Genomic DNA, 57671 nt, shown 5'->3' on the forward strand with positions numbered 1-57671 from the left:
ATTATAATAATAACTTCGAATGTATATTAATACAATATAATTTTCAAAAATATCAAATATAAAATAATGGATGCCCATAAGTCCACTAATCGTTTGGACTTTAACTTTATTATTATCTACAATTACACAGTTTAGCAATTGAGGTTAGCCCAATGTAATAAAACAACGGAATGATGCTAAAAATAGCTTTAGCATATAAAATTTGGAGGAAGAAATGGATATAAAATTGCGTCTTAAAATTATGGTTTTTCTGCAATTTTTCATTTGGGGATCTTGGCTTGTTACACTTGGCTCCTATATGATCATGACTTTGCAATTTACTGGTGCACAAGTTGGAGTCGTTTATAGCTCACTTGGGCTTGCTTCACTCATTATGCCAAGTCTTGTAGGTATTATTGCGGATCGATGGATAAAAGCAAATAGATTGTATGGAATTTGCCATTTCCTTGGAGCAATTGCCTTATTTATAGCCGCGCAGACTTCAGACCCTAGCATCATGTTTTGGGTGATGTTTTTTAACTCAATGGTTTATATGCCAACGTTGGCTTTAACTAATACAATTTCTTTATTCAGCCTAGAAAAAGCAGGGCTCGATACAGTAAAAGATTTCCCGCCTATTCGTGTTTTTGGAACAATCGGTTTTATCCTTGCACTTTGGATCATCAGCTTCGCACAATTAGAATTAAGCAATATGCAGCTATTCATCGCTTCTGGTGTTTCTCTTTTACTTGCCCTGTATTCATTAACACTTCCTGACTGTCCGACATCAAATTCCCAAAAGGACAAGTCTTTGGTCAGTCTTTTGGGACTCGATGCTTTCGTACTATTTAAACAAAAGAAAATGGCGATTTTTTTCCTTTTCGCTATGTTATTGGGTGCTGCCCTTCAGATTACTAATACATTCGGCAATCCATTTTTACACGACTTTGCGCTGAACCCAAAATATACAGATAGCCTTGTTGTTAAATATCCAGCTATATTATCATCCGTTGCACAAATTTCAGAAGTCTTCTTTATTTTAGCCATCCCATTTTTCCTACAGAAGTATGGGATTAAGAAGGTCATGTTGATTAGTATGGCAGCATGGACATTACGTTTTGTTTTCTTCGCTTATGGGAACCCATCAAGCTTAGGGTTCGTCTTATTGCTATTATCAATGATTGTTTACGGCTGTGCATTTGACTTCTTTACTATTTCTGGGGCTATATTTGTAGAAAAAGAAGTAGATCATCGAATTCGGGCGAGTGCACAAGGCTTATTCATGACAATGGTTAACGGAATCGGTGCGTATGTAGGAGCTATTATTAGCGGAAGAATAGTAGATTATTTCACTGTAGACGGTGTCAAAGACTGGCAAACGATCTGGTTAATTTTTGGAGGATATACATTCGTTCTCGCCATTGTCTTTGCGGTAAGCTTTAAATATAAACATGACCGTGATGCAATGAAAACTGTAAAAGCAAGTCATTAATCGTTCTGTTACAAAAAGCGATACCTATATATATTTTTTAGGTATCGCTTTTTTATTGAACTTATTTACTTAGGTACGGTTCCTCTCACCTTTATACCTACTGTTTAGTGTACTTTCATCGTTTTTCTAAACGGGCATTTTCCAAAGCATTTAAATCAATTTTCTTCATCCTTAAGAGGGCCTCAAAAACTCTGCGGTTTTCGTCTTTTGTTCCTTTATACAAGACCTCATTCATATTGTCAGGAACGATCTGCCATGAAAGGCCGAATGGATCCTTTACCCATCCGCATTGTTCTGCCTCGGGTACGGCAGAGAGCTTATCCCAGAAGTAATCAATCTCCTTCTGATCTTTACAATTGATCATGAGTGAAAATGCTTCATTAAAACTGAAATCGCCGCCAGATCCATGATCCATCGCTGATAAATGATATCCGGATAAGGTGAAAGCAGCATAGTTCACCTTTGCCCTTGATGACATGGCTTCTCCTGCTTCATATTTACTGATTACTTCTATTTCTGAATCCTCAAATACGTCGGTGTAATACTTGGTTGCCTCACCTGCTTTCCCACATGAATCACTTGAGAAAAGCAAGTTTGGTGTAATCTTTTGAACAGCTTTACCATTGTCTTTAAGCATCAACTGCCATGACAAGCCAAAGCGATCCTGCACCCAGGCATACCGCTTACTGAAGGGATACTCACCTAATGGCATGAGTTCCGTACCATCTTCTACTAAAGCTTCCCATTTGGCATTAACCTCTTCTATCGATTCGCAAGCTACCATTAAGGAAACGGATGGATTAAATTTGAAGTAAGGTCCTGCACTGATGGCCATGAATTCTTGCCCAGCCAATTCAAAGCTGACCAATTCCGAATCTCCAGAAGGAGTGTTTTCAATTACTGTTTCATTTAATAGTTTAGAGTTCTCAAATAAACTAATATAAAACAAAGCGGCTTCTTTAGCTTCTTTGTCATACCATAAATGTGGAACGATTTTTTGCATAAGGACCTCCTTAATAAGACTTTATTTAGTGCCCTCTTTGCTGACTAAACTTTTCATTATGTATAACTTGTTATAGTTTTTCGGATTAAACTATTTTCCACAGGAACATCAAAACATGCCATTCTCGTTTGGAGAATTCTCTGGTATTGGTTGACCTACATCCCATAATTCAACAATTTGATCATCCTGAAACCGAAAGATATGGACCACAGCTCCTCCAAGATCCTCAGGATTCTGTCTCACATGAGAGTGAACCGTAACCATCTCTCCCTCTTCAATAGCATGTTTAACCTCAAGTGTCTTGTTAGGGTTCAAGGCAGCATTCTCTTTCATCGCGAGCATAAGGGACTTGGCATCGCCACGGAAATATGGATTATGGTGGCGAAAGCCTGGACCTATGTATTTCTGATATGCTTCGTCTACATTCCCAGAAGCTACAAGTTGCAGAAACGGAACTGCCTTGTCTTTATGGGAGAGGTTTGCTTTCATATTCATCACAAACATCCTTTCTTTAAGGAATTTAAAGTTCTATAATAATGTTATGTTGAACACAAATAATTGTCAATAATTGGGTTATAAACAAAAACACACTATGGGGCTTTCCCTTTTGTATATTCAGGGGGATTTTACAAAATATCAGCTATGTAGGTTTGAAACGAATTAGGTAATAGTTGAAAGAGCAATCCTTCGTATTTAATATCAAGTAGACCAGCTAGAACAAAAAGGATCATAATTAAAATAAAGATAGGTTTCTTTTGCTTTTTAGATAGCCGCTTCAAAAGGCTTCCCTCCATTGAAAAATACATGAATTATTTACCTGTTCATTATACTGAATTTCATCGAACAATACTTCATCAAAGAGATGTAAAGTCTGAATCAGTTGCTGGATCCCCATTCTTTGCCCATGTTAAATTACCCCATACTGATGGATTATGGTGATAAATCAGGACTCTGAAAAGAGTCCTAATCATTCCAAACAGAAAAATAAGCTAGACAAGATAACTCGTCTAGCTTACTTTTTTTAATCAAAACCATAATACCCGCAAATGACATACCCGACTGATTTGGCCGCAACAAGAAGGCAGTCTTCATCAATATCAAATTTTGGATGGTGATTAAAATAGGCCGTCTCAATTCCTTTTGGTTTACAGCCAATGTAAAAGAAACAACCAGGAATTTTTTCAAGATAGTAAGCAAAATCCTCAGAACCGGAGAGCATCGGGTATTCCCCAACCTCTTTAATGTCCGGGTCGTTTATGTTTTTTAAGCTTGCGACCACCTTTTCTGTCACTTCAGGATCATTGTACAGCGGCGGATAATCCGCCGTATACGTAAGCTTACATTGTACGCCAAATTCCTCCTCAATGCCTTTAACAATTCGATGTACTTCTTTTTCGATAATCTCCTGCGTTTCTACCGTCATATAGCGAACGTCTCCTTCGAGCTCTACACTATCTTTAATCACATTAAAGGTGCCTTTCCCATCGAATGAGCCGATTGTAATTACACCCACCTCAAAAGGATTGATCCTGCGGCTGATTACTGTTTGTACTGCTGTTATAAAATGGCTCCCAGCAACAATTGCATCATTCGCTAAATGCGGAGATGAACCATGGCCCCCTTTGCCTTGAATGATTAATTTAAAAAAGGACCTGCCTGCTAACGAATATCCGCTTCTGTAGCCAACAAATCCTGCTGGATGGGTAGGGAATATGTGAATACCATAAATATTGTCTACATCGTCCAGCACACCGCATTCCACAATGCTTTTCGCTCCCCCAGGAGGGGCTTCCTCCGCATGCTGATGAATAATTTTAATTGTTCCAGCGAGTGAATCCTTCAATTGGATCAAACAATCCGCCAAAACAAGCAAGTAGGCAGTATGGGCATCATGGCCACAAGCGTGCATCACCCCTTCATTTTTCGATTTAAAGGGTACGTCTGCTTCCTCCAAAATCGGAAGTGCATCGAAATCTGCCCGAAGAGCAATCGTTTTTCCCGGCTTCCCCCCTTTAATTGTCACGATGATTCCGTAGCCATTTCCTACATTTCTAAGGGTATCAACCTCTTTCCCTTTATAAAAATCGGCAATATATTGAGCGGTTTTCTCCTCTTTAAAAGAAACTTCCGGATTTTCGTGTAAATAACGGCGAATTTCAACCATTTCATCTTTGCGGGCTTCTAACATGCTCATTAAGTGTTTTCTCATTTCATCCCTCACAAAGTTTTATTATAACGATTTAAGTGTCAGCTCGTACCATTTAGCGACAACATCAATCATTATTCTGCAAAAAATCATATTTATCATACCCCAATTTTTTAATGATATGACACGTTCACTACTTTAAGGATTCTATCTCGCATTAAAATGTTGGCGGAAGGGCTAGAACAAATAAGGTAAATCATCAATACTTAAATTTAGGTCCCTATGCCATTTATAAAAAAGGAAAAGTCAAAGGCATTCTAGAAGAATTAGGTATTAATATTATAGGTAGCTCACCTAAATTAGGTGGCGCTTTAGTTGAAAACGGACTGGAATATGCCGCTCCTTTTACTCCTTTAGGAGTTTTTACAACGAATCTATTGAATTCGGGAAGCAGAAGAAATTATTCAAAAAGAGAAGAGGTGGTAAGGTGCAAATTAGTAATGAGGATTATCAGCAATTTAAACCATTATTGTTTTCAATAGGTTATCGGATGTTAGGCTCTGTAGCGGAAGCAGAAGACATTGTACAAGAAACTTTTCTAAAAGCGTACCAAATGGATGACCAAAAGATAGATAACAAGAAAGCATATCTCTGCAAAATCATGACTAACCGCTGTCTTGATGTAATAAAGTCAGCACGGTACAGACGGGAACATTACGTGGGACCATGGAATCCCGAGCCCTTATTGCTAGACAGTTCACCGGACCTTGGCCCATCTGAAATTGTTCTTCAAAAAGAAGGATTGAGTATTGCCTATTTACGGATGATGGAGCATTTGGCACCAGATGAACGGGCAGTCCTCCTTTTAAGAGAAGTATTTGATTTCTCTTATTTGGAGATTAGCAACATCATTGAAAAGAAAGAAGAGAACTGCAGGAAAATTTTTAGCCGTGCGAAGCAAAAAATCTCCGGCATAGAGGGCGAAAGTTTACACTATGAAAAGAATAAATCCATTATTGATCGCTTTATCCAAGCATTTCAAATGCAAAATATGGATTCCTTATTAGAACTTATCTCTGAAAAAGTCACTCTATATTCTGACGGCGGAGGAAAAGTCAAAGCCGCCCTTCGTCCAATCGAATCCCGCTCCAACGTTTTGGCTTTTTTATACGGGATTATCAAAAATGTTCCTGAAGACTTTTATTTTGAAGTGAAAAAGGCCAATAGTCAGCCAGCCATTGTGATTTATATGAATGGCAAGGTTCAAAGCATTATTAGTTTTTATATAAGAAATGATGAAATAAACGAAATGTATATAACCATGAATCCTGATAAGTTGCCCTCTCATTAAGAAAAAGCAGTTAAGTATTTCTAATAAATTATTAAGCCCGATCACCTAACAATCAAAACGAGACTGTCCCTAAAAATTATTAATAATAACCTTTGGGGACAGCCTCTATCATATATAAAAAAGAAAAATATCTTCTTTACAAATACTTATTCGGTTTCACCGACAACTGTAAATCGTTCATTGATATGCTGTGGATTTTCAATTTCATCCAAAACAGCAATAGCAAAGTCTGCATAGCTGATATAACTTTCACCTTTAGAATTAACCAAAAGATGGTCTTTTCCAGACAAGTATGAGCCAGTTCTTTTTCCTTCAGCATCAAAAAACGCAGAAGGACTGATAAATGTCCATGTAATATTAGAAGTTTCCTGTAATTCTTGCAGGTTACGCCCCTGCCCTTTAGCAGTCGGCTTATAAATATCTGGAAAATCTGGTGTTTCTAATACCGTAACTGTTTTGTTCTCGTCTACATAAAGGCTTCCAGCTCCACCTACAATAATGGCTTTCGTATTTGTTCCTTTTAGTGCCTCAATTAAAGCATGCCCAGCATCAACATGTGCCTGCTCTTCACCAAGAGGCGCACCGAAGGCATTCACCACTACATCAAATTTTTCCACATCATCAGATGTAAGGTCAAATATAGATTTCTCAATAACCACAACGTTTTTATCCTCAAGTTTTGAAGCATCTCTTACAATAGCTGTTACGTCATGTCCACGACTAACTGCTTCTTTTAAAATAAGATTTCCCGCTTTCCCGCTTGCACCAATAATTCCAATGTTCATTTTATAGTCCTCCTATAATTACAATTCATCTTGTAATAAAATTTATTACCTGTAATCACTTTAGCCGCATTATATTCAAACTTTCGCCTATAAAAAGTTATTTACCTGTTTCTCTTCGAACGATTGGAGCAATTTCCGTTGCTAACATTTCAATCCCTTTTGCTACATTCTTAAAAGGCTGACCACCTATATCTAACTGCGCAAGGAAACGTTGGTGCCCAAAAAGTTCGTATTGTGTAAGGATCTTTTCCACGACTTGCTGTGGACTTCCCACGAACAAAGCAGTATCCGGACTAGCCATATGTTCAAAGTCATCCCTTGACATCCTTGTCCCCATTCCACGCTGACGGTTCACATATCCCCAGTAATTGGAGTAATAAGGATAAAACTCATTCTTTGCTTGCTGGGTTGTCTTAGCTATATAGGCATGGCCGGTTACACCGACCTTTAATGTTTCTGGTGCATGTCCAGCATCTATTCCAGCTTGACGATAAAGATCCACAAATGGCTTAAAACGCCGTGGATTACCACCTAAGATAGCTAAAGCCATTCCCACCCCAAATCTTCCAGCACGAACAGCACTTTCGGGTGTCCCTCCAACTCCAATCCAGATTGGTAATGTTTCTTGTACCGGTCTTGGAGCAATTTCAGCATTCCATAAAGAAGGACGAAACTTCCCCGACCAAGTAACAGTCTCATTTTGGGTTAGCTGTAATAGGAGGTCCATATGTTCTTCAAATAATTCATCATAATCGTTTGTACTATAACCGAAAAGAGGAAATGATTCTATGAATGCTCCCCTGCCAGCCAGTATTTCGGCTCGGCCATCGGAAAGTAAATCCAATGTAGCGAAATCTTCAAACAGACGAACAGGATCAAGCGTACTTAACACACTTGTTGTACTTGTTAATCTAATTTGTTTTGTTATTTGCGCAATAGCTGCCAGTAGAACTACAGGAGAAGAAGAAGCATAATCTAGACGATGATGTTCTCCTACTCCAAATACATCTAGTCCTGCCTCATCAGCAAGTTTTGCGGCTTGAATGATTTCTTTTACTCTTTCCTTTGCCGTTAATGCATTTCCAGTAATAGGGTCCGGCCCAATATCCGCAAGTGTGTAAATACCAATTTCAATACCGGCATTTTCTTTAGCAGCCAATCCGATACCTCCTCTTATACAGCTAACTTTATTGCGTTTCCAGAAGGATCAAAGGTGATAAAATGATTGTTTTCCTCTAATACCTCCGCACCAATCTTCTTCAAATTCGCTACTGTTTGTTGACGAGCCTCTTCATTATCGAAAATGAGCGTATATGATTCGAGACCCACACTGTTTTTGGCTGGGGCAGGAGCCCCTACGCCATTCCATGTGTTTACCCCTAAATGATGGTGATACTTTCCATAGGAAAGGAATAAAGCCTGCTCTCCATATCGGTTGACTACATCCATTCCCAATCCTTTTACATAAAACTCTTCTGTCTTCTTGAGTTCTGATACGTGTAAATGAATGTGACCCATTACCGTTTCGGCAGGCATTTTTCGCCAAGTTTTATCTGGTGTAACATGTTTTAGCAAATTTTTAAAATCTATTGGATCAACAGCCATTGCCACTTCATCGTCCTTCCAATTCCATTCAGAAGGAGCACGATCACGATAAATTTCAATCTCATTTCCATCTGGATCGTGTAGATACAATGCTTCACTGACAAGATGATCCGAAGACCCAAAGCGAACTCCTTTATCCACTAAATGAACGACAATATTGGCTAAATCCGATTGGGTTGGTAAAAGAATGGCAAAATGATATAAACCAGTAGTTCTTCCCTGTTTTGGTATAACATTTTCAGGTTGTTCCAGTGATAAGAAACTTGTTTTCCCATCAGTTGTTAGTTCTACTGTTGTAGTTGTTTGTTCTAAAATATCGAACCCTAGGACATCTATATAAAATTGTATGGAACGTTGTAAATTTTCTACTTTAACTTTTACATGCCCAACAAATGTTGTTGGTTTAGTATGAAATCCCATAAATAACCCTCCTAGAATACTTTTTTTATGATTTAGCAAGCATTTGATCCAATGAAAGTTTTGATTTCTCAGCAAAAACGAAGTAAATTGCTGCGGCTAATAACACAAGGTCAAGTTCATATCCTACCATTTGGCCATTGCCAAAGAACCCAAGTGAAAGCTTCGCAGTAAAAATAGCTCCTGCCATAATTAGTGAAAACAACAAGGTAACAATACGTGTGCCAAGCCCTACAGTTAATGCAATTCCACCTATTAATTCTATAGCCGCTACAACATAGGCCATAAATCCAGGAATTCCTAAGCTGTCAAAATAGCCAACAATATTTGTAATACCACCTTGGAATTTTGCTAGCCCATGAATAAAAAATGTAAGACCTACTACTACTCTTAATATAACTTTCCCAATTTCGTTTCTATTCATTTCATACTCCCCTTTTCTCAGTTAGTTACTTTATGTAAGTAAGTATATAAACGTATTATTATATTGTCAAGTAACTAAATTCCATTTAGTTATTTAGTAACTAACTTTTTGAAACAAACTTTTAGCCGTTATTTCTAATAAGAGTTTGTGATTCATCCTCAAAATAAAGTATAGTTAAGTATCTAACTAAAACAATCCTCTGATAAGGATGTGTCAACATGCGTATTAATAAATTTATAAGCGAATCTGGAAAAGCATCTAGACGGGGTGCAGATAAATTAATTACCGATGGAAGAGTTACTATAAATGGCAAACGTGCAACAATAGGAAGCCAGGTAGAGCCGGGGGATGACGTTCGAGTAGATGGAAATCCAATTCGTGTTGCAAGAAATAATGTCTATATTGCCTTAAATAAACCTGTAGGCATTACTAGTACAACAGAAAAGGGTGTAAAGGGAAATATTGTTGATTTGGTCAACCACCCATTAAGAATATTTAATATTGGGCGTCTGGATAAAGATTCAGAGGGCTTAATACTACTTACGAACGATGGCGACATTGTTAACGAAATTCTGCGTTCTGAAGGTAAGCATGAGAAGGAATATATTGTATCTGTGGACAAGCCCATTACTCCTGAGTTCTTGAAGAAGATGTCAGAGGGAGTCAAAATATTAGGGACAAAAACACTTCCTTGTAAAGTAACCCAATTATCTAAATTTGATTTTCAAATCATATTAACACAGGGCCTTAATCGTCAAATTCGCCGCATGTGCGGTGAATTAGGGTATGAGGTTTACAGATTGCAAAGAATCCGTATCATGAATATTCATTTAGGCAACCTTCCCCCTGGACAATGGAGAGATTTATCCAAGAAAGAACGAACTCAATTATTTAGAGAATTGGACTATGAGCCAAGGGAATGGTAAAACTATAAAGGTGATACGAATTTGTATCACCTTTATTTATGGCACTTAAATAAGCATTGTTATTAGGCCCATTATTAAATGTAAATGCCGTAGACATCATTTCCCTGCGCTGGTGATTACTTCGCCATAAAGGACATGTTCTACTGAATCCGATGACAATTTAATTTTACTCAAATACAGTGCATGAATCTTTTTACTATCTTTTAATTATCTTCTCTATTAGGGTTTTTTAAATCAGATATGTCTGTCTCCTCTCCAAATTCAGTTCCGTAATTAAGTTGGCCATAATCACGCCTATTAACATCTGCCTTCGTATCCGTCTCTTCCCATTGTTTAAACAAGAGGGTTAAACAGACTAATCCGCTTAGACCAACTAGACTATAAATAACTCTTGATAAAAATGCATCTTGTCCGCCAAATATTGCCGCTACCAAATCAAAATTAAAGAAACCAATTAATCCCCAGTTAATAGCGCCGATTATTGTTAAGGTTAAGGCAATTCTTTGTAGGGTTCTCATCACACATACCTCCTATAAATTTAGATTCCTTAAGCATACAGATCTTGACTCTTAGGTAAGACGGACCTCTACCTTTAAGTACTAAGATTGTATTTTTATCATTTGTTATTAAAATGAATTTCATACAATAATATTGGGAATGAAGTTTTAGAGATGATTGATGAATACTTTAAGCATTCCAGACAGAAAAAGGACAGGGTATTCCTTAAAATAGAATACCCTGTCCCGTTATTTTAATGTGAAATTATAGAACTATCTTCATAAACACAAATATGTTACGGTTCACCGTAACTACTCTATGAGCAGTTTGCTTTGTTGACTAATATAACTCTGCAATTGCCTTCTAAGTCATCCAACCCGTTCCATTCGAACTTGGTTCAAAATTAGAGCACCGAACATTTGAATAATAGTCTTCACAATAATTTGTCCTAAAATGGCAGCTGGTACAGCTTCCCAAGGCAGAAAATTAGCTCCAAGCGGACTCAAGCCAATGACTACGAAAATAACAGAATCTAGAAATCCTCCAACAATCCCGCTGTAGAACACGCGCCAAGCCATCGGCAGCTTTAATCTAGTATAGATTTCTGTATCAGCTGTTTCAGCGACAACAAATGAAATAGCTGATGCCACCACAATCAATAATGTATCCCCAAGCAGGAATGAAACCAATGCCGATAAGATTAAAGCGATAAATATAAACAAATACGTCTTCGCTCTACCATATTTATTTTGTACAAGATCCCGAAAGATAAAGGTCGCACCAATCAAAAGCGTGCCCATTGGAACAATAAATACTCCAAACTGCAATGGCGCAAATGCTGCCGTTACCACATTAGCGATAACAATGGATAATAAGTAAAATACAATTCTCATGATATTACTCCTCAATTTAGTAAATTTACACCCTTTTTTTCCCCAAATAAAAATCATCGAGCCCTTTTTTTCGCAGTTTACATGCTGGGCATTCACCACAGCCATCTGCTTTTACACCGTTATAGCAAGTTAATGTTCTTCCCCGGACAAACTCCAGTACTCCAAGCTGATCAGCAAGCTCCCATGTTTGTGCCTTGTTCAGCCACATCAACGGTGTTTCAATCACAAAGGATTCATTCATAGATAAATTCAACGTTACATTCAAAGATTTAATAAAAATATCTCGGCAATCAGGATATCCGCTAAAATCTGTTTCACTAACTCCAGTCACGATATGTTTAGCCCCTACTTTACTCGCTATAACCCCAGCAAATGAAAGGAAGAGCAGATTCCGACCAGGAACAAAAGTCGATGGCAGCTCGCCATTTTCTCCCTCTTCTATCTTTATGTCTTGGCGTGTTAATGCATTCGGAGCAAGCTGATTCAGGAGCGACATATCAAGAATGTGGTGTTCGACACCTAGTTCCGCTGCTATTTCCTTCGCACATTCAATTTCAAGACGATGCTTTTGACCATAATCAAAAGTCACTGCCTCAATCTCTGCAAAACGTTCTTTTGCCCAGAACAGACAAGTTGTGCTATCCTGACCTCCACTAAACACAACGATTGCTTTCTCCTGCTTCACTGTCAGAACTCCCTTATAACGAAGAAAAACAGCACTCTAAGAAAAAGTACTGTTTCTTCTTAGTTTTTTTAAGAGGGTAGCTAAAAACCTCTATCTTAATTAAATTATTTTTTTCTCTTTTATCGATTATCTATTTTTTCTGGATTTAAATCATGATTCATTAAACGATAATTTGCTATTTCTTCATATTTAGTTCCTGGCTTCCCATAGTTACACCATGGATCAATCGAAATCCCTCCACGTGGAGTAAACTTCCCCCAAACCTCGATATATCTTGGATCAAGTAATTTAATTAAATCGTTCATAATGATATTGACACAATCCTCATGAAAATCACCATGATTTCTAAAACTAAATAAATATAACTTTAATGATTTACTTTCAACAAGTTTTTGATCAGGGATATATGAAATATACATAGTTGCAAAATCAGGTTGATGTGTAAGCGGGCATAGACTAGTGAACTCTGGACAATTAAACTTTACAAAATAATCACGATTTGAATGAAGATTATCTACTGCCTCAAGGACCTCTGGTGCATATTCAAATGAATATTGAGTATTTTGATTACCTAATAGTGTCAAATCTTTTAAACCTTCTTCATGGCTACGGCCAGACATAAAAAAACCCTCCTTGTAAAATGTTTCCCAACACTTTTCAAAAGAGGCTTCACCAATTATTCTATAAAAACCTTATGTAAAAACAGAAAATACCATATCCGATTATGGACATGGCATTTGTCATGTTACCATAGTTTTTTATAGAGGGTATCAGCTATGAACCTCTTCATATTCTAGTCCGGGCATTCTTTACTCCAATATCTTATATAATATAAGCGAGAACGTCAAATGGAAATTTTTTTGAACAAGAAAACCTTCCCAATTTAATAACCATTTACAAAGGCTATGATTGTTTCCCTTTCATCTTCTGTAAGTTCCCTTTTAACGTGTTTTTCGTATTCCTGAATTATTCTCTGTTTATCTGCGCCACAAATATCTGTATATTTCGCAATGGTTCTAAGCATGGTGGCTTCCTGATTAAATTCCTCTTTTGAAATCGGCTTTTGATGCGAAGGGATATATGTATCTGCATCAAATGATTCCAATTCATCTAATAGCCGAAGGGTTTCGTTGATTGTATAGTTTTCTTTTTCGGAAAAAATATCAGGATAAATGCAGTCTCCAAGAAAGAGAGTCTTTTCTTCTTGGATATATACTATACTTGAGTCTGCAGCGTGATCCCCGCCAACGTGTTGTACGATACAAGTTACCCCGCCAAGGTCAATTTCAACTCGTTTTTCAAAGTTAAATCCGGCAAGACAATTGTGATATCCCGGTGATCCGTGAATTCCTTCTTAATTGCATTTGCACAAAATTCAATTTCTGATCCTTCTTTCACTCGTGCATCCAATGCCTCGTCTGACCATGAAAGCGGAATTAATTTCTCCGTTTCTTTCCTCGTTTCTTTGGAAGCAATAGAAACTGTATTAGGTAACGCTGGAAGACCAAAGATATGATCCCAATGCCAGTGAGTAAGGACCACCATATCAGGATTTGGGACCTGTTTTTTTGTAAGTTCATTCAGAAAATAATTGGTATGGTTTTCCGAGTTGCCTGCATCAATCATTAATGTCTTATTATTGCCAACCACCATTCCAAGAATAGGCCGGTCGGTCTCCGATATTGGAGTGATACACCAAAAACTTTTACCAATCTTCTCAATCGAGTGCATAAATGACTTCCTCCTTTCCTTCATAATAGTTTTGTCGAATAACGGGAATTTACTCCATAGGGCGGTTATTTTAAAAACAATCACTACTTATGATACGGTTCTCCATAACACATCAAAATGAGATTCTCTTGGATTTTTTTGAAATAACAAAAAGAATGCTAAATAAAACCCGTCCCATGATGGTTTTCATCTCAATTCCTTTTAAATAAGAAGTCTTATCCTCAATTAAGTAACCAGCGAAAGTAAAATAAGCGGAGATTTTTCGGTTAGATGCAGAATGGTGCTCATTTCGGGGTAAATAAGGGGAGGTTTTCCGACTATGCAAAGCAAAATCCCTCATTTTCACGTTTTTCGATTCAATAGGCGGAATCTCTCCGTCTATTTAAGCTATTTTTCATTCAATTTACTAATTAAGCGAATTCTTTCCGACTATTTATCTGATAGGGTGCTTAACCTGATCCCCCAACCGATAAGAGCGGACTCTTTTGATCCCAGATGCGGGAATCAACATCTTTTTATCAACTAGTTGAGAAAGTACTTTTTTAACCGTCTTGTCACTTAGTTTCAAATAATTCTCGACTTCTTTAGGGGATATAGCTTCTCCTTTTCGAATCGCTAGCCGAAGCACTTCCTTTTCGACAAAGGACAGAGATGTCTGGTCCAGTTCATCACCCAGCCATTGGCCAATCACTTGCTGAACAATCTGTTGGCATCTCCGAGGTTTCTCTTTCACTTGGTCATAAGAAAAGCGGATCACGGACCATCCGTCAATCACCAACTGGTTTTGTCGTTCCAGGTTGTCGGAAAATTGCCATCTGCTTATATTCTTTAGGTGAGGGCCATACCCATCGACCTCAAGGCAAATCCGGATGGCGGGGCGAATATAAGCAAAATCCAAATATCTTTTGCCATTCTTGAAATCATCAACTTCATATTCTGGATGAAGATACTTGAATTGGTAAAATAAAGGCCACCACACTTGCTTCAAAAACAACATTTCAGCCTGATTGTGACCTTCTTGTAAGCGCCGCAACCTTTCACCGGTTCTTGCCTTCAAGTGAGTATTCAAAAAGGCCAGGTATTCTTCTTCAAATCCCATAGCATCACTTCTCCTATTCAATGGTCATGTTCTTTTTCAGCACCCTCTATATACTATATCCGGTCTATGATTTAAACAAAATTTAGTGGACAGACCTTAACTAATTTGGAAACCGTTCTTTCCTCAGTTTCTTCTAATATCAAATTTTGAATATATATTCGATGCCACGAATGAATCATTACTTTTATATATTCATTTGAACTTCGGACAGATTTTTAACATTAATGAGTGTGAATGCGAGTGAAAAAAAGAGGTTTAATGTAGCTTCAATTGGAGAAAGTATAAGGCAAATAAAGACTTACAGAATAGCTAATATTAAAAGAATATTTTAAGAGGAATTTGAGGATAGAACTATTTTTATTTTAATAGAATTCTAAAATTTGTCAATCTACTTTCCTGATATTTGGCAATACCATACTTATCATTTCTATTTCCGATAAGAAAACTTATTATGTTCTAGCCTCCCCAAGCTTAAGGAGAGGCTTTGGCTAAAAGCCTCATTTACTTATGATACGGTTCACCGAGGTTATTTCTAAATAAGATAATGAGTTGGATTGACTCTATCTAACTTACTAAATCCTAGCCATTTGCCTATCTATTTACCAAACCTTTTGCGATATCCGCATTTTCTACATAGTTCCTCCACTGCCACTCTTCGTGAAAAACCATCTACAAGGTTTTTTGCTCTATCCATCTCGATAATATCAGAAAATGAATGATCATTAATATTTCCTAGATTGATCACTCCCTCACCATCTAGACAACAAGGAATAACCGTTCCGTTTGCTAAAATACCTGCTTGATTTCGCAGGCCATAGCAGAAGCCCTCCCCATCATCTTCCTCTTCATGTAGTGCAGGCCACTGAAACTCGTAATCTTGATTGATGAAGATGCGGTCCGCAATTTTCACGCCGCTTCCTGGTTCGACCTTCTCTTCAATTTTGTAGTCTAAATCAAATTCTTTCTCAATTATTTCTAATAATTCTCTGTTTCGTTGTCTTTCCATATTCATCGTATTGTCTTGTGTAAGGTTCCATAACCTCAGGGAAACAATCATTTCTGATTGGCTCGTTGCTTCTTTAATAAAAGAAAGAATACTCCTTACATACCCTTCCTTATCTTTAGAACCAATATGCCCATCAAAGCTATGGAGTGAGAAATTCATCTGTCTTAGCGCAGGCTTATTTAATAATTTTTCCCTCTTTTTATTAATTAATGTTCCATTGGTTGTGATATTAACTTTAAACCCTTTTTCATGACTTAAGTCTAACAATTCGTCTATTTTAGGATGGAGCAGCGGCTCCCCTTTTACATGTAAATAAATGTAATCTGTGTGCGGCCTAATTTGGTCTAATCTCTTAGAAAAATCCTCCACAGAAATGAATTGCTTCTGCCGTTCGGTTGGCGGACAAAAGCTGCATGCAAGATTACACACACTAGTAATCTCTAAGTAAAACTTCTTAAACTTTTTCACCATTAATTCCTCACTTCTATGACTACTTAAAACAGGATGAACTATTATTCTATCACTATTACAGCATATTTGTTCATTAATGGATATTGCTTATTTAAGGAAACTACAATTACCTTTTTCTGCTTAACAAAATTAACTTTTATTTCCTATTACTGATCATACTGCAGTCTACAAGGGAATTTCTTCACTTGTACTGTTTATATAAAATCGAGTAGGAGGCTAATCGTTGATTAGCCGACCTCTCACACCACCGTGCGTACGGACCCGTACACGGCGGTTCAACCTTTTAAGTACCGATTCTCATAAAGTTTGGACGAATCTTTGAGTCCCCACTTTATGAGTTTTTCTTTTGTTATTGCTTGATGTAGTGTTTCACTACGTGATAAACGCCAATACCCTTTACGTGAATTAGCCAGCTTCATAGCTTCGTCATGATTGATTCCATATTTACGAAGCATTTTGTACCTAGTTTTGGGTCTTTTCCATCTTTTCCATATGAGCTGTCTAAGTCGATGATTTAGCCATTGTTGTGTATCTAATATGAATTTCTTCATATTTGCTATCCCGTAGTAATTAATCCAACCAGTGATTACTTCATTTATTTTTGATATAATATCCACAAATGTACCAGGGCGTTTTCTACTGGTTTGTTTTCTTAACTTATCTTTGAAACGTTTCTTTGCCGACCTGCTAGGTCGGCATCCTACTTTCCCATGAGGTTTTGAATATTGAAGCCTAGAAAGGTAGCTGACGTGGCTCCACAGACTTTACTTTTCTTAATATTTATCGTCAGTCTTAGGTCTTTTTCGATAAATTGGGTGATGCTTTCCATAACACGTTCACCAGCTCTTTTGCTTTTGACGTAGATGACGAAGTCATCTGCGTACCTTATGAAACGGTGGCCTCTTTTTTCTAACTCTCTGTCTAATTTGTTTAAATAGACGTTAGCTAGAATCGGTGACAGCGGTCCGCCTTGCGGCGCTCCTTCTTCAGTTTCGATATAGAAATCATTATCAAGTATTCCAGACCGTAGAAATTTCCAGATAAGTTTAAGAACTATTTTGTCTGAAATAAATTCTTCGAGATAAGCTCTTAATTTTTGATGATGTATAGTATCGAAGTAACTTTTAAGGTCACAGTCTACTACTACTCTATAGCCTTCTTGATAATATTGTTCGGCAAGTTTAATAGCTTGGTGAGCATTTCTTCCTTTTCTAAACCCGTAGCTATTATTGGAGAAATGAGGGTCAATAACTGGATTAATTGCCTGTAGAATAGCCTGTTGAACTACTCTATCCAAGACACAAGGGATTCCCAAATATCTCTTTGACCCATCGGGTTTTGGAATCGCAACCCGTTTAACCGGTTGTGGTTGATAAGTGCCATCTCTTAATTTCTGTTTCAATGCTTTGTAGTATTTAGTCATATGAGCTTCTAGTTCATAAACTGTAATACCATCTATTCCCGGCTTACCTTTATTCTTTCTTACCTTTTTATAGGCTTTCCAAAGATTTTCATCTGCGATAACCTTATCAATTAGATTGGTACCATCTTGTTCTTTCATATCCATGTTGACATTCCTACGCACTCCTACTTACTCTTCAGTTTCCAACTTATCACTCCACAGGTAGCCATCTTTTGGTCTTTACCGCGATGTTTTCTGCGCTTAGACGGAATGTCTACACCTCCTTGTTTTCCAAGATTTAAGATTGTTCAGTCCTTCGTTCGCTTTCCGAACTACTATGACGTCTGCTGACTTCTCATGATTCATCAAATTATCACTAATTTGATTGTTAATTGAATAACCCTCATGAGATCTCCCCGGGTAAGGGCGATAACCTTCTTCTCATGTAACTGCTATATTTACTGTATGGGATTCGGGCAGTATTGGACTTTGTCAGGTAATGCAGACTCATCCGTCCCAATTCAGCCTTGTATATAGTTTCTGTTCGTCAGTTCGAGAATTTGCCTCCGGCTTCCTTCAGATTCCTCCTCACGGGGGACACCCTTGCCATTAGCTAACAGTTCCTACTGCCAAGCCTGTAGTGGACTTGCACCACCAAGTTATCGCCCATGCCGGGCGCACAATAAAAAACCATCAGAGAATTTTCTCCAATGGTCTTCTTATGTTAGCGAACGATTCGTGTTTATTCCGATAAATAGACTATCAACTCAACTTGACCCTCCCCTACCTCTTTATATTTCCGCCATTGCTTGCAATGCTCTTCTTTTAAATCCGCATTGTTCCATAGCCTTTGATAGTTCTGCACGCAAAGCTGTTACATCATGATTCACTAATTTTTTCCCTGCCACCACTTGTTTTCCGGCGATAAACACGTCACTAACATTACTAGCATTTGAAGAGTAAACTAAAGCGGAATACGGATCATAAATGGGAAACATATTAACTGAATCTGTTTCTACGAGGATGAAATCAGCTTGTTTCCCTGCCTCGATGGAACCGATTTGCTCTTCTAGACCTAAGACCTTTGCTCCTTCAATGGTTGCTAGCTTTACAATTGCTTTTGCTGGAAATGCACTGCGATCCTGTAAATGGGTTTTATGAAAATTGGCGAATAATCGCATTTGGCTAAATATATCCAACGTATTCCCGCTGCTTGGTCCATCTGTTCCCAATCCCACTTTTACACCAGCAGACATTAAATCCCGCACCCTTGCTACACCTTTAGCAGATTTTGTATTAGCACCAATGCAATGAGCTACTTTCACATCATACTTCTGCAACAGCTCAATGTCATGATCGGTCAAATGAATACAATGGGCTGCCACGAGCCTTGAACTTAATACACCAATATCCTCTAAAAATTCAATGGGGGTTTGACCCCGTTCTTTCCGAAATGTTTCCATTTCAAAGTCCATTTCACTTACATGCATCATCCACGGTACATTGTACTTTTTCGATAATATATCTGCCTGCTGAATTACTTCAATGGTATTTGAATACGGAGCATGCGGTGCGATTGATGCTTGAATTTTCTTATTCCCCTGCCATTTCGGCAGAAAACGTTCAGCGTATTGTAAGCCGCCCATCGGCTCCGGCACATCAACCGTGACCGAATCAATGACTGTTTCGGCTAAAAGGGCTCTGGCTTGCATTTCCTCTGCTGCTAGGGCCAATTGATGTTCAAAATAATACATATCAAAAAAAGTCGTTACACCGGCAAGCTGCATTTCAGCAATAGCATATTTTCCGCTCGTGTACGCAAGCTGTTCGTTCATGCATTCATTTTCTAATGGAAATAAGAAGCGGCGTAAACGGTCTGGATAGTCATCACCTAATGAACGAAACGGAATCATGCCGATATGCGTATGCGTATTCACCATGCCGGGCAATAAAATCGCACCTTTAGCATCGATGCATTGATCATAAATAAGACCCATAGGGAAGGAATTCATCGGCCCCACTTCAATAATGTTCTCATCCGCTACTAAATAGCCATGGCGAAATTGTTCCATCCCCTCATTCATCGTTAAAATCCACGCATTTTTGATTACTATTTTCAATTTCCTTCATCCTCTACTAACGGGATCATCATTTGGGAACGTACATTCATCATCCCCTTGTCGGTAATTTTGATAACAGGTGAAACGGGCAAGGACAGCGTTGAGAAAGACATAATTTCATTGCTGTTGCGATAGCCTAACGCAATCATTGCCTGACGAACTTCCTTTAATTGTGCGCCCAGTTCTTGGATTGGCGCATCGCTGATAATGCCGCCAACTGGTAATGGGCAAATGGCTTTTACCTTACTAGCTTGTGTAACGACATAGCCGCCTTGCATGTCTACTAGTTGTTTTTGTGCTGCAATGATATCCTCTGCGCACGTTCCCATCACCATTACATTATGATGGTCATGTGCCCATGTTGTTGCGACCGCACCCTTTTCAACCAACGCATGTTCCACAAATCCGTAGGCGATGTCGCCTGTTTTTCCGTATCGTTCCATGACTACAATCAAAGCTAGCCCGCTATTCTCCCAATCTAGAAATCCATCTACAACGGCAACTTCCCGCTGGACATGCTCAGTAAATGTCCCAACTTCCGCAATTTGAATGACGTTAACGATGGCTTTTTCGGATGCATTCACCTTAATCCGTAAATCCTCGGATGTTAGAGCACGACATTGAATGGATTCGTAAAAGTGCGCAGGGAAATGTGGTTTCTCATCTGGATAGCGGATCTCATTTCCTCGTTCGTGGACCAATTTCCCGTCCTTATACACGGCTGCAATCTCTAAACTATCAACGTCATTCAGCAATAGAAAGTCTGCTTTGAAGCCGGATACAATCGCCCCGCGATCCTGAAATCCCATTCTCCTAGCAGGTGTATAAGTAGCACAGTATAATGCATGTTCTGCGGGCATACCGCTAGAAATCGCTAAGCGAACAAGCGCATTTAAATGCCCATTCAACAAATCGTCCACCATCACATCATCAGTAACAAATGCCACATATTCATAAAAACTATTTTCAACGATGACACGGATACTTTCTGGCGTAATCGATTTCCTTTGAAATTCTAAAAAGATCCCATTTGTGATCTTCTCATAAATGGATTCAAGTGTCTGATGAGTATGATCAGCTGTCAAGCCTGCATACAAAAACTTCGCTAAATCCAATCCAGAAACGCGAGGAATATGAGCTTCTAAAGGCAGAAATGGGCGTTCAGATTGAACGGTTCTTAATATTTGCCTAATCAATGAATCCGGTTCATTGACAATCCCATTAAAGTTCATGGCTTCACCTAAAGCAATCACCTTCGGATGCTGCAAAAGCCGCTTCACTTCTTCAACACCGATATAGCCGCCTGTCGTTTCTAATTCCGGTGTCGTGGAGGGAACAGATGAAGGAATCGCATAAAAAATATCCATTACGCTAGGCTGGGAAAAGAACGACTCCAGCCCTTCCATTCCAAACACATTGGCAATCTCATGGGCATCAGCCACCACCGTTGTCACACCATGAGATAATGCAGCCCCAGAAAAAATAGCAGGGGATGTCATGGAGCTTTCAATATGTAAATGAATATCCATGAACCCTGGAATCACATACTGACTGGTTGCATCTATCACGTTCTTAGCCTCTAAATTATCAAATGCTTCAGTCGTCATATAATAAAATTTATCGCCAACAATCGAAACATGTTTCTTTTCAAACTTTTTGGTGAACGTGTTAAATACTTGTCCATTAATAATTGCTACATCCACTTTCATCCTTTTTCCCTCCATTTTAATAGCAGAAAAGGGCCAAGATTTGCCCTTAGCCCCTTCTCCTTACATCGTTTTTATTTATTTAAAATTCGATTCCATTGATTAATCCAATCTTCAAGGTTATTATTTACGAATTGTGAATCAACTTTGTTTGTACGGTCAGCAATGGCACCATACGTTTTATTCTTAGCTGTTTCTTCATCTAATACGACCTCTTTATTTGTTGGAGCCTCATTTAAAGACTTTGCCGTTTTTTCTTGTATTTCTTTGCTTAATCTCCAGTCAATGTACTTATACGCTAAGTCTTTATTTTTCGAGTTTTTGTTGATGTTCATGGTGTTGAAGTTGGCGAATGTTCCTGATTCAGGAACAATATATGCTACATCCGGATTGGCTTGAGTAATCATTGGGACAGCAAAATCACCAACAACTGCAGCAACAATTTCCCCTGATTGGAACATGTTAGCTAGGTCTGAGGATTTGCTATAAGTTTTAACTACGTTTGGAGATAGATCTGTGATTGCTTTAAAAGCTGCTTTTCCATTATCTTTTGTAATATCGGCATTCTCATGCTTACTCGCCACATAAAGCATGGCTGGACCAAATGTGGATGTAATATCAGGAATGGAGATTTTTCCTTTTAGAGCTGAATTCCATAGATCATCCCACTCCTTAATTTCCATTCCTGCTGCCTTTTTGTTGTAAATAATCCCAATACTGTTTAATGTATAGGCTGGACCCGATCCATCTGCAGATAACCCCTTTGCACTATCGATTAACTTTTCCATATTAGGGACTTTTGAATTGTCTATTTTCTCAAACAATCCTTCTGTTACCCCGTCAGCCGCATTTGATTGCGACAATTCAATCACATCAACTGTTGAATTCGGATTACTTTTTAATTTTGTAAAACGCTCAGAACTTGTCCCCGTTTCTAATACAATGTCTACATTGTATTTTTCCTCAAATGGTTTGAAGACGTCTTCTTCCATTTTATCTTGTTCCAAGCCGAATGTTGAGATGACTAATGATGTTGGTTTCTCCTTCGTTGTTTCTCCACCGCCACCACAAGCCGCCAAGATACTAGCAGTTGCTAACGTTAGACTAACTAATCCAAATCGTTTCTTCATTATTAATCTCTCCTTTAAATTGGGTTTAAACGATAATAAGTTTTTGAGCTGGAATGGATAATGTGACAGCGTCTCCCACTTGATAAATCACATCATCTGCCTCATTCACAAGCAGTGAACCAATAGAGGTCTCAACCTCATATTGATATGCTTTACCTAGAAATGTGCGGACTTTTACCACCCCGGTTACGGTATTATTTGAATTTGGCTCAGTGCTTGCTACAAGATCAATATCGTCCGGACGAATGGTTCCGGTTTGTTTTCCTGTTTCCCATTTGCGAGTGCATAGGAAGACTGTTCCATCAGTAGCCTTATATTTCCCTTCCTCTACTGGTGTTAATCCAAAGAAATTTTCAAAACCGATAAAGCGGGCCACAAATTCAGTTTTTGGATTTTTGTAGATCTCCTCAGGTGTATCGAACTGTTCGATTACCCCTTTATTCATGACAGCTACTTTGTCAGAAATAGAGAAACATTCTTCCTGGTCATGTGTGACAAACACGGATGTAATCCCTAATTGGCTTTGAATTCGTTTAATTTCAATCCGCATCGCTACCCGTAATTTAGCATCTAAATTACTTAATGGTTCATCTAATAGTAATAATTTTGGCTCAATCACTAACGCTCGCGCTAAAGCCACACGTTGTCTTTGCCCGCCTGAAAGTTGTTTTGGAAAGCGGTCAGCCAGTGCCTCTAAGCCCGTAATGGCCAAAATGTCTTTTACCTTTTTATCAATGTTACTCTTTTTTTCCTTGCGTAATTTCAAGCCGAAAGCTACATTTTCCTTTATTGTGAGATGAGGAAACAAGGCATAGCTTTGAAATACCATGCCAAAGTCGCGCTTATGAACCGGTACCTTCGTTAAATTTTGACTATCCACGAGGAACTCTCCATCATTCGGTTCAATTAAGCCCGCAATTACACGTAAAGTAGTCGTTTTCCCGCAGCCAGACGGCCCTAATAAGGAAACTAATTCGCCTTTTTCAATCGATAAATTCAAATCTTTTAATATATCGGTATTGTTGTCATAACTCACACGAATATCTTTTAATTCAACATAGGACAATTTTTGTTCAACCCCTTCGCTGTGTTTTATGAAATACTCGCTAACCCTAATGTCTTTTCAATAATAAACATCAAGACGACTGTACCCAGCATTAAGATTACAGATAATGCAGATACAGAAGGATCATAGTTGTATTCAATATAATTCATTAAGTTTGTAGGCAGCATGGTAACACCCGGACCAGATAAGAACTGCGATACAGGAATATTATTAAAGGAATTAATGAATGCCAGCATGAAGGAAGCAAAAATTCCCGATGTAATGTTTGGTAAAACGACTTTGATAAATGCTTGTAACTTTGTGCAGCCTAATGTCCACGAAACTTCCTCGATTGAAAAATCTAACTGCTCAATCGTTGAACCTACCACACGAATCACATACGGTAAACAAATCAAGAAATGGCCTAACAACAATCCCTGAATGATGGGAAATTGAAATTGGATCACAATAAATTGATACAAGGCATATCCGACAACTAAACCTGGTACAATCGTTGGCGAGAGGAAAAAGCTCTTGATCCAATTGCGCCCGAATACGTTGTGACGTGCCAGAGAATAAGCAGCCGGAACACCAATGATTACCGCCAACAGAGTCCCAATAAAGGCTACTTCTAAACTAAGGATGAAGCTGTCCATAAAGGATTCATTTGAAAATACTTTGCTATACCATTCAAAAGTAAAACCTTTGATTGGAAATTGAATCGTTGAATTTGTTCCAAAAGAGGTTAGGACGATAATGAATAAAGGGATTAATAAAAAAGCAAAAACAACACCTGCAATGATATTTAAGCCAACATTTTTACGCACTTGCCTCACCCCTCTTGTCCATACGTTTAGCTATCCAGTCGAATAATTTCATCACGATGATCGTTGCAACAATCATAATCATCGCAATCACACTAGCACCTTTCCAATTGCCCAATGCAGTCGCATTTTGATATAAGAAAGTGGCTAACATAATGTTTCGGTTACCGCCTAACAATTGTGGGGTGGTATAGGCTGTCATTGTCCCCGTAAAGACTAAAATACTGCCCACAATAATTCCCGGTACACTTAAGGGCAAGATCACCTTCATAAAGGCAATGAAGCGATTGGCACCTAACGTTTCGGCCGCCTCCATAATATCAGAATCGATATTTTCAAAAATCCCTACTAGCGTAATGACCATCAGAGGCAGGAATAGATACACAGATCCAATCGTAATGGAGAATTCTGTATAAAGTAACGTAAGCGGTTTAGAAATTAGGCCAAGATTCATTAACATACTATTAATAATCCCGCCTTGTCCCAAAATGGTAATCCAAGCAAAACTCCGCACAACTGAATTTGTTAACAGCGGAAACAATGTGATAGACATTAACAGACCACGCCATTTTTTCGGGCTTTGTGCAATAAAGTAAGCAGTCGGAACACCTAACAGGGCGCAAAATAAAGTTGCAATCAGAGAAATTTTTAGTGTCCGCCAAAAAATACTGAAATTATATTCATCCATAAAGAATGAGATATAGTTGGCCAAGCTGAAACCTCCATCAAAAAACGTAGGAAAAATGATGGAAACAAGGGGTAACACCAAGAACAAAATCAAAAGAACCATTCCCGGAGCCAAGAGGATATAAGGAATTCTACGATGTTTCATGTCCGAGCCTCACTTTCCATTAAAAAGGATGATTTAATACATAAACATGGATTCTTTTATTTTTTCATAAAAGGATTATAAATAATCATTTTCTTTTTGGTAATAAAAAATACGAACATTATTTGATGGAAATATATGAAACAATCGCACACGCATAAAAGTTCGACATTATTTTACATTTTTTTCGAAAAAAATAACCCTTTAAGGATACTCTCCCTGTGGGGGTTACTTTTTTCGACTACATCATTGGACTTTTTTTCTGCTTAACAAAATACTTGTATACTTCCTATTATTAATCCTATATTACGATAAAATATAAAAAACCATGTAGGGGATTATATGGTGAAGCTTTTCAACGGCCCGTTTAAACACCTTCCTCTAGCAAAATAACAAATACGTATGCTAGAATCATTTTTATACTAAAAGTTGGCAAACAAATTAATTAATATAGAGTGGTCTCTGATCAAATTACCCTATCATATTAGCATCTTTGGAGGAGAGAAAGAGAGAAAATGAAGACAAGTATAGGAGAATGGAAGATCGGGCTAAAGAACGGAATTCCTATTGCAATGGGTTATTTTGCAGTTTCGTTTACCTTTGGCATTCTTGCCAAGCAAGCTGGGCTAAATCCGTTTGAAGCAGTTTTGATGTCCGTAACTAATTTAACCTCGGCTGGACAGTTTGCTGGGCTTACGCTTATTGCCAGTGCCGCAGCCATCATTGAAATTGCTGTCACACAGCTGATTATTAACTCTAGATATTTTCTAATGTCGTTTGCTTTATCCCAAAAAATCGACCCCAAAACGCCGCTTGTCCATCGATTATTCATGGCATATGGGATTACGGATGAGGTATTCGGAGTGTCCGTTGCGGTTCCCAGAAAGTTAAGCCCTTATTATGCCTATGGCGTGATGAGTGTTGCGGTGCCTGGATGGGCACTAGGTACACTGTTTGGGGTTATTTCTGGAAATATTCTGCCGGATAGATTGATGAGTGCACTAAGTATTGCATTGTTCGGAATGCTAATTGCTGTCATTATCCCTCCAGCAAAAGGGAATAAAATCCTTGCCGGGCTGATTGTCACTTCTATGGTACTAAGCCTTGTATTTGCTGAGCTGCAAACCTTAGCATCCATCTCATCCGGTGTAAAAATTATCATCTTAACGATTTTGATTGCAGGTATCGCAGCGTTTGTCTTTCCGGTAAAGGAGCATCCAGTAAAGGAGCATACTCATGAATAATGCTATTTTTTATATCTTGGTGATGGCAATTGTGACGTATCTTATTAGGGTTCTGCCGCTAACACTCGTCAGAAAAGAAATCAAAAATGTCTATATCCGATCGTTTTTATACTATGTTCCATATGTAACATTGGCAGTGATGGTGTTTCCGGCCATTTTAGACGCAACGGCCTCGCCATGGTCCGCACTAGTTGGCTTTATTGTGGCCATACTTTTTGCCTACCAGGGGGCCAGCTTGGTGAGTGTTGCCCTATTGGCCTGTTTTTCTGTTTTTGTAATAGAACTGTTCTTGTATTGAGTTAGGAATAAAAACAGTGCCCGTCACTCCCCGAATGATGTCGATGAATTCGACAAATGGAGGTGGTGACAGGCACTATTTTATTGTTCCACTTTTTCTGATTTTACGGTTAAATCTCCTGCCAATGGCGTTTCAATGATTTCCTTAGCCTTAGCTAAAGAATCAGCTTGCCCAAGCGCCCACATTAATTTGGCAACAATCGCTTCCGTGTTCATATCTCCGGAAAAAACAACCTGATGCTGTACTGCCTTACGTCCCACTTCATACAGGAGCAAGTCCTCACCTTTTAAAAAATACTTAAATCATAAGTCTGTGAAAGCTTTTCAATAAATTTCATTCCAGCAACACTATTACCTATATCATCAATTCCAGGACTATAGACACCAATACCTAATTTTCCCTCAAGCTGCTCTACTTTAACGTGCGATACCGTACATAAAACACCACCTGATACACCACTTTTCATTGGAATGCCAATGGAAGCAGCATACTTTCCTGAGGCATTATAAAGTCCACAAGTTGTCATTAAAGCTTTTGTTACTTTTGCTGTTGTAGGTGTTATAATTTTTTTGTTTGTTAATGGATGCACGCCATCTCCTGCAAGCATAAGCCCCAACTGTGCAAGGTCCTTTGCCGAAACCTCGAGTGCGCATAAATGAATATAAGACTCTACCGCTTCCTCTACATCACAAAGCAAATAATCATTTGCCTTTAAATAATAAGCGATTGCCCGATTCCGATGGGTTGTTTCGATTTCGGAACGATAGACCTCTTCATTTATTTGGTGGGGACTACCTGTGATACTAGTTAAAAAGTCTGCAACATATGCTATTCGATCCTTCACCGTTTCCCCAGGTAACATCGAGGCAACAGTAATAGCACCTGCATTAATCATCGGATTAAATGGTTTCCCCGGTGCCGTGCTTTCTAGACGAATAATCGAATTAAAGGGATCTCCTGTTGGTTCTACATCTACTTTATCAAGTACAAATTGTAATCCATGATATTCACAGGCAACTATAAAACTAATAACCTTTGAAATGCTTTGCAGTGTAAATTGTGCTTCTATATTACCAGCCGCAAAGTAATTTCCATTTTGATCTATTATACATGCGGCAAATTGGTCAACGGATTGAAGCGCTAGTACTGGAATATAAGATGCAGGTTTACCTCTCTTCGTATAAGCTTTTGCTTCATTTGTAATTTGTTCCAACATCCTGTTTACCTCTCTTTATGACACGAAAGAGATGCCCCTTTGAGGGTAACATCCCTTTCAGATTACCTTATTTTTCTGGAATTAGTGACATGTACTTCTCATCTTTCAAACGTGCCTTTAACTCTTGCTTTGCTTCTTCAATAATTGTTGGATTTTCAATACAAGTAATTGCAGTACGAGCCATAATATCCGCCGCATAAAGCATTCCCTTATGTCCAATTGGCGTATTACCTACAGCTACTACTTGCCAAGTATGGAGTGGTGTCCCAAGCACAAAACAAGCCGTTGTACATTGTACAGTTGGTGTTATCCAGCTGACATCTGCAACATCAGTTGAACCGTACAGCATCATCTCTGGAGACAATGGGGATACAAACTCGCATAGATGCTTGCTACCTATTAATTCCTTTTGCTCAGAAGACATATTCATATAAGCCAAAGCCTTGCTTTCATCATCCAATGATTGATAAATTTGCTCTGCAAAGGCAAAGTCCTCTTCACTAAATTGAAGGGCCGGAGCCTCATCAAATTGCTGTTGCATCACTTTTGCAAGCGTTGTATTTGGAATTAAATCCGATGCCGCCCCCTCAAAGTGTTCCTCAAATGTTGTTTCTGTCATTAAGGCCGCACCTTGAGCAATTTTTTGAACACGCTTATGAATATCCACTACTTGCTGTTTCTTTGGCGCACGAATTAAATAAGAAACCTCTGCATAAGGCTGAACTACATTGGGAGAAGTTCCACCACTATTAACCACTGCATAATGAATGCGTGCTTCTTGAATAATATGTTCACGCAGGTAGTTTACACCAACATTCATTAGTTCCACTGCATCTAAAGCACTGCGCCCTAGATGGGGGGCTGCAGCCGCATGAGCACTCTTTCCTGTAAATTTAAAAGTCGCTGCATAGTTTGCCAGTGATGTCATATTCATTGTTGTATTATTTGACATCGGATGCCACGAAATAGCCATATCTACATCATTAAACACACCATGCTTTGCCATGTAAGCTTTGCCTGATCCGTTTTCTTCCGCCGGACAACCGTAAAAACGAATAGTGAACGGTGCATTTGTTTTTTCAACATATTCTTTTGCTGCTACTGCTGCTGCAAGTGCACCTGTGCCTAGTAAATTGTGTCCACAGCCGTGCCCATTACCATTCTCTTCAACAGGAGAATATTCTGCCTTCCCGCCTTCTTGGCTCAAAAATGGAAGGGCATCGTATTCACCTAAAAAGGCAATAACAGTTGAACCACTGCCGAAGCTACCCATAATTGCAGTTTCAAGATTAGCTACATTTTTTTCAACTGCAAATCCTTGAGCTTTTAATGCTTCCTCCATTACTGAAACTGCATATTTTTCTTTAAAATGCAATTCTGGTTTTGCCCAGATTTTATCACTGATTGTTGTAAGCGCTATCTTCTTTTCTTGAAGAAAATCGGTTACATTAAATAATGCATTATGCTCTTTATTCATGTACTACAACCTCCTTATTAGCTTGGCTTTTTGGGGAGATTGTTAAAATCGTACCTACACAAATAATTGAAATCACCACTAACAGCCACATTGCAGCATTATATGAACCATTGAATGTATCAACCATGAATCCTATTAATGTAGGTGTAACAAATCCAGCCAATTGTCCCCCAGTGTTTGCCATACCCATAGCTGTTCCTGCATAATCTGAAGGGATTCTCTTTAATACAAATGATGGTAATAACAATACAACATAAGTCATTAACAATGTTACGATACTTTGGTATGTGATAAATAATGCAATCGATTCTGCATTAAACATTAAAAATAGGCATCCAGCTAAAAGCAGTGCACATATAGCACCAATGAATTTATTTACTTTCAAATCCAATTTATCAATTAGATAACCGCATCCTAACATCGCAATCACCATAATGATGCCCGGAATCATTTGTAACCAGCCAATGGAAATTAAATCAAGTCCACGTACGTCTGACAAATATTTTGGCATCCAAGAATTTAAACCCCAGTTCACCGCATAAATGGTAAAGTAAGCGATAACTAAACTCCACATTAATGGCATTTTAAATAAGATTCCTAATATCCCTTTTACTTGAGGCCCTTGAACGGATTGGTATACTACTTTATCCTTCGGTACATACTTCCAATATAGGAATGCAATAATAACCCCAAATAAACCGGCAATAACAAAGAATGCGCGCCAGCCAATTGTTACCAATAATGCGGCTGAAATAATTGGCACAAGCATCATCATAATTGCTCCAGAGGAAAGCATGATAGACATTACTTTACTTCGCTCATTCTCAGGAAACGATGATGAAATGATCTTTGAAGCTGAAGGTTGGAAACCGCCTTCACCAATTCCGAATAGGAACCGAATGACCACCATAATACTCAATGTCCATGCAATAGCTGTTAACCCTGTAAAGATGGACCATACAATAATCGCTGCTAATAACACACGTTTTGCACCGAATTTATCAGCCAAAATTCCCCCAGGCAATTGCATTAATGCATAACCTAGAAAAAATGAACTTAAAATTAAACCTGTTTCCGTAGCTGTTAGGGCAAGATCCTTACCAATATGCACAACTGCATAATTCATTAAATAACGGTCTAGGTTTCCTAACATCCAACCTAAGAAAAGTAATACTACTAGCGTTTTGCGAGTTTTTTTCCCAAGAATGTTTTCTGTCATAAAATGCCTCCTTGTTGCTATTTTAACGAAATTTTCGTTAAATATACGTAAATTATATATGGAATTTTGGTGGCTCGCAATAAATTTTTTACCTTCAGAAATCTGGAAAGTAGTTATGCACGATGGTTTTGGGATCATCCACTGAGATGATTAAAACAAAAAAAGCATTTTCTATCTAAAAGATAGGAAATGCTTTTTTCGTATTAGTTTTTGCATAATTTATATAATTTAGCCGGGCGGCCCCTTGAATTGCGATTTTCCTCCCCACAATATTCAATCAGTTCAACCTTCGCTAATTCTGAAATAATTCGCTGCGCATTCCGTTCTGTCATGTTTAACTCTTTTGCTAACATTTTTGCACTAAATGACTCAACTTTTAACTCGTTCATAACTGCTTCAATTTTTGCAAACATTTTTCCACTGATGGACGACTCATTCAGTCGTTCAATTATCTTTTTGTCTTGAACACGACTTGTATACGTAATTAGAGATGACCCCTGAACAATTTCTGTCATTTCTCCATTTTCTTCCATGACAACAATACCTTTTGTTCCCTTCTCCATTAAATGTTGCATGGCATGATGCGCATAATTTTCTGCATAATAAACCGTAGAGGCATGACCAATACCAACAACAACCGGCTGTTCAGTTTCAGAAGATAAACGATCGATCATTTCAGATATCGCATTAATATTTCGCTCAACAATACCCCGTGAACTAAAAAGGACAAAGCGGCCATTACTTTCTTCAATTAAGTATCCATCAATTTTTTCGCAAATTTGCAGAACAATTTTTTTCATTTCCAGCTGTAAAAAATGGATTCGGTAGCCATTTTGATTCGCCATTTTAATATAATCAAAACTTTTAATTTGAACAACTAAAGCAGTGGTTTGCGTTTTCTTATAATAAATTGTTTGGATTTTCTCGCTTAATAACTGTAGCGTATGATAAATATCCTGAGTATGCGGAACAACCAAACCAACAGGAATTCCTATTTCCTTTAATTTTTCTTCCACTTTTGGATAAACCGTAATAACACAATCTATTTTTTGTTCCTTCCACAGTGCTACATGATGTTCAATAATTTCATCTATGGATGTTTTAGCAGTAAATCGTTTAATATATACATGATCTAAAATTTTATCTAAATCTATAATTTCCTCAAAAAAATTATCCTCTGGTACATGTAGTACATCGATACTGACACTTTTAGCCAACCTTCCAATTTCATGGCTTATTTCTAATACACCGCGATAAAACGTATTCCCGGTAATAAAAATGTACTCCATTCGTTCCTTTGAAAAATGCCTGGATTGTTGTGCGATTTTATAAGGAATATAGCCTGAAAATAACCAAAAATCCACATGAGCATGATGCTTTTCCAGTATATCCGTGGTTTCATTTACAATATTATAAGAATACCCGGCAAATGATAGATTGCATTCAAATTCTTTTGCATAATGTAAAATTCTTTCAACTGATCGTCTAGGTCCTACAATACCAACCTTATACATAGATGATTCTCACTTCCCAATTTACTTAGATGAATTCTCTTTTTAATAATAATAAAGCATTTCTGATGATGGGGTAAGTATATCTAACCTATTTATTGGAGTATGAAGGGGATTAACTTATTTGAGACCGTAAAATGTTCAGCATTTTCTAAAATACAAAAAAAGGCGTCTGCCCCCTAGTGTGCTATAGCGTTACCGTAACAGGGATCAGGCACGACAATCTAATATGAAATATATGAATTTACTGAAGCTGACAAAGTTATACTGTAGAAATATACATTGAAGAAAGAAGCATGCTGCCGAAAATAATTATTAAAGATAGAAAAACGCCAAAAAGGCGTTCAAATTAATCATCTTTATTGGTTTTGCCATCGTTGCCCTTGTCAATTCCAGTAGCATTATTAACTGTTTGAAAAACTAAGTTTAACCCCTGATCCATGGCGTTCATTGAATCGTCTTTTTGACCAGCACCTTTAGAATTTTTATTTTTTTCCACTTTTGTCACCTCCATATGATAGGGTTCCTAGAAAATAAAAAAATATTTATAATATGGCTGATGCTGATTTGAAAAAAGGATTGAAAATAAGGTGCCTGACCCCCAATAGGTTAACGCTTTAACAAATTGGGGGTCAGGCACTATAAACTTGATTTATTTTCCAAAATAAATAAGGCCATAGGTTGATCTTATTTTACAGTACTATTGCCTCTATAAATGAAGTTTTATCTAAAGGCTGTTTTCTAAAAGAAATTTAAAATGACGAAATCAATGTACCAGTCGTATCATTATTTATTGTACTAGATGGATATTGATAAACAGCTGGGTTTCGTTCACACAAGTGTACCCATGCATCTACACATTTTGGGTCAAAGTGTATGCCTTTTTGCTCAATTAAATACTTTACGGCTTCGTTATGGGTCCATGCTTTTCGGTAGGATCTCTCAGAAGTAAGAGCATCATATACATCCGCAACAGCTGCAATTCTAGCTAAAAGCCCTATTTCCTCCCCTTGAAGCTTGTCAGGATAACCGCTGCCATCCCATTTTTCATGATGAGAACGTATGATACTGAGCTCATCTTTCATAAAACCAAGGGCTCTGCACATTTCGTAGCCTTTCACTGGATGCGTCTCTATAATTTCTCTTTCCTCACTTGATAGTTTACCTGGCTTATTGATAATTGAATCTGGGATACTTATTTTCCCTACATCATGAACTAGTGCTCCCTGAGCTATTGCCCTTAATTGTTCTGGTTTTAATTGAAGTTCTTCTCCTAGCTTCAATGCATACATGGTTACTCTAAAAGTATGGCCCATTGTATATGTATCTTTTTTTTCTGTAGTAACTATTAGAGCTTTAACACTTGGCGAAGCACTATTTGTCATTCTTTCAAATGGATCGTTTGTAAATAAGGCACGGATAGCACCTGCAAAACTCCCCCTCACTACATACTGCTTCATTAACCCAATAAGCATAACAATCATTGATGCTAATAATAGAAAATGATACATCCACCAACTTAGTCTCCATATCTCTCCCAAAACCATGATAAGCTGGGATACAATAAACCAGCCTGCACTATAGACAATCGATATCTGAAGGGGGAACCGTGAAAATCTATAAGTTTGATAATATCGAGTAATCGTAATTATATTTAATAGTAAGACGATAGCAGTAACAAACCAATTAAGAGGCTTTACATGTAATGGAATGAAATGCATGATATTTGGAAAACTCATTGATACTATACCAAAAATACTTAAGGCTAGTATCCAACCTGGAACAAGCATGCTTTGTCGCTGTGATAGTTTTTCAACAAGTTTATGATCAGAGGGTAGAGAAGATAACCATAACCATATAGTAGCTAATAACATACTTAACTGTGCTGCAACACCTGGTATATGTGTTTCAGGGAGCAAAAAGTGTGGTGTAGATAAACCATGTAAAGCAAACACAAGAGCTAGGGAAATGAAGGATAAAGCTAAAAAGCTAACCTTAATATTTCTTAGCCTTTTCCCAACAACTCCTACAGCTACAGCAAGTATGGTAGATAATATTGAAACTGCACTTACTATATAAAAGTGTCCTCTAGGCATTATAAAAAAAGGATCATCCAAATGCCCGCCTCTTAATAATTCAAATATGATAAGCGGTAGGGCAACTGCTATTAAAGGTCCAATAAAACTATAGTTTTTCAATTTTTTTCCTCCAAGTTTTGTACGAGTTTGTAGCACTCCCATATTATCATATTATACAAAAAATTTAGTTAACTTGTATATTCTATCAACTTTTTTAAAAATTGATAGATTTCCTTTAGGGTTTTATATAGGTAACTAATTAAGACTTTTAACTGGCTCGTCCTTTTTATCGTCTGGCTGTTTAGTGCTTAGCACAATATTTCTTGATTTGCGAACAACCTTCTTGTTAGTTCCATATACATATGGGTTATTTACGGAAGATCGACAGTTAAAATACGAATTTACTTATAGAATCATCTGAGTAAACTGGTGTATGGAGAATATATCCGAGCATGCCTACTCTTTCGAAGATTTTTGAATAAAGTAAGTTTTTTATTTACACAATAAGATAGGCTTATTATTTATATTTCTATCTTTATTAAGAAAGGCAGCGGATCATGGATACTGTCATCTATTTATTACTTACCATCGCATATCTATTTCTATTCGTACTAGGTATCCTGTTGACTAAAGGGCACAGTTGGACTGACATTGGAAATGTACTACTAATGGTTATTCTTGCTTTACTCTATGATAATGGGATCCTTGCACTGGGGAAATATATTGGAGAGGGAGACTTACTGAGGTCATTAAACTTAGCCCGGTACTATTTGCATGCCCTTATCACCCCCTTGCTTGTCCTCTTTGCCTGGTATACTTTAGTAAAGGCAAATATAAAATGGACAAAAAAAAGCATCGTCCAATGGCTCGCTGTTTTATTGACGATTTGTTTGATTATCGTTGAATTCGTAACAGTGGTCAGGGGAATTTCTCTAGTACCTGCTATGAAGTATGGTGTCTTAGGCTATAAAAATGTTGGAGCAGGAGAAGGTCCTCCCATCATGGTCATTGGTGTCTCCATTGTGTTAGTCATCACATCGATTATGATCTGGATAAAGCAAAAATGGCCATGGTATTTTATCGGAACCTTGATTATGGGCCTCGCACCAATGATCCACTTGAAAACGGATGCCTTACATAATATAGCTGAATTTGTATTAATGCTAGCCCTGCTTGCTACAAAGGCTTATCAAGATAAAAAGAAATACAGATGAACGACTGGGAATGAAAAGTATCCTCATAAACAATAAAAATCCCAACCATTGATTCAAGTTGGGATAAGTTAAAACTTCATTTACTTATGGTACGGATCCCCGCAAACTAGCGGATTTTTAGATTCAAATCTCTTGTCTACTTGTAATCATTTTTTGGTCCCATATCCATTAAAACTTCTACCATATTTGAAGACCCCATCCTAAGTTTAGGCCTAAACTCTGAGTCTGGCTTACTATAAAGCTCTAATGGACTTATAATAACTCCATTTGGCGTGTTATGAAGGATTCCGGGCACACATGTATAAATTCGATCATTATTATTTGCATTCTTGGAGGATATGGTAACGGAGGTTCCGCTATGATTATCTATACTCATGGATACCTTGTATCTGTAGAATGAGCCTGTTCCATTTGACTGAGCAGAATAAACCACAGGAACCACTGCGAGAATATCATCTGTTAATCGTAATTTAATTATTTCTGTCTTCGTTGACCAGCCGCCTCTCCCAATATCCCCCATATGTTCCACTGCCCCGTTCCCATAGCGGTAGAGGGGAGGTGTTCCCTCAGCTCCAAACATAGCTACATCTATCTGCCTACCGTCCTTTGTATAGACTAAAGCATAAATATCATAATCTGTCCCAGTCTTCCAAGATACTGTAGCCGTAATTTCTGGTGTTTTTTCAATGATAACTGGCTTTTGTCCTTTTTCGAGACTTACCTTACCCTTTACCTTTTCAAGGCTTATCGTTGACATCGTGTTTTGACTATTATTATTTCCTGGAACAGTTACAGTCTTATCAGGTTCTTTTGGAGTTTGTTTTTGAATAGTTTTAGGTTCAGATGGCTTGTTATGCTCATCCGATTCAACCTCAACACCGTAATTTTTACATAACCCTTCAAGTCCGGAATCAAATCCGCGCCAGATTGATCTTGCCTTTGTTTGGCCATTCCGTAGATATAATTCCGATACGACTATTCCATTTTCATTTTTGAAGCTAGATGGGGTTAACTGGATAATATTATTATCGGTACATATCTCGGCCTTTAAATTCTTAACATTTGAAAATCCCGTGCTATTATCCTCTGTAAGAGTTATAGCTATTTTAGTAATACCTGCAGGGACTTTACTCATGTCAAAATTAATTTTATGTACTTTTGTATTACCTATATTCTCAGATGGTAGGAGGGTAGCTACTCCAGAAGAGCTCGTTGGCTGATTATAAAAAATAATCCCGCTATCCCCTTGTACCTTGTCTGAATCAGTTAAAAGAAAAGCTGTTAAAGATATATCTATCGAATTAGAAATTTCGTAGCTAACAATAACATTCCCTTTTGGAGAACTTAAAACAGTGTTTGCTCCCATCTGAAGCAGTTGATTCATATAAACCATTCCTTCCTTATCTATGCATTGATTACCTAACTCGAATTAAAACTGCTCTTATCTATGATACGGTTCACTGTTAACGATTTAAGTGTAGCAAATAATTTTTTCGCAGCATAATTATTACAATCTTTATTTAAGTCTATATAGCTAATTCAATAAGTAAAAACAAACTTATCATTAAATGGAAAAAAATCACCCTAAGCTATGACAAGCCAATAGGGTGATTGACCGCTCTTCAGCGGTCTAAAATATTTTAGTTTTATACTAATACTAATCAGTAATAAACAATAAATAACTTTAAGCGTATTACTAATTTAATTTGAATATATAATAATTTATTTAGATTACCACACCGACTGGGAGTAGACCTCCGGATGCTGCACCAGTCTACCTACCGCTGGGTAGACCGTTTCACCTCGATCCCATCGGCTACCCTCAGCTCCGCTCCGTCGATGTCATCGATGATGTTTTCGACCATTCTGAGGTCTTCCCCGGCATCGATTCTAATGCCGTTGGCGGCCTGTCTAATGACGTTGCTCTCGATCCTGATGCCTGAGGGGATTCCTGTGCCCCGCCCGTCAGCACCGCGGTCCTCACTGAGCCGGATGGCCCAGAACCCGTCAGTCCCTCCAGTTATGTGGTTACCGAGCAACTCCGTGCCTGGCGCATTGCGAATCTCGATGCCAGCCTTCGAATCCTCCCTGGCGGTGATCCTGTTGTTCTCGATAAGGGTGTCAGGAGTTCCCAGGATGACGAGGATTCCCTGACGGTTTCCAATCAGATCGTTGGAGTGCACCCAGTTTCCAGGTCCTGAGGCATCGTGCTTGTTCTTGGAACCGCCGGAATTTCCCAGCGCGATGCCTGCCCGATGCCCGCCGATAACCGTGTTGTCCCGGATCTCGTTCAGATACTCACCCTCGCCGTGCAGGTCGATGGCATCGAGGTGGCTGCCGATGATGGTATTCTCCGCCACGAGATTGTTGTGCGTGGGAAACTGCAGCAGAATGGCGTGCCGCAGATGCCTGCCATCGAATGTATTGCCGATGACGACATTGTGCCTGGAATCGTTGGTGGCATCCGGGTCGTGCTGGTCCGCTGAGCCCTCGATAGCGATGCCGTAGCCCTGTCCCCCAGGGCCAACGGCAGTTGCTTCACTTACGTTGTTTCCAGAGAGGGTCACTTCACGGCTTGCCTTGACGGAGATCCCGTGGCGCTCGAACCTGCGGATGTTAAGGTTCTCCACAAGGACCCGGGAGCTGACCTTCCCTTCGCGGGCTCCGAGGTAGATCCCGTACATCGGGCCGCCACCCGCATCGCTGTCTTCGGGGTCATCGCCGAGTGGACCCTCATGACGTGAGGTAATGGTGAAGTCACCGACAATGACATCGTGGACGCCGGAACCGCGGATCACCCGGCTGTCATCCTCGCCATCGAGGGAGGTTAGCAGCACAGTCCGCTCCTGCCCCTCACCGCGCAGGTCTACACCACTGCGCAACACGATGTTCGCCGACTTGTCGGTCGGGTCAGTGGAGCGCAGGTCATATGTGCCGGCCGGCAGTACGACCTCGTCACCTGGTTCAGCCGCGTCCAAGGCCGCTCGGATGGCTGTTGCATCGTCTTTTGAGTCCGGATCCGGATCTGCCCCGAAGTCGGTGACGTCCAGGGTCCTGCCTGTGGCCGGACCTGGTTTCGGCACCTCGATCGGCACACCGGAACGGTCTACCAAACCGGGAACCTGCCAGTCGCCGCGCTCGGACGGGGCAGGTTCTACGGCGTCATCGCTCTCGACCGGCTCCTCTGATTCCTCGAAGGTGCATGCGGTCAAGAGGACCACCAATCCAAGGATCACCAACCACGAATGCACAAGATCCCGCCTGCTGTTCCGAACGAATTCCTTCATCTGACTTTTCACATCCTTCCTGTCTCTTTTAGTGCCTCTTATCGCCCGTGGAGGCGTGGAGAAAAGGGGTGAGCCCGCGAGCTTGGCGATTCTCACGCCAAGGCCAGCGGGCTCACTATATTCGGGATGCCTAACAAACCTCTACTCTATCAGGTCACCGATATCATTCCATTGCCAGGGGGTCCAACGATTAAAATCCCCTGTCCCTTGCTATTATCATTGGCTATTGCCATCGTTGTTGCCTTGGCCGTTACCTTTGTTCTTGCCCTTGCCCTTGTTGTTGTCCTTTTTCGTGTCCCTGCCGTGTTTGAAGTTCAACGGGACATCCTTTTCTAATGGAGTGTCTGCTGATGAACCACCGACATGCACGCGGTACTTACCGTCAGCAGTTGCCCACTCGCCGTCTGCCCAGTTAGCAAGGTTGTCCGGTTCTTCCGGAATGAAATAGGAGAACGGGTGGTTAGAGTCTTCATGGTTAATACGCACAGTCACACGCTCTTTCTCACCAGGCTCAAGGTAAACCTTCTCGAAGTTGACTAACCGTTTAGTCGGCTGCCCTGCCTCGTCTGGTAGAGTCAGATAGACTTGTGCAGCTTCTTTACCGGCAACATCACCTGTGTTCGTGATCGTGAAGGACACGTCAATACCAGACAACGTGCCGTTGTTGCCTTTGCCTTCACCACGGACTTTTTTGACTTTAAGATCGTCATACTCGAAGCTCGTGTAAGACAAGCCGTACCCGAATGGGAAGACCGGCTTCATGTTGTTTGCCTCGTACCAGCGGTAGCCCATCTCAAGGCCCTCTGTGTACTTGGCAATTAGTTGGTCGGAACCGTTACCGTACGGGCCCGGTCCACCTGGCTTGCCAGTGTCTTGACGGGTTCCAGGGTACTGCTCCTCGGTCGCGAATGCGGCCTCACGCTCAGTGGCACCGAACGTCATCGGCAGCTTGCCGGAAGGATTGACCTTACCGTAGAGCAGGTTAGCGACGGCATTGCCATCCTCCATGCCCGGGAACCACGCAGAAAGGACAGCTGGGACCTCATCCAACCACGGCATGAGCACCGTACCGGAAGTCTTCAGTACCACAGCGGTGTTCTCAGCGTTGGCCTTAAGGACTGCATCGATCATCGGCTCCTGCTCAACCCAGTCCTCTCGGTCCGGGTTCGTGTCAAGGTCGATGGCAGGGAAGCCCAGTGTATCGCGGTCCGCGGTCTCATGCGGATTGTCACCGACCATCAGAAGTACAACATCGGACTCAGCGGCCAGCTTGGCGGCAGCCTCGGGGTCACGTCCATCGTTGTACGTTACTTTTGTATTGTAGCCCATTTCCTCAATAATATTCTCTAAGCCCTCCTGTGGAGTTACCGTGTAAGGAGCCTCAACGTTCTCGTTGTTGTCCCGGACGGAGCGCGGAGACATCTTGGCCTCACCAGCGAACCACTCAACGCCGATCAGTGCGATTGATTTCGGTTTGCCGTCCAGTGGCAGGAAGCCGTCAGCGTTCTTTAACAGCACCGCCCCTTCCTCGGCCATCTTGCGTGCGCTGGCGCCGTTGGCCATCGGATCAACGATTTCCGGCATGAACTTATCAAATGGCTTATCCATGTGGCCATACTCGATCATCTTGACGTACCGAGGACGAAGCAAATTGTCGATGTCGTCTTCAGTCACATGACCTGAGTCGAGGGCCTCCTGGATCTTCTCCTGGGTGTAGTACTGAGGTGCCCAGTCGAGCTCGACATTCGTCCCCGCCTTAATGGCAGCAACCGTGTCGTGAATCGCGCGACGGTCACTCATGACGTAACCATCGAAGCCCCACTTGTTCCGCAGAGCATCTTGGAGCAGTTCAGAGCTGTCACAGGCAAAGGTGCCGTTAACATCCGGGAACGAGCACATCACGGAAGCCGGATCAGCATCCTTGACAGTCATCTCGAACGGCAACATGTACAACTCGTTCATGGCCTTTGAGGGAACCTGGACACCCATTGTCCATCGCTCGGTCTCCTGCTCATTGCCGGCCAAGTGCTTTAGCTGGGCCTGAACTCCCTGGGCCTGAATGCCCTTGACTTGCTCAGTCGCCAGAGTACCCGTCAGGTACGGGTCCTCACTGAAGTACTCATAGTTCCGGCCATTGTACGGGTGACGTACGAGGTTCATTCCCGGTCCAAGCAGCACGTGATGCGCGAAGGCCCTTGTCTCCTCGCCAAGGATTCGACCGGCCTCATAGTTCAACTCGCGGTCGAAGGTCGCAGCCATAGCCAGGGTGGATGGCAGTCCCGTTGCTTCCGGGTCATTGCCACACGATCCGCCTTTCACGCCCGTACCACCGTTGGTCATGCGGATTGTGGGGATACCCAGTTCCTCGATCCCGCGAATCTGCCGGCCAGTGTCCTGCCACTCACACCCGGGCAGGGTACCCTGGGGCTCGAATTCGCCGTTCATATACTTGCTAGTACCGCCCCTTTTGATGACAACCGCCTCACCGGTGTCGTTCTCATTGAAGCGTGAAATGGCGATTTGCTGGATCTTCTGTTCCATCGTCATCTCATCAAGAAGCAGCTCGGTACGATCCTCAGCAGAGAGCTCGGTGTTCATCCAAGGTCTGGTCCCTTCATTTCCAACGTTCTCCGCATTAGCAGGAATTACTAATGAAGACATGAAGATCGTTGCTGTCAAAAAAATTGAATTAATTCGTTTTATCATCTTATCTCTCCCTTACTAACTATTTAACTATATTAGTATAGGGAAAAACTATTACACTAGTATTAACTGTTAATTACAGATCACTAACAAAAACCACAAGGTTAGTAACAATCGTAAAGTCCTGAAAATGCATTAAAACACTGTAACAATCAATGATTTTCCAAATAAACAAACAAAATAAATAAATTTAAATGAACATTATTATAAATATACTGAAACAGGTTAGAAGGACTTTTTTATAAAATAAGATTTTTTAATATAATATTTGGAAATGCAATCGAAGGTGGTATGTAATGAATGAAATAAGTATTTCCCTTATTTGCATGATGGAATACCCACGTTCCTATCACCTCTTTACTTATGGTAAGGTTCATCTCAACTGTTTAAGGGGTGGTTTTTGTATAAGATATAGGGATACCTCCCTTAGAATAAAACGACATGTTCGCCAGAAGCAAAACCGAGGAGCATGTATAGTATTTTATAAATACAACTTTTCTACTTATCACTTTTTACGAATTAATAAATGAAAATTTGCATAATGATCTAAAAACCAATAGGAGTTGATTGCTTGAGGAAATTCATTCCTGAAAAATTATCTGTCGAATACACGGGTGGTGTTACGGATACCGGACCTGTCATACCAAGGCGTTACACGTTAACTCACTCTGATTTAACCGGTGATCTATTTTTAACAATTGGAATTCATTATGCCTGGAATAAAATTAATCCCATGAGAGATGAGGTATTAGGTGAATGGAAAACGAACGGAAGTTTCTTATATTATTGTGTTTATTTATATATTGATCAAGGAGAATATAACCAAAATGTGTCAGCAAAACGCAATGAAATATTTAGACGGGAATTACCGCTTGCCTTAACAGCTATTCGATACGGAGATAGGTTATTATTCGATGTATACCCGCATCTTGATCAAACTTCAATCATAATTAACTTTATGTCCATCTATCCTCAGTTTGCTAGACAAGAAAGTTGGGGGACTTTCCATATATTTAATAACACAATTATTAGAACAGATCTTGAAAGAAGCCAAGGAAAGTAAAAATCAAAATAATCTTATTGAAACTGAAATTTCAGGATCAGTAGTCATGTTATCTGAGGTTTCTGAGGCAAGTGAGGAAGTTGCGAATACAGTCAATTCCATTGATACTAAACTGCTCCATTGTCTTGCCAAGACTACGATTCGCGAGATTCCACTCGTGGCCTAGTGGCTCCGATCATAGTTTTGACAAGTTCACAATGAGCGCTACTTGATTCACTCTTTTTCCCTTTAGCCTCATATTGAAAAAAAACGCACCTATTTATGGTACGGTTCACCGTATTGTAACTAAATGAGGTTTTCAGTTTGATATCAACTAATGTTACTAACAAGAAAAGAGTCAAGCTATGTCTTATTGCCCCCAGTTACTGCCAACACTAACTTTTCACTTCTTTTTAGCTTCATATACTTTCAACTGCTTACCTTTTATTGTTGTGTCTTTCATCTTTTTCAACACAACCGGACCTTTATCATCTAATATTTCAACATAAGAAACATTATCTAATATTGTAATGATACCAATATCCTCCACTGATACTCCGTCAATTTTTGCAATCGTTCCAACAAAATCTACTGCTCTAAGCTTCTTTTTCTTACCGCCATTAAAGTACAACTTCATGATTTGCTTGTTTAATCTTTCACTTTTTGCTTGTTTAATCGTTGGTTCCACATTCATTTTTGCTTCAAAGGCAGGTTTCTTATCTGAAACTTCCTCTTTTGAAGGAGCGGCAATTTTCGGAATCTCAAAACCAATGTATTCTTCAATTTCACTTAAAAACCGATCTTCAAATGGTGTAACAAAAGTGATGGCTTTCCCTTTTTGACCTGCTCGTCCTGTTCTTCCCGTACGATGAACATAGCTTTCTTTCTCTAACGGGAGGTCATAGTTGATGACATGTGTAATATTATCAATATCAATCCCTCTAGCGGCTACATCCGTAGCAATTAAATAACGAAATTCCCCTCTTCTAAAGTCATTCATCACGTCAAGCCGGTCCTCTTGTATCATGCCGCCGTGGATTTGATCACAGCTATAACCTAAATCCACTAACTGATCACACAAAGTATCTACTCGATCTTTTGTTCGACAGAAGATGATGCAACTATCTGAATTTTCAACAATCGTTACATCTTTAAGCATAGAAAATTTATCGTCTTCTGCCACTTCAAAAAGAGAATGATCAATTTTATCAGTCGTGAGTCCCGTCGACTTAATTTCAATATCAATAGGTGTTTTCATATAGTTAAGTGAGAGGTTTTTAACCTCCTCTGGTAAAGTAGCTGAAAATAACATTGTGACTCGTTTTCGAGGTATTTCTTTGATAATGGCCTCTACTTGTTCAATAAATCCCATATTTAACATTTCGTCCGCTTCATCGATAACAAGATAGTGGATCCGATCTAAGGCCAGAGTCCCTCTTTCAATATGATCTAACACACGACCTGGAGTACCAACGACTACATGCGTTTTTTGCTTTAATTCTGTTTTTTGAATGGCAAAAGGTTGTTTTCCATAAACAGCTGTTGCTTTTATCCGTTTATATCTGCCTAAGTTTATAAAATCCTCTTTCACTTGAACAGCAAGTTCTCTCGTTGGTGTCAAAATTAAAGCTTGAGGTTTATTTTCCTTCCAATCAATTAATTCACAAATTGGAATCCCGTATGATGCAGTCTTCCCACTTCCGGTTTGTGATTTCACGACAAGATCCATTTTCTCTAACACAAGAGGAATGACCTTACTTTGAACGGCTGTTGGGTTTCTATATTCTAAGCTATCCAACGCGTTTACTATTTCCTTACTTAATTTATAATCGTTAAAACTTTCTTTGGACATAACTAAGCCTCTTTTTATTTTGGATTATTTACCTTATTATTTTCGTAAAGATTGTTACCCTTTTCAAACTACATTATACGCGAACTTCGCCTTGTAAATGAGTTAGTGCTTGAATTAATAAAAAAAATGACCTGTCTCTTATCTGTTCTATTTATCCCTGTTTAAAACTTATTCTTGATATCTTTTTTACCTGTCTAGCAAACTACACTACTTTTGGAAAGTTTCTTAAAATAAATGAACGAATGATTCGAGTGATTACTTGCAGCTATGGAGAGGGAGAACAATGCCAGTTGTATATTCGCCAAGGGCCAAACGATGTGCAACCGTTACAACTCCACTGACCTGGTCTGAATTGGAAAGAGGTTTAAAAGTTTTTTCAATGTTCATATAAACCTTTAAAAATGCCAAAAACAGCACCCACCTCTTTTCGTCCCATTCATCGCCCTTGAAGGCTTTGAAAAAAACAATGAGCCTGCGGGCCTCGGCATAATTCACCGAGCCTGCGGGCTCACTATCTTTTGGTTACCTGACGACTCCTACCGGGTCGCCGACTTCATCCCATGGCCAAGGGCCTATTGACGTGATTTTACTTTGCCTTTGTCCTTAATCTTGTCCCTGCTGAGTTTGAAGTTCAACGGGACTTCCTTTTTTAACGGGGTGTCTGCTGAGGAACCGCCGACATGTACACCGTACTTTCCGTCAGCGGTAGCCCACTTGCCGTCAGCCCAGTTCGCAAGGTTGTCCGGTTCTTTCGGAATGAAGTAGGAGAACGGGTGATTGGAGTCAGCCTGATTAATCCGCAAAGTCACTCGCTTGCTCTCACCGGGCTCAAGATAAACCTTTTCGAAGTTAACGAGTCGCTTGGCTGGCTGACCCGCCTCCTTTGGCAGGGTCAAATAGACCTGGGCGGTTTCTTTGCCGGCAACTCTACCGGTGTTCGTGACGGTGAAGGACACGTCAATACCAGACAATGATCCTCCTGGGCCACCTCCTTCACCGCGAACCCTCTTCACCTTGAGGTTGCCATACTTAAAGGTCGTATACGACAGGCCGTACCCGAATGGGAAGACAGGCTTCACGTTATTAGCCTCGTACCAGCGGTAGCCCATCTCAATGCCCTCTTTGTACTGGGCAATTAGCTGGTCGGAACCATCCCCGTACGGGCCAGGGCCACCTGGCTTGCCGGTTTTTTGACGAGTTCCAGGGAATTGCTCCTCGGTCGCAAAAGCAGCCTCACGTTCGGTGGCACCGAAAGTCATAGGCAACTTGCCGGATGGATTGACCTTTCCATATAGCAGGTTGGCGACGGCATTGCCATCCTCCATACCCGGATACCATGCTTGAAGGACTGCAGGAACCTTATCCAGCCACGGCATGAGTACCGTACCCGAAGTTTTCAAGACTACCACCGTTTTCTTTGCGTTGGCTTTCAAAACCGCGTCGATCAGAGGCTCCTGCTCTACCCAGTCCACTCGATCCGGGTTCTTGTCGAGATCGATACGCGGGAAGCCGAGTGTCTCGCGGTCCTTGGTCTCATGCGGGTTGTCGCCGATCATGAGAAGCACAACGTCGGACTCAGCGGCAAGCTTAGCAGCAGCCATCGGGTCACGGCCATCATTGTACGTCACTGTGGTGCTATAGCCCAGCTCTTTGATCACATTCTCTAGGCCCTGTTTTGGCGTGACCGTATAAGAGGTCACTACGTTCTCGTTGTCGTCCCGAACGGAGCGCGGGGACATCTTGGCAATACCGGCGAACCACTCGACGCCGATCAGCGCGATTGACTTCGGCTTGCCGTCCAGTGGCAGGAAGCCGTCATTGTTCTTCAATAGCACAGAACCTTCCTCGGCCATCATCCGTGCGCTAGCGCCATTGACCTTCAGATCGACAATCTCCGGTAGGAACTTGTTGAAAGGCTCATCCATGTGACCGTACTCAATCATTTTGATATACCGTGGACGAAGTAGATTGTCAATGTCGTTCTCTGTCACCTGACCCGAGTCGAGGGCCATCTTGATCTTCTCTTGAGTGTAGTATTGTGGTGCCCAGTCGAGCTCGACATTCGTACCCGCCTTGATGGCAGCGACCGTGTCGTGAATCGCGCGACGGTCACTCATGACCCAACCGTCGAAGCCCCAGTTACGCCGCAGAGCATCTTGAAGCAATTCAGAACTGTCACAGGCATAAGTGCCGTTGACATCCGGGAATGAGCACATCACGGAGGCTGGGTCAGCATTCTTGACGGTCATCTCGAATGGGAGCATGTACAGCTCATTCATTGCCTTTGAGGGAGCCTGGACACCCATCGTCCACCGCTCGGTTTCCTGCTCGTTGCCAGCTAGATGCTTGAGTTGGGCCTGGACACCCTGTTTTTGGATGCCCTTGACCTGCTCGGTCGCCAGAGTACCAGTCAGGTATGGGTCCTCACTGAAGTACTCATAGTTCCGGCCATTGTACGGGTGGCGCACGAGGTTCATGCCCGGTCCCAGCATCACATGATGCGCGAAGGCACGTGTCTCCGCGCCGAGGATTCGACCGGCCTCATAGTTCAGCGCTCGGTTGAAGGTCGCGGCCATAGCCACGGTGGACGGCAGGCCCGTCGCAACTGGGTCATTGCCACACGATCCGCCCTTCACACCCGTACCACCGTTGGTCATGCGGACTGTGGGGATACCCAGTTCCTCGATTCCACGGATCTGCCGGCCGGTGTCCTGAAACTCACACCCGGGCAGGGTACCCTGAGGTGGGAATACGCCGCTCATATACTTGTTACTACCGCCCCTTTTGATGACCACCGTCTCACCTTTGTCGTTCTCATTGAAGCGTGAGATGGCAATTTGCTGGATCTTCTGTTCCATCGTCATCGCATCGAGAAGCAGCTTGGTGCGCTCCTCAGCAGAGAGCTTGGTGTTCATCCAGGGCTTGGTCCCTTCCGCTCTAACGATCATCGCATTAGTAGGCATTACTAACGTAGATATGAAGAGTATTGATGTCAATAAAATTGGAATCATTCTTTTCATCTTAAAATCTCCCTTACATCTAGTTGTCTATTGAAACAATGCATTTCATCTTAGTATCCCCCTAATAACTTTTTGTCTATTCGTGTCGTGTCATAGTAGTCTTCAATGACTACTCTTAAGAAACCTCATTTATTTATGGTACGGTTCACCTTACCTATTTAAGCAGCAGTTTTGGCTCATTATTTTAAAAAAAGTAAACTCAAGAAGACACTAGCCCAAGTTCGATAAGGAATATAAGTTGGTAGGTCGATTTTATGTGGATTAGATTAAGAGGGGAATCAATCCTTTTTTATTTTCTACCATCTATTTAAAGTATTTTGACTTTTAAAAATATCCATTAATGTTTAAACTAGGAAGTAGGGAATTCGATAAGGGGAGGTTTTAGCAATGCCAGTTGTTTTAAAGAGATTTGAAGAAACTGAAAAGGATTTTATACTTAGACTGAGAAATGACCAAACTACAGTAATGTTTGACCCCCACTATTTACACGAGCACTTATTAAAATACGGTGTAATGCCGAAAGTAGAGGAATGGAAGTATCCATTAATTTATTCCGCTTTTATACACGTAATGGAGTTAGGTCTTGGAGACGATACCCTAATACCAATGAAGAAAAATCCTCGTGAACAGAATATAAAATCTACACCATCCCGTAGAATAGCTCGAAGTCTTAAAAATACTGACATAGCTGAAGATGAAAGACCACATAATAAGTCTTTTTACTTATTAAATAGAGGAATTGTGCTAGTTGCTCATAAAATAAAATTTATAGATAATGTTATTTTCATTGGTGAGGATGAAGTAATTCCCAATGTAATTGAAATTATTATGGATAAAGAAAATGAAGGTAATATTGATGGGGGACATACTTATAAAATCATTAAGGATACCGTTATGAATATTAAAAAAAATGAAGACTTCCTTGATGCATATGTTCGCTTTGAAATTACAGTTAATTTCCATGGTGTTTCTCGGCTTGCGGAAGCACGGAATACCTCAGCCCAAGTTTTATCAAGATCAATTGTAAACTTACAGGGTGGTTTTGATATCTTAAAAGAACTAATATCTGAATTACCCTTCCATGATAGAGTAGCTTATAAACAATTCGAAAAGCATGAAGAAGGCTTAAAAATGATTCCTGTGGAGAATATTATTCGTTTATTAGATTTATTTAATTTGGAAAAAAACCCAAAGTATTCAACACTATCTAAATTTAGCAGGCGCCCTTCAATTCCACAAATGAAATGGGCCTCTGGTGCAGAGCAAATTATAAAATCATACGTTACTGAAATTGAGACTGCAGCTGAAGAAGAGCGTGATTCTGAATATGTTAAAATGGAACAAATAATTCCTGACATTTTCAGTATATATAGTTATTTGGAGAAAAATATCCCGGAAATATACAATAAAGTAGGCTCGGGCAATTCTACAGGTGGTGGAAATTATGCTCTAATTAGTTTTTCTAAATCTGATAAAAAGGTTCTATTCGACTCTTATCGAAATATTACTACATTTTCTAATGGCAATCTTATTGATGAGAATGGGATGAAGTATGATGTGCCTGGCGGTTTAATTCAGCCAATTATTGGCTCTTTACGAATGTTAGTTATGAAAAAAGATGACGGACAATACGAATGGATTAACGGTTTTGATCCAAATAATCATCAAGAATTAGAAGAAATTGTTCAACCATTAGTTAGTTATGTAGTTACTAAAGCTCGTGAAGAAACTCCTGATAAAGTTGCTAAGAGTAATGAACATTGGAATTATTGTTTAATGACTATAGACCAAACAAAAAGCTTTATAGAGGGAAACAATAAAAATGATAAATAATTTTTTTAGTGAAATTTTGTTATCAACACTTAACACTGTAAATAATGGAAGTTTCACTAAAGATTTATTACTAGATAAACTTAAAGCGGATTTTGATTATGAAATTGAAGATTATGATATTAGCCCAATTCTAGAAAAATGTATTGAAAAAAGGGCAATCAAAACTTTGTCCAATGGGATATTTGTTCTAACTGAGATTGGTCTCCTTCTTTTAGATAGACCAGATTCTGCCTATCAAAGCCTATGGAATATTTCTTATTTAGAAAATCTTGAAGATTACGCTTTACCTAAAGGTAATCCATTTGAAAAAAAACATGTTGAGTCTTTAAATGATCTTAATGAAGCCTACAGCACTTACTTAACAAATCTTAAAAAGTATATTAAGCACCTTCTGATAAGTATGAATGAATATAAATTTGAAGAATTTGTTATTAATATACTTATAGTTTCAGGCGAAGCACCGTTTGGTGAAGTAACAAAAAAAAGTGGTGACGGTGGAATAGATGGTTATCTTTATAGGACACGATTAAAACAAGGTGCTATGCCAGTTCAAGCAAAATGCTATGAGGAAAGTATTCTAATTAGTGTAAACGATATTAGGGATTTTATTGGTTCTATGCATCAAAGTCATAAAAATGGCTCTTATTTTGTTACAACATCAACTTTTACCAATAAAGCAATTGAAAAGGCGAAAGAACATGGAATCATTTTATTAAATGGAAACCAACTAGTTGATTTGATAATTGAGTTCAGAATTGGATTAGAACCTAAACATAATTTAGATTTTCTAATATCACCTGTCTTAGTAACTTTCGAATAGAACGAACTACCTGCCAAATAAAATTTTGGCAGGTATATTTTTAATAAAAACATTCTATAATCAACTATTAACATGCCTATCACTCCTCAAATATTGTCGATGTAGTTCCCATAAAAGGTCATGGAATTAGTGGTGACAAGCACTAAAATTCGGGCTATGGAAACCAAATCACTTCGTCTATTCCACCCATATAGCCAACACACATCTAATTAAGGAGCTTTACAAATTCTAAAAAACCGCCTCTATTTATGGTACGGTTCCCCCCGATTTATCCGAAAAGCCCGATAAACCTGCTCCACCAAAATCAGCCTCATCAACTGATGCGGAAATGTCATCTTCGAAAAACTCAATTTTTCATCAGCCCGCTTCAACACATCCTCACTCAGCCCAAGCGATCCGCCAATTACAAACGCGACCTTACTCTTTCCATATGTAGCAAGCTTGTCTAACGTATCAGCCAGCTCCTCAGATGATTTCATTTTCCCTTCAATTGCAAGAGCAATCACATGGGCATCCGGATTAATTTTGGCCAGAATCCGCTCGCCTTCCTTTTGCTTCACCTGCAGCATTTCAGTGTCACTCAACTCTTCTGGTGCCTTTTCATCTGGAACTTCAATAATATCCATTTTGGCATAAGCAGATAATCGCTTTAGATATTCATCGATCCCCTGTTTTAAATACTTCTCTTTTAATTTTCCAACGGTAATTATTGAGATATTCACAAGTCATCCTCACTTTACAAACAAGATATCCACAAGAGTTATCCACATATCCACATTTTCTATCCACATATTGTGTGGGATCATTCGTTCGCCACAAGATATATTGCCTGATTTCGACAATATTCACAGGGTGTTGATAACTTTTCATCGTCTGAAATTTTCATTAACATCGGAAAGGTCTCATACTCATCAACGATTGTATCTATTGCTATATCAACATGTTCGTCACAGCTGTATATGATTTGCTCGTTTTCTTTCATGCTCATTCCACCTAGTTTCTAAAATTGTATTGTGGATAATTTAAAATCCACACCGTTTTTCAGTTATCCACATTTCATCTTAACAAAACAAAAACAAATGTGAAAGCACCCACATTTTTTATATAGCCAGTTCTGCAAAAAGTTATTCACAGTTTAAGCCTTTTCCATTCAAATTCAAAAAAACAGGAGAGCTCCATTCGCTCCCCTGTCTCATTTCCTATTCACTTATTTAAAACGTTTCCCCGCTCAATTTCACCGTTACTTCCTGAAGCTTTCCATCGCGGTAGAATTTCACTTTCATTTGGTCGCCGACTTTCTTTTTATTGTAAAGGTGCTTTCGAAGGTCTACAACATCTTTAATTTGTTCCCCATCCATTTCAACAATGACATCAAGCTCTTGTAATCCCGCTTGTGCTGCTGGTGAGTTTGGCACTACCTGTCTTAAAGCAACGCCATAATTTACATCTCTTGGCAGCTTTAATGCCTCCTGCTGATAGTAGGATGGGATTTCGTTAACGGATTTTAAATCTACACCCATGTATGGTCTTTTGACATCGCCGAATTTTTCAAGATCATTAATAATCGGAAGTGCAGAATTGATTGGGATGGCTAAGCCAATTCCTTCAACCGCGCTCTGAGCAATTTTCATCGAGTTGATTCCAATAACCTGACCTTTAATATTGACTAAAGCCCCACCACTGTTACCAGGGTTGATCGCTGCATCTGTTTGCAATACTTCCGCATTCCAGTCAATGACTCCATCTCTGTTAATATCCACTGGTATTGTCCGCTCTAATCCAGAGATAATTCCTTGTGTCACTGAACCTGAGAAGGTTGGACCAAGTGGATTTCCAATGGCGATTACCGGTTCTCCCGCTTTTAAAGTATCGGAATTTCCGAACTCGGCAATGGCTTTCACGTCCTTCGCATCAATTTCCAGAACAGCAAGATCCGTCCAAATATCACTTCCTCGGAGCTCAGCTGGAATTTTCGTCCCATCTGCTAGCGTAACCTCTATCTTACTAGCATCCTCCACTACATGATGATTCGTGACAACAAAAGCTTTATTTCCGGCCTTTTTATAAATGACGCCTGATCCTGTCCCCGCGGGCTCTTCTACATTTCCGCCGTTTGCGCCTTCATTCCAGAAGCTTGTTGATTGAATATTGGATACTCCAACAACCGCATCACCTGCTTTATCTACCGCTTTCGTTACGTCTGAAACCACATTCAGAGAAACATTTTCAGTAGGAATATTTGCGTTATTATTATTGGCAGCACTCTCTTCTAACTGCTCGTCTGGCTGTATAGAATAAGGCAAAACATTCAACTCAGCAAATTTCGGGATGGCAATAATCACAAGAATGGCACCTAGAATTGCTCCAACAAGGCTCGCTAGAAAATAACCGCCCCTATTTCCCTTTTGCTTCTTATACTGGTTTTGATAATCTTGATCATAGTAACCCACACCGGACCATTCCTTTCTTTTTTCATTTAGAAACTTAGTACTATACAAAAGGTAGTTAAATATAAGTGCTAAATTCTATTCTTCCACCTTAATTATTATTATACTCACACCTTTTTGAGAATCTATTGAAACACTGGCCAAATAAGCAATCTTACGACTTTGTTCATAAGTTAGAACCAAATTTTTAACAATAAAAAAAAGGAATGAAAGGCCATCAAAAAAGGCTCCTCATTCCTAATAAACTTTTACACTGCCGTCAGTGCTGTCGGCGTCTTTGGATCTGTATCATAAAGCTCAAACTGCTCTCCTACAATAATGCCTCTGCTTTCAAGCGTCTGTGATACTGACATTCTTGCTAGTTCCTTAATATTATTATCTTGGCTTAAGTGTGCCAGGTAAAAGCGCTTTGTCCGATCACCGGCCACTTCACTCATCGCAATCGCCGCATCCTCATTGGATACATGTCCAACATCGCTGAGAATTCGCCTTTTAATACTCCATGGATAGCGGCCCATTCGCAGCATTTGGACATCGTGATTGCTTTCAAACACATAAGCGTCCGCGTTCGATATAAGCCCCTTCATCCGATCACTGACATATCCTGTGTCCGTAATCAAAACGAGTTTTTTCCCTGAATGATGGAACACATAGAACATCGGATCTGCAGCATCATGTGAAACACCAAAGGACTCAATATCTAACGAGCCAAATGATTTAACAGTCTCCATGGAAAAAGTAAACTTCTGCTCTACAGGGACTTGTCCAATTAATCCATCCATCGCATTCCATGTTTTTTCATTGGCATAGATAGGTAATTTATACTTTCTTGCGAGTATCCCGACACCTTTAATATGATCACTATGTTCATGCGTCACTAAGATGCCAGAGAGCTTCCCCATATCCCGGTCAATCTTTTGAAACAAGGCTTCCATTTGCTTTCCGCTCAAGCCCGCATCGACAAGAAACGAATGATCCTCAGTCTCGACAAAGATTGCATTCCCCGTACTTCCACTCGCGAGTACGCTGAATCGCATATTCTCTCACTCCACTATATTTTTATCTTCGTTGTTTAATTGGATGATCTGCCCCTCAAAGGCGTGAACAAATACATCTTCTTTATCATTGATCACAAACCGCCATGCAGGAGTCAGCACCTGTGACGTGCTTGTTTGCACAAAGGTGAAATAGCCAAGCTCCACTTTTGTAATCTTACTCTTTGGCCTTAAAGAACCATTTTCATATAGCGTTTCAATCGCCTTCAAAGGCTGGATAATCTTCTGTTCCTCTGAAAGCTCCTCAATATCCTCCAGCATTGTTTGATTGTAGGTAACAATATCATTCTCTTCATTTAAATAAATGGTTAGCTCGCCACTCATATTATGATAGAAAACCTTATCATCGAATTGCTGGTAATACGTAATTGCATTTCCTTCTTTCTTCCAAAAACGATACTGGTCCCCAAATAAAACATTACTTTTGATAAATGAATTTATTTCAGCCGTATCAAATTCATCGCTTAGCTCGAATGGCTTATCAAGGACAAATTTTAGCACAGTTCCAGTGTTTACCTGCAGCCCCAGTCCCTTTAGCTTCGTTTTCTCTAATGATTCAATTGCATCAATATTGAAGTTTTTTGGCTTTGCACTTAAATACGTATCTTTCACATAGTTCTTCGGAAGTTCCACATACTCAATTTCATCTGCTTTTAAACGTTTTTCAAAGGAAGTTTCTACACTATACTCATACTGGCTGGAATCCTTTAGCTTAAAAAACTCATACATTAAATAGATATCCAAGACAAGGAAGGTTAATATGAAAATGGTTTTGATTCTACTCCAATCCACGATTAGCCCCTCCTATTGTCTCATCCATGGATAACTGATTCCAGGAGCCATTATATTTATAGAACCAGCTGGGCTCTAAATACACGAGTCTTGCATCCTTTTTCATCGCATAGCCAAGGATAATATCCTGTACATTAGCCCGTTCCAAACCTTTCGATTCCAATAACTCAATGACCTCCTGGCCTGATGGAAGGCTGGTTTCCGTAGAATCCATTAGGAGTCCAATTAAAAAGTTATTCCTGAAATATTTATAAATTTCACTTTGGCCCCATGTTTGGTTAATTTCTGAAATCCCGCTGCCCTCACTAAAAATAGGATATCCTTTGTCATCATAAATACGGAACAGTACCTGGCGGCTCGTTTCGTCCATTTCAACAAAGCGGTAATTATCGGTCCAGCCCCCATGCTCATTGACAAAATCAATACTCCTTTTCAGAAGGCTTCTTGACGTCAATTGGCTTTCGCTGCCTCCTACTGGGTTCACATATGAAAGAGTGTTTCGATCGTTATTCACACGCATTAAGCTTGAGCCATTTGTGTATTCCTCACCAGATTGCTGATAGCTCTTCGTGACAACAGTAGGATCCTTAAACAAAGCGTTCTTAAATTTTTCTGACTCTAATGGGGTCGATAAGAACTGGTATTGAAGCATTTTGGGCGCATCCTCAGGCAGGTAAATGACCCGGTTGCTAGAGCTCTTAAACGGAAAGTACTTAGTATAATGAAGGCTATATTCCGCATTATTAAAAAAGCCATTATAAAAACTTTGCACGAAGGAAGCTGGCACTTGGCTACGGTAAGCCTCTTCCCTTTCTGTCGAAATGAAATAGACAAACCCCTGATCCTTTTGGATTCCCTCAGTATCAATAACAATTCGGTCAAAATAAAAGTTTGGGATCTTCTTTTCCTTCATATCAATAATTGTCCGGTAAAAATCAATCGGAATTGTGTCCGGAAAAAGAATGACGGCATTACCAGAATTATGAATGAATGATGGGGAATTCTTTACTTCACTAGAGACATTCATAAAATCTGTAAAATTCCACCTGCTTAATTCAGTGACAATCTTATCAATCTCAGCTGCTTCAGTCGTCCCAAAATGCTTATCCTTCGAGTAATGGTAGATCACTCTGTCTGGCTTAACAATTTCTTCCGCATCCTTTTTCTCACTGATCGCGACTTCTTGAACCGTTTTTGTTTTTTCCATCGTTTCTAAATTGGGCTGATAAGTCCAGATGCTCCATGTTAAAAGCACACTAAAGCATACTAAAATGACTAATATGAGCGATTTAATATTTTCATATGTCATTCCCAATCATCCTCTTCAGTGCGATCATATGGCAGGCTGAACGAAATGGTTGTACCTTTCCCTTCCTTACTTGTCGCCCATATTTCCCCGCCGTGCGCTTCTACCATTTCTTTAGCGATTGCAAGACCTAGTCCAGTGCCCCCAAGTTTTCTCGTTCTAGCCTTATCCACCCGGTAAAATCGTTCAAATATCTTATTAATATTTCCCTTCGGTATCCCTACTCCCTCGTCAGAAACACTTATAACGACAAATTCATTCTGTTCCTCTAGCTTGAAGGTTACTTTTCCACCTTCTGGGGAGTATTTAAGGGCATTCGAAATGATGTTATCAATGACCTGCGTTAGCTTGTCTCCATCCATTTCAACGAATGCTGAATGGTCGGGGAGCTTTCTTTCAAATGTAACATTCTGTTGTTTCGATAATTCAAAACGGTCGATAATTCGGTTGTAGAACCTAATAACGTCAATCCATTCCTTCTTCAGACGGTAATCCCGGCTGTCCATTTTCGAAAGCTGAAGGAGATCATTTACAAGGCGAATCATTCGCTCTGTCTCCGTTTGAGTCACATCTAAGAATTTCGGAGCAATTTCTTCATCCTGCCAAGCTCCTTCCGCCAAGGCCTCTAAATAACTTCTCATTGTTGTGAGTGGCGTTCTCAGTTCATGCGAAACATTTGCAACAAATTCCCGGCGCTCCATATCAATTTTTTCCTGCTCGGTAATATCATGGAGAACAGTAATGAGTCCATTTACAAATCCTGTTTCCTTCTGAATGACAGAAACACTTGCCCTTAGGATTAAGGTGTTTGAAGGCTTGCTATAGTCCAAAATGATCGAATCCCGTTCAGATAGCAATTCTTCAAATGTATAATCTTCCTCAAGGCCAAGAAGTGAAACAATCGGCATCGATAAAACTGTTTCACGTGAAACATTCAGCATGTCGGCAGCTGGCTCATTGATTAAAATGACTCTTCCTTTTCGATCTGTCGCAATCACTCCGTCTGTCATATGGGAAAGGACAGATGAAAGCTTTCGCCTTTCCCCTTCCGTTGTAGCCTGTGCTTCCTGCAATTTTTTCGTTAAATTGTTAAAGGTCATGGCTAGCTGGCCAATTTCATCATTGCCATAGATTTTAACTTTTCGGGAGAAGTTCCCCTTCGCCATAGCAAGAGCTTGTCTTCTCATATCTGACATTGGCCTTGTAATAGTTTGAGCTAGAAGGACACCCAAAATTGCTGTAATCGCAAGGGCAATGGCTGTACCGGAAATGAAGATACTGTTAATTTGCCGCATCTGCTCAAATACATTTTCTATTTTTCCAACAAGGTAGATGGCTCCTCTTACCTCGCCATTATGCTTAATCGGTGTAACTAAAACCCAGATACGATTGCCAGTTTGTTTATCAATAAGATCCTCACTTGCCTGCTGTGAGGTGGCAAGCGTCATTCTTGTTAATGTATCAGTTGTTCTTTGTCCGACAACCCCTTGGTTATCAGGGTCAGAGGTTCCAAGAATCTTTAAAGTATCCCCTTCAATAACCCTAACCTCAGTAACGTCTTCCGAGTAATAATCTCTTAGAAGCCGGTAAACATCTTCCTCTAGGGTCGGACCCTCTTCATCAGGCAATCGCTCCTTCGTCATCTGCTCCTCCAGATAATAAGCAAGCAGATTCACACGGTCTTGGATGG

General features: G+C 39.8%; 50 protein-coding genes and 2 pseudogenes (1 of these 52 cut by a window edge). 10 read left to right on the plus strand and 42 right to left on the minus strand.

Annotated features, from left to right (window positions below):
- Nucleotides 1-214: 214 nt before the first annotated feature.
- Complete coding sequence (locus tag RRV45_RS21630; protein WP_315666709.1) at nucleotides 215-1471, plus strand: nucleoside permease; 1257 nt, start codon at nucleotides 215-217, stop codon at nucleotides 1469-1471.
- A 115-nt stretch (nucleotides 1472-1586) separates the two neighbouring features.
- Here the strand turns inward: RRV45_RS21630 and RRV45_RS21635 are convergent, their stop codons facing one another.
- The 4 genes from RRV45_RS21635 to RRV45_RS21650 all read right to left on the minus strand — a co-directional run bounded on the left by RRV45_RS21635 (nucleotide 1587) and on the right by RRV45_RS21650 (nucleotide 4683).
- Complete coding sequence (locus tag RRV45_RS21635) at nucleotides 1587-2474, minus strand: VOC family protein (protein WP_315666710.1); 888 nt, start codon at nucleotides 2472-2474, stop codon at nucleotides 1587-1589.
- 108 nt (nucleotides 2475-2582) lie between these two features.
- Nucleotides 2583-2969: a nuclear transport factor 2 family protein gene (locus tag RRV45_RS21640; RefSeq protein WP_410489317.1), complete on the minus strand. Its 387-nt coding sequence runs from the start codon at nucleotides 2967-2969 to the stop codon at nucleotides 2583-2585.
- 131 nt (nucleotides 2970-3100) lie between these two features.
- Entirely contained in the window at nucleotides 3101-3253 is a 153-nt protein-coding gene (locus tag RRV45_RS21645) for a hypothetical protein (RefSeq protein WP_315666711.1), read from the minus strand.
- 242 nt (nucleotides 3254-3495) lie between these two features.
- Nucleotides 3496-4683: a M20 family metallopeptidase gene (locus tag RRV45_RS21650; protein ID WP_315666712.1), complete on the minus strand. Its 1188-nt coding sequence runs from the start codon at nucleotides 4681-4683 to the stop codon at nucleotides 3496-3498.
- Between the two features lie 424 nt (nucleotides 4684-5107).
- Here RRV45_RS21650 and RRV45_RS21655 point away from each other — a divergent pair, with 424 nt between their 5' ends.
- Nucleotides 5108-5971, plus strand: coding sequence for an RNA polymerase sigma-70 factor (locus RRV45_RS21655; RefSeq protein WP_315666713.1), 864 nt, complete (start codon nucleotides 5108-5110; stop codon nucleotides 5969-5971).
- Between the two features lie 146 nt (nucleotides 5972-6117).
- On the opposite strand, the gene RRV45_RS21660 is transcribed toward RRV45_RS21655, so the two are convergent.
- From RRV45_RS21660 to RRV45_RS21675, 4 genes are all read right to left on the minus strand, one after another.
- Nucleotides 6118-6756, minus strand: coding sequence for an NAD(P)-dependent oxidoreductase (locus RRV45_RS21660; protein ID WP_315666714.1), 639 nt, complete (start codon nucleotides 6754-6756; stop codon nucleotides 6118-6120).
- A 97-nt stretch (nucleotides 6757-6853) separates the two neighbouring features.
- Complete coding sequence (locus tag RRV45_RS21665; protein WP_315666715.1) at nucleotides 6854-7915, minus strand: LLM class flavin-dependent oxidoreductase; 1062 nt, start codon at nucleotides 7913-7915, stop codon at nucleotides 6854-6856.
- Nucleotides 7916-7929: 14 nt separating this feature from the next.
- Entirely contained in the window at nucleotides 7930-8781 is an 852-nt protein-coding gene (locus tag RRV45_RS21670) for a VOC family protein (RefSeq protein WP_315666716.1), read from the minus strand.
- 25 nt (nucleotides 8782-8806) lie between these two features.
- The gene (locus tag RRV45_RS21675; RefSeq protein WP_315666717.1) at nucleotides 8807-9202 is read right to left on the minus strand and encodes a DoxX family protein; all 396 of its coding nucleotides are present in this window, start codon (nucleotides 9200-9202) and stop codon (nucleotides 8807-8809) included.
- 218 nt (nucleotides 9203-9420) lie between these two features.
- Between RRV45_RS21675 and rluF the strand changes: the two genes are divergently transcribed.
- The gene (gene rluF / locus RRV45_RS21680; protein ID WP_315666718.1) at nucleotides 9421-10128 is read left to right on the plus strand and encodes a 23S rRNA pseudouridine(2604) synthase RluF; all 708 of its coding nucleotides are present in this window, start codon (nucleotides 9421-9423) and stop codon (nucleotides 10126-10128) included.
- Between the two features lie 203 nt (nucleotides 10129-10331).
- Here rluF and RRV45_RS21685 read toward each other — a convergent pair whose 3' ends face one another.
- From RRV45_RS21685 to RRV45_RS21755, 15 genes and pseudogenes are all read right to left on the minus strand, one after another.
- On the minus strand, nucleotides 10332-10646 hold the full coding sequence (locus RRV45_RS21685) for a DUF378 domain-containing protein (RefSeq protein WP_315666719.1): 315 nt from the start codon (nucleotides 10644-10646) through the stop codon (nucleotides 10332-10334).
- Between the two features lie 348 nt (nucleotides 10647-10994).
- The gene (locus tag RRV45_RS21690) at nucleotides 10995-11519 is read right to left on the minus strand and encodes a VUT family protein (protein WP_315666720.1); all 525 of its coding nucleotides are present in this window, start codon (nucleotides 11517-11519) and stop codon (nucleotides 10995-10997) included.
- Between the two features lie 25 nt (nucleotides 11520-11544).
- Entirely contained in the window at nucleotides 11545-12204 is a 660-nt protein-coding gene (gene queC, locus RRV45_RS21695) for a 7-cyano-7-deazaguanine synthase QueC (protein ID WP_315666721.1), read from the minus strand.
- A 119-nt stretch (nucleotides 12205-12323) separates the two neighbouring features.
- On the minus strand, nucleotides 12324-12824 hold the full coding sequence (gene queF / locus RRV45_RS21700; protein WP_315666722.1) for a preQ(1) synthase: 501 nt from the start codon (nucleotides 12822-12824) through the stop codon (nucleotides 12324-12326).
- A 263-nt stretch (nucleotides 12825-13087) separates the two neighbouring features.
- Nucleotides 13088-13935 (minus strand): annotated as a pseudogene (locus RRV45_RS21705) (MBL fold metallo-hydrolase).
- Nucleotides 13936-14368: 433 nt separating this feature from the next.
- Nucleotides 14369-15034, minus strand: a complete 666-nt coding sequence (locus tag RRV45_RS21710; protein WP_315666723.1) for a DNA-binding response regulator — start codon at nucleotides 15032-15034, stop codon at nucleotides 14369-14371.
- 595 nt (nucleotides 15035-15629) lie between these two features.
- Complete coding sequence (locus RRV45_RS21715; RefSeq protein WP_315669123.1) at nucleotides 15630-16508, minus strand: radical SAM/SPASM domain-containing protein; 879 nt, start codon at nucleotides 16506-16508, stop codon at nucleotides 15630-15632.
- A 278-nt stretch (nucleotides 16509-16786) separates the two neighbouring features.
- A complete protein-coding gene (locus tag RRV45_RS21720; RefSeq protein WP_315666724.1) occupies nucleotides 16787-17128 on the minus strand; it encodes a group II intron maturase-specific domain-containing protein in 342 nt (113 codons plus the stop codon).
- 83 nt (nucleotides 17129-17211) lie between these two features.
- Nucleotides 17212-18078 carry a group II intron reverse transcriptase/maturase gene (gene ltrA / locus RRV45_RS21725; RefSeq protein WP_315666725.1) on the minus strand — a complete coding sequence of 289 codons (867 nt, stop codon included), beginning with the start codon at nucleotides 18076-18078 and terminating at the stop codon, nucleotides 17212-17214.
- 626 nt (nucleotides 18079-18704) lie between these two features.
- On the minus strand, nucleotides 18705-20033 hold the full coding sequence (locus tag RRV45_RS21730) for an amidohydrolase (protein WP_315666726.1): 1329 nt from the start codon (nucleotides 20031-20033) through the stop codon (nucleotides 18705-18707).
- Nucleotides 20030-21742, minus strand: coding sequence for an adenine deaminase C-terminal domain-containing protein (locus RRV45_RS21735; RefSeq protein ID WP_315666727.1), 1713 nt, complete (start codon nucleotides 21740-21742; stop codon nucleotides 20030-20032). Before RRV45_RS21735 ends, RRV45_RS21730 begins: the two co-directional genes overlap by 4 nt.
- Nucleotides 21743-21813: 71 nt before the next feature.
- A complete protein-coding gene (locus tag RRV45_RS21740) occupies nucleotides 21814-22869 on the minus strand; it encodes an ABC transporter substrate-binding protein (RefSeq protein ID WP_315666728.1) in 1056 nt (351 codons plus the stop codon).
- A gap of 25 nt (nucleotides 22870-22894) precedes the next feature.
- A complete protein-coding gene (locus RRV45_RS21745) occupies nucleotides 22895-23935 on the minus strand; it encodes an ABC transporter ATP-binding protein (RefSeq protein ID WP_315666729.1) in 1041 nt (346 codons plus the stop codon).
- A gap of 26 nt (nucleotides 23936-23961) precedes the next feature.
- Nucleotides 23962-24741 (minus strand): ABC transporter permease, encoded by a 780-nt coding sequence (locus tag RRV45_RS21750; protein WP_315666730.1) that lies wholly within the window; start codon nucleotides 24739-24741, stop codon nucleotides 23962-23964.
- Nucleotides 24734-25450: an ABC transporter permease gene (locus tag RRV45_RS21755; RefSeq protein ID WP_315666731.1), complete on the minus strand. Its 717-nt coding sequence runs from the start codon at nucleotides 25448-25450 to the stop codon at nucleotides 24734-24736. Before RRV45_RS21755 ends, RRV45_RS21750 begins: the two co-directional genes overlap by 8 nt.
- 632 nt (nucleotides 25451-26082) lie before the next feature.
- Between RRV45_RS21755 and RRV45_RS21760 the strand changes: the two genes are divergently transcribed.
- Together RRV45_RS21760 and RRV45_RS21765 are read left to right on the plus strand one after the other, a co-directional pair.
- Nucleotides 26083-26811 carry an AzlC family ABC transporter permease gene (locus RRV45_RS21760; protein WP_315666732.1) on the plus strand — a complete coding sequence of 243 codons (729 nt, stop codon included), beginning with the start codon at nucleotides 26083-26085 and terminating at the stop codon, nucleotides 26809-26811.
- Nucleotides 26804-27109, plus strand: coding sequence for an AzlD domain-containing protein (locus RRV45_RS21765; protein ID WP_315666733.1), 306 nt, complete (start codon nucleotides 26804-26806; stop codon nucleotides 27107-27109). Before RRV45_RS21760 ends, RRV45_RS21765 begins: the two co-directional genes overlap by 8 nt.
- Nucleotides 27110-27189: 80 nt before the next feature.
- On the opposite strand, the pseudogene RRV45_RS21770 reads toward RRV45_RS21765, so the two are convergent.
- The 7 genes and pseudogenes from RRV45_RS21770 to RRV45_RS21800 form a co-directional block, all read right to left on the minus strand.
- A pseudogene (locus RRV45_RS21770) lies at nucleotides 27190-27396 on the minus strand (L-asparaginase 1); the annotation flags it as partial.
- Entirely contained in the window at nucleotides 27396-28325 is a 930-nt protein-coding gene (gene glsA / locus RRV45_RS21775) for a glutaminase A (RefSeq protein ID WP_315666734.1), read from the minus strand. The pseudogene RRV45_RS21770 and the gene glsA, both read right to left, overlap by 1 nt.
- A 67-nt stretch (nucleotides 28326-28392) precedes the next feature.
- Nucleotides 28393-29802: a M20 family metallopeptidase gene (locus tag RRV45_RS21780; RefSeq protein ID WP_315666735.1), complete on the minus strand. Its 1410-nt coding sequence runs from the start codon at nucleotides 29800-29802 to the stop codon at nucleotides 28393-28395.
- Nucleotides 29795-31021 carry an MFS transporter gene (locus RRV45_RS21785; protein ID WP_315666736.1) on the minus strand — a complete coding sequence of 409 codons (1227 nt, stop codon included), beginning with the start codon at nucleotides 31019-31021 and terminating at the stop codon, nucleotides 29795-29797. The genes RRV45_RS21780 and RRV45_RS21785 overlap by 8 nt, the downstream gene beginning before the upstream one ends.
- 203 nt (nucleotides 31022-31224) lie before the next feature.
- The gene (locus RRV45_RS21790; RefSeq protein WP_315666737.1) at nucleotides 31225-32535 is read right to left on the minus strand and encodes a helix-turn-helix domain-containing protein; all 1311 of its coding nucleotides are present in this window, start codon (nucleotides 32533-32535) and stop codon (nucleotides 31225-31227) included.
- A 346-nt stretch (nucleotides 32536-32881) separates the two neighbouring features.
- Nucleotides 32882-33031 (minus strand): hypothetical protein, encoded by a 150-nt coding sequence (locus tag RRV45_RS21795; protein ID WP_315666738.1) that lies wholly within the window; start codon nucleotides 33029-33031, stop codon nucleotides 32882-32884.
- A 253-nt stretch (nucleotides 33032-33284) separates the two neighbouring features.
- Nucleotides 33285-34730 (minus strand): HD-GYP domain-containing protein, encoded by a 1446-nt coding sequence (locus RRV45_RS21800; RefSeq protein WP_315666739.1) that lies wholly within the window; start codon nucleotides 34728-34730, stop codon nucleotides 33285-33287.
- A 437-nt stretch (nucleotides 34731-35167) separates the two neighbouring features.
- On the opposite strand from RRV45_RS21800, the gene RRV45_RS21805 reads away from it, so the two are divergent.
- Nucleotides 35168-35824, plus strand: a complete 657-nt coding sequence (locus RRV45_RS21805) for a hypothetical protein (RefSeq protein WP_315666740.1) — start codon at nucleotides 35168-35170, stop codon at nucleotides 35822-35824.
- Between the two features lie 136 nt (nucleotides 35825-35960).
- Here the strand turns inward: RRV45_RS21805 and RRV45_RS21810 are convergent, their stop codons facing one another.
- From RRV45_RS21810 to RRV45_RS21820, 3 genes are all read right to left on the minus strand, one after another.
- Nucleotides 35961-37208: a TerD family protein gene (locus RRV45_RS21810; protein ID WP_315666741.1), complete on the minus strand. Its 1248-nt coding sequence runs from the start codon at nucleotides 37206-37208 to the stop codon at nucleotides 35961-35963.
- Nucleotides 37209-37602: 394 nt separating this feature from the next.
- The gene (locus tag RRV45_RS21815; protein ID WP_315666742.1) at nucleotides 37603-39111 is read right to left on the minus strand and encodes a right-handed parallel beta-helix repeat-containing protein; all 1509 of its coding nucleotides are present in this window, start codon (nucleotides 39109-39111) and stop codon (nucleotides 37603-37605) included.
- A 216-nt stretch (nucleotides 39112-39327) separates the two neighbouring features.
- Entirely contained in the window at nucleotides 39328-41817 is a 2490-nt protein-coding gene (locus RRV45_RS21820; protein WP_315666743.1) for a beta-glucosidase, read from the minus strand.
- A gap of 568 nt (nucleotides 41818-42385) precedes the next feature.
- Here RRV45_RS21820 and RRV45_RS21825 point away from each other — a divergent pair.
- Nucleotides 42386-42877, plus strand: coding sequence for a staygreen family protein (locus tag RRV45_RS21825; protein WP_315666744.1), 492 nt, complete (start codon nucleotides 42386-42388; stop codon nucleotides 42875-42877).
- Nucleotides 42878-43259: 382 nt separating this feature from the next.
- Here RRV45_RS21825 and RRV45_RS21830 read toward each other — a convergent pair whose 3' ends face one another.
- Nucleotides 43260-44708, minus strand: a complete 1449-nt coding sequence (locus RRV45_RS21830) for a DEAD/DEAH box helicase (protein ID WP_315666745.1) — start codon at nucleotides 44706-44708, stop codon at nucleotides 43260-43262.
- A 283-nt stretch (nucleotides 44709-44991) separates the two neighbouring features.
- Here RRV45_RS21830 and RRV45_RS22180 point away from each other — a divergent pair, with 283 nt between their 5' ends.
- Nucleotides 44992-45099: a hypothetical protein gene (locus RRV45_RS22180; protein ID WP_410489318.1), complete on the plus strand. Its 108-nt coding sequence runs from the start codon at nucleotides 44992-44994 to the stop codon at nucleotides 45097-45099.
- Between the two features lie 181 nt (nucleotides 45100-45280).
- On the opposite strand, the gene RRV45_RS21840 is transcribed toward RRV45_RS22180, so the two are convergent.
- The gene (locus RRV45_RS21840; protein ID WP_315666747.1) at nucleotides 45281-47728 is read right to left on the minus strand and encodes a beta-glucosidase; all 2448 of its coding nucleotides are present in this window, start codon (nucleotides 47726-47728) and stop codon (nucleotides 45281-45283) included.
- Nucleotides 47729-48115: 387 nt separating this feature from the next.
- Here RRV45_RS21840 and RRV45_RS21845 point away from each other — a divergent pair, with 387 nt between their 5' ends.
- Nucleotides 48116-49561: an AIPR family protein gene (locus tag RRV45_RS21845; RefSeq protein WP_315666748.1), complete on the plus strand. Its 1446-nt coding sequence runs from the start codon at nucleotides 48116-48118 to the stop codon at nucleotides 49559-49561.
- On the plus strand, nucleotides 49551-50381 hold the full coding sequence (locus RRV45_RS21850) for a restriction endonuclease (protein WP_315666749.1): 831 nt from the start codon (nucleotides 49551-49553) through the stop codon (nucleotides 50379-50381). The genes RRV45_RS21845 and RRV45_RS21850 overlap by 11 nt, the downstream gene beginning before the upstream one ends.
- A 242-nt stretch (nucleotides 50382-50623) precedes the next feature.
- Here RRV45_RS21850 and rlmH read toward each other — a convergent pair whose 3' ends face one another.
- From rlmH to walK, 7 genes are all read right to left on the minus strand, one after another.
- The gene (gene rlmH / locus RRV45_RS21855; RefSeq protein WP_315666750.1) at nucleotides 50624-51103 is read right to left on the minus strand and encodes a 23S rRNA (pseudouridine(1915)-N(3))-methyltransferase RlmH; all 480 of its coding nucleotides are present in this window, start codon (nucleotides 51101-51103) and stop codon (nucleotides 50624-50626) included.
- Nucleotides 51104-51183: 80 nt separating this feature from the next.
- Nucleotides 51184-51369, minus strand: a complete 186-nt coding sequence (locus tag RRV45_RS21860) for a CxxH/CxxC protein (RefSeq protein WP_410489319.1) — start codon at nucleotides 51367-51369, stop codon at nucleotides 51184-51186.
- A gap of 223 nt (nucleotides 51370-51592) precedes the next feature.
- A complete protein-coding gene (locus RRV45_RS21865; protein ID WP_315666751.1) occupies nucleotides 51593-52831 on the minus strand; it encodes a S1C family serine protease in 1239 nt (412 codons plus the stop codon).
- Between the two features lie 245 nt (nucleotides 52832-53076).
- Complete coding sequence (locus RRV45_RS21870) at nucleotides 53077-53865, minus strand: MBL fold metallo-hydrolase (RefSeq protein ID WP_315666752.1); 789 nt, start codon at nucleotides 53863-53865, stop codon at nucleotides 53077-53079.
- A gap of 6 nt (nucleotides 53866-53871) precedes the next feature.
- Nucleotides 53872-54675 (minus strand): two-component system regulatory protein YycI, encoded by an 804-nt coding sequence (locus tag RRV45_RS21875; protein WP_315666753.1) that lies wholly within the window; start codon nucleotides 54673-54675, stop codon nucleotides 53872-53874.
- Complete coding sequence (locus tag RRV45_RS21880; RefSeq protein WP_315666754.1) at nucleotides 54662-55984, minus strand: YycH family regulatory protein; 1323 nt, start codon at nucleotides 55982-55984, stop codon at nucleotides 54662-54664. The genes RRV45_RS21875 and RRV45_RS21880 overlap by 14 nt, the downstream gene beginning before the upstream one ends.
- Nucleotides 55981-57671, minus strand: partial view of a cell wall metabolism sensor histidine kinase WalK gene (gene walK, locus RRV45_RS21885; RefSeq protein ID WP_315666755.1) — the 3' portion only. Its footprint extends 142 nt past the window's final position; only the last 1691 of its 1833 coding nucleotides appear in the window; the start codon falls outside the window, past its right edge — the gene reads right to left on this strand; its stop codon occupies nucleotides 55981-55983. Before walK ends, RRV45_RS21880 begins: the two co-directional genes overlap by 4 nt.

The sequence above is a fragment of the Bacillus sp. DTU_2020_1000418_1_SI_GHA_SEK_038 genome, from assembly GCF_032341175.1.
Classification (GTDB): domain Bacteria; phylum Bacillota; class Bacilli; order Bacillales; family Cytobacillaceae; genus Cytobacillus.

Bases quoted from the DNA above. Each gene is read 5' to 3' on its own strand.
- RRV45_RS21780 (WP_315666735.1), bottom strand. From the start codon at position 29,802: ATGAATAAAGAGCATAATGCATTATTTAATGTAACCGATTTTCTTCAA.
- RRV45_RS21880 (WP_315666754.1), bottom strand. From the start codon at position 55,984: ATGACATATGAAAATATTAAATCGCTCATATTAGTCATTTTAGTATGC.
- RRV45_RS21760 (WP_315666732.1), top strand. From the start codon at position 26,083: ATGAAGACAAGTATAGGAGAATGGAAGATCGGGCTAAAGAACGGAATT.
- RRV45_RS21845 (WP_315666748.1), top strand. From the start codon at position 48,116: ATGCCAGTTGTTTTAAAGAGATTTGAAGAAACTGAAAAGGATTTTATA.
- RRV45_RS21860 (WP_410489319.1), bottom strand. From the start codon at position 51,369: ATGAGCATGAAAGAAAACGAGCAAATCATATACAGCTGTGACGAACAT.
- RRV45_RS21740 (WP_315666728.1), bottom strand. From the start codon at position 22,869: ATGAAGAAACGATTTGGATTAGTTAGTCTAACGTTAGCAACTGCTAGT.
- ltrA (WP_315666725.1), bottom strand. From the start codon at position 18,078: ATGGATATGAAAGAACAAGATGGTACCAATCTAATTGATAAGGTTATC.
- RRV45_RS21850 (WP_315666749.1), top strand. From the start codon at position 49,551: ATGATAAATAATTTTTTTAGTGAAATTTTGTTATCAACACTTAACACT.
- RRV45_RS21765 (WP_315666733.1), top strand. From the start codon at position 26,804: ATGAATAATGCTATTTTTTATATCTTGGTGATGGCAATTGTGACGTAT.
- queF (WP_315666722.1), bottom strand. From the start codon at position 12,824: ATGTCTGGCCGTAGCCATGAAGAAGGTTTAAAAGATTTGACACTATTA.
- RRV45_RS22180 (WP_410489318.1), top strand. From the start codon at position 44,992: ATGCCAGTTGTATATTCGCCAAGGGCCAAACGATGTGCAACCGTTACA.
- RRV45_RS21675 (WP_315666717.1), bottom strand. From the start codon at position 9,202: ATGAATAGAAACGAAATTGGGAAAGTTATATTAAGAGTAGTAGTAGGT.
- RRV45_RS21840 (WP_315666747.1), bottom strand. From the start codon at position 47,728: ATGAAAAGAATGATTCCAATTTTATTGACATCAATACTCTTCATATCT.
- RRV45_RS21690 (WP_315666720.1), bottom strand. From the start codon at position 11,519: ATGAGAATTGTATTTTACTTATTATCCATTGTTATCGCTAATGTGGTA.
- RRV45_RS21660 (WP_315666714.1), bottom strand. From the start codon at position 6,756: ATGAACATTGGAATTATTGGTGCAAGCGGGAAAGCGGGAAATCTTATT.
- RRV45_RS21640 (WP_410489317.1), bottom strand. From the start codon at position 2,969: ATGAATATGAAAGCAAACCTCTCCCATAAAGACAAGGCAGTTCCGTTT.
- rluF (WP_315666718.1), top strand. From the start codon at position 9,421: ATGCGTATTAATAAATTTATAAGCGAATCTGGAAAAGCATCTAGACGG.
- RRV45_RS21815 (WP_315666742.1), bottom strand. From the start codon at position 39,111: ATGAAGGAATTCGTTCGGAACAGCAGGCGGGATCTTGTGCATTCGTGG.
- RRV45_RS21820 (WP_315666743.1), bottom strand. From the start codon at position 41,817: ATGATAAAACGAATTAATTCAATTTTTTTGACAGCAACGATCTTCATG.
- RRV45_RS21685 (WP_315666719.1), bottom strand. From the start codon at position 10,646: ATGAGAACCCTACAAAGAATTGCCTTAACCTTAACAATAATCGGCGCT.
- RRV45_RS21735 (WP_315666727.1), bottom strand. From the start codon at position 21,742: ATGAAAGTGGATGTAGCAATTATTAATGGACAAGTATTTAACACGTTC.
- glsA (WP_315666734.1), bottom strand. From the start codon at position 28,325: ATGTTGGAACAAATTACAAATGAAGCAAAAGCTTATACGAAGAGAGGT.
- RRV45_RS21630 (WP_315666709.1), top strand. From the start codon at position 215: ATGGATATAAAATTGCGTCTTAAAATTATGGTTTTTCTGCAATTTTTC.
- RRV45_RS21790 (WP_315666737.1), bottom strand. From the start codon at position 32,535: ATGTATAAGGTTGGTATTGTAGGACCTAGACGATCAGTTGAAAGAATT.
- RRV45_RS21785 (WP_315666736.1), bottom strand. From the start codon at position 31,021: ATGACAGAAAACATTCTTGGGAAAAAAACTCGCAAAACGCTAGTAGTA.
- RRV45_RS21635 (WP_315666710.1), bottom strand. From the start codon at position 2,474: ATGCAAAAAATCGTTCCACATTTATGGTATGACAAAGAAGCTAAAGAA.
- RRV45_RS21710 (WP_315666723.1), bottom strand. From the start codon at position 15,034: ATGGGATTTGAAGAAGAATACCTGGCCTTTTTGAATACTCACTTGAAG.
- RRV45_RS21670 (WP_315666716.1), bottom strand. From the start codon at position 8,781: ATGGGATTTCATACTAAACCAACAACATTTGTTGGGCATGTAAAAGTT.
- RRV45_RS21805 (WP_315666740.1), top strand. From the start codon at position 35,168: ATGGATACTGTCATCTATTTATTACTTACCATCGCATATCTATTTCTA.
- RRV45_RS21650 (WP_315666712.1), bottom strand. From the start codon at position 4,683: ATGAGAAAACACTTAATGAGCATGTTAGAAGCCCGCAAAGATGAAATG.
- RRV45_RS21870 (WP_315666752.1), bottom strand. From the start codon at position 53,865: ATGCGATTCAGCGTACTCGCGAGTGGAAGTACGGGGAATGCAATCTTT.
- RRV45_RS21830 (WP_315666745.1), bottom strand. From the start codon at position 44,708: ATGTCCAAAGAAAGTTTTAACGATTATAAATTAAGTAAGGAAATAGTA.
- RRV45_RS21810 (WP_315666741.1), bottom strand. From the start codon at position 37,208: ATGAATCAACTGCTTCAGATGGGAGCAAACACTGTTTTAAGTTCTCCA.